At 71.0% G+C, this 57,671-nt stretch carries 50 protein-coding genes and 1 tRNA gene (2 of these 51 cut by a window edge); 42 read left to right on the top strand and 9 right to left on the bottom strand.

Annotation, left to right across the window (positions count from 1 at the left end; genetic code table 11):
- The 5 genes from AC3DEV_RS08140 to AC3DEV_RS08160 form a co-directional block, all read left to right on the top strand.
- A protein-coding gene (locus AC3DEV_RS08140) for a DEAD/DEAH box helicase (RefSeq protein ID WP_253702163.1) crosses the window boundary here: on the top strand, positions 1 to 2,798 show its 3' portion. 91 nt of this gene lie to the left of the window's left edge; 2,798 of the gene's 2,889 nt are visible here — the last part of the coding sequence; its start codon lies off the left edge, out of view; it ends in the stop codon at positions 2,796 to 2,798.
- Between the two features lie 113 nt (positions 2,799 to 2,911).
- Entirely contained in the window at positions 2,912 to 3,550 is a 639-nt protein-coding gene (locus AC3DEV_RS08145) for a hypothetical protein (RefSeq protein ID WP_488371780.1), read from the top strand.
- 50 nt (positions 3,551 to 3,600) lie between these two features.
- Positions 3,601 to 4,788 carry a metallophosphoesterase family protein gene (locus AC3DEV_RS08150; protein WP_488371781.1) on the top strand — a complete coding sequence of 396 codons (1,188 nt, stop codon included), beginning with the start codon at positions 3,601 to 3,603 and terminating at the stop codon, positions 4,786 to 4,788.
- Positions 4,785 to 7,421 carry an AAA family ATPase gene (locus AC3DEV_RS08155; RefSeq protein WP_069389618.1) on the top strand — a complete coding sequence of 879 codons (2,637 nt, stop codon included), beginning with the start codon at positions 4,785 to 4,787 and terminating at the stop codon, positions 7,419 to 7,421. The genes AC3DEV_RS08150 and AC3DEV_RS08155 overlap by 4 nt, the downstream gene beginning before the upstream one ends.
- Positions 7,422 to 7,497: 76 nt before the next feature.
- Positions 7,498 to 7,977 (top strand): MarR family winged helix-turn-helix transcriptional regulator, encoded by a 480-nt coding sequence (locus AC3DEV_RS08160; protein ID WP_067718370.1) that lies wholly within the window; start codon positions 7,498 to 7,500, stop codon positions 7,975 to 7,977.
- A gap of 61 nt (positions 7,978 to 8,038) precedes the next feature.
- Here AC3DEV_RS08160 and AC3DEV_RS08165 read toward each other — a convergent pair.
- Positions 8,039 to 8,111 (bottom strand) — tRNA-Arg (locus tag AC3DEV_RS08165).
- A gap of 193 nt (positions 8,112 to 8,304) precedes the next feature.
- On the opposite strand from AC3DEV_RS08165, the gene argS reads away from it, so the two are divergent.
- The 5 genes from argS to thrB are packed head-to-tail and all read left to right on the top strand — an operon-like array spanning position 8,305 to position 14,759.
- The gene (gene argS, locus AC3DEV_RS08170) at positions 8,305 to 9,957 is read left to right on the top strand and encodes an arginine--tRNA ligase (protein ID WP_206472378.1); all 1,653 of its coding nucleotides are present in this window, start codon (positions 8,305 to 8,307) and stop codon (positions 9,955 to 9,957) included.
- The gene (gene lysA, locus AC3DEV_RS08175; RefSeq protein WP_120283607.1) at positions 9,954 to 11,372 is read left to right on the top strand and encodes a diaminopimelate decarboxylase; all 1,419 of its coding nucleotides are present in this window, start codon (positions 9,954 to 9,956) and stop codon (positions 11,370 to 11,372) included. The genes argS and lysA overlap by 4 nt, the downstream gene beginning before the upstream one ends.
- Positions 11,369 to 12,721 (top strand): homoserine dehydrogenase, encoded by a 1,353-nt coding sequence (locus tag AC3DEV_RS08180; RefSeq protein ID WP_067718363.1) that lies wholly within the window; start codon positions 11,369 to 11,371, stop codon positions 12,719 to 12,721. The genes lysA and AC3DEV_RS08180 overlap by 4 nt, the downstream gene beginning before the upstream one ends.
- Positions 12,718 to 13,800, top strand: a complete 1,083-nt coding sequence (thrC, locus tag AC3DEV_RS08185; protein WP_069389615.1) for a threonine synthase — start codon at positions 12,718 to 12,720, stop codon at positions 13,798 to 13,800. The genes AC3DEV_RS08180 and thrC overlap by 4 nt, the downstream gene beginning before the upstream one ends.
- Entirely contained in the window at positions 13,797 to 14,759 is a 963-nt protein-coding gene (thrB, locus tag AC3DEV_RS08190) for a homoserine kinase (protein WP_096905249.1), read from the top strand. The genes thrC and thrB overlap by 4 nt, the downstream gene beginning before the upstream one ends.
- Before the next feature lie 64 nt (positions 14,760 to 14,823).
- Here the strand turns inward: thrB and AC3DEV_RS08195 are convergent, their stop codons facing one another.
- Positions 14,824 to 16,485: a long-chain-fatty-acid--CoA ligase gene (locus tag AC3DEV_RS08195; RefSeq protein ID WP_335672206.1), complete on the bottom strand. Its 1,662-nt coding sequence runs from the start codon at positions 16,483 to 16,485 to the stop codon at positions 14,824 to 14,826.
- A gap of 433 nt (positions 16,486 to 16,918) precedes the next feature.
- Between AC3DEV_RS08195 and rho the strand changes: the two genes are divergently transcribed.
- From rho to AC3DEV_RS08280, 17 genes are all read left to right on the top strand, one after another.
- Positions 16,919 to 18,958 (top strand): transcription termination factor Rho, encoded by a 2,040-nt coding sequence (gene rho / locus AC3DEV_RS08200; RefSeq protein WP_488371782.1) that lies wholly within the window; start codon positions 16,919 to 16,921, stop codon positions 18,956 to 18,958.
- Positions 18,955 to 20,040 (top strand): peptide chain release factor 1, encoded by a 1,086-nt coding sequence (prfA, locus tag AC3DEV_RS08205; protein WP_488371783.1) that lies wholly within the window; start codon positions 18,955 to 18,957, stop codon positions 20,038 to 20,040. The genes rho and prfA overlap by 4 nt, the downstream gene beginning before the upstream one ends.
- Before the next feature lie 3 nt (positions 20,041 to 20,043).
- Entirely contained in the window at positions 20,044 to 21,027 is a 984-nt protein-coding gene (gene prmC, locus AC3DEV_RS08210) for a peptide chain release factor N(5)-glutamine methyltransferase (protein ID WP_488371784.1), read from the top strand.
- Positions 21,024 to 21,677, top strand: a complete 654-nt coding sequence (locus AC3DEV_RS08215) for an L-threonylcarbamoyladenylate synthase (protein WP_067718348.1) — start codon at positions 21,024 to 21,026, stop codon at positions 21,675 to 21,677. Before prmC ends, AC3DEV_RS08215 begins: the two co-directional genes overlap by 4 nt.
- Before the next feature lie 3 nt (positions 21,678 to 21,680).
- Positions 21,681 to 22,847: a glycosyltransferase family 4 protein gene (locus AC3DEV_RS08220; RefSeq protein WP_119193181.1), complete on the top strand. Its 1,167-nt coding sequence runs from the start codon at positions 21,681 to 21,683 to the stop codon at positions 22,845 to 22,847.
- Between the two features lie 10 nt (positions 22,848 to 22,857).
- Positions 22,858 to 23,301 (top strand): Cg1360 family ATP-synthase-associated protein, encoded by a 444-nt coding sequence (locus tag AC3DEV_RS08225; protein WP_067718342.1) that lies wholly within the window; start codon positions 22,858 to 22,860, stop codon positions 23,299 to 23,301.
- Positions 23,302 to 23,568: 267 nt separating this feature from the next.
- A complete protein-coding gene (atpB, locus tag AC3DEV_RS08230; RefSeq protein WP_067718340.1) occupies positions 23,569 to 24,348 on the top strand; it encodes a F0F1 ATP synthase subunit A in 780 nt (259 codons plus the stop codon).
- Positions 24,349 to 24,446: 98 nt separating this feature from the next.
- The gene (locus tag AC3DEV_RS08235; protein WP_067718337.1) at positions 24,447 to 24,686 is read left to right on the top strand and encodes an ATP synthase F0 subunit C; all 240 of its coding nucleotides are present in this window, start codon (positions 24,447 to 24,449) and stop codon (positions 24,684 to 24,686) included.
- Positions 24,687 to 24,711: 25 nt separating this feature from the next.
- Positions 24,712 to 25,284: a F0F1 ATP synthase subunit B gene (locus tag AC3DEV_RS08240; RefSeq protein WP_096905256.1), complete on the top strand. Its 573-nt coding sequence runs from the start codon at positions 24,712 to 24,714 to the stop codon at positions 25,282 to 25,284.
- A gap of 14 nt (positions 25,285 to 25,298) precedes the next feature.
- The gene (locus tag AC3DEV_RS08245) at positions 25,299 to 26,117 is read left to right on the top strand and encodes a F0F1 ATP synthase subunit delta (RefSeq protein ID WP_067718333.1); all 819 of its coding nucleotides are present in this window, start codon (positions 25,299 to 25,301) and stop codon (positions 26,115 to 26,117) included.
- A 90-nt stretch (positions 26,118 to 26,207) separates the two neighbouring features.
- A complete protein-coding gene (gene atpA, locus AC3DEV_RS08250; RefSeq protein ID WP_067718330.1) occupies positions 26,208 to 27,848 on the top strand; it encodes a F0F1 ATP synthase subunit alpha in 1,641 nt (546 codons plus the stop codon).
- 54 nt (positions 27,849 to 27,902) lie between these two features.
- Positions 27,903 to 28,895, top strand: coding sequence for a F0F1 ATP synthase subunit gamma (locus tag AC3DEV_RS08255; protein ID WP_096905258.1), 993 nt, complete (start codon positions 27,903 to 27,905; stop codon positions 28,893 to 28,895).
- Positions 28,896 to 28,898: 3 nt separating this feature from the next.
- Complete coding sequence (gene atpD, locus AC3DEV_RS08260) at positions 28,899 to 30,347, top strand: F0F1 ATP synthase subunit beta (protein WP_067718325.1); 1,449 nt, start codon at positions 28,899 to 28,901, stop codon at positions 30,345 to 30,347.
- 9 nt (positions 30,348 to 30,356) lie between these two features.
- Positions 30,357 to 30,728, top strand: coding sequence for a F0F1 ATP synthase subunit epsilon (locus AC3DEV_RS08265; protein WP_488371785.1), 372 nt, complete (start codon positions 30,357 to 30,359; stop codon positions 30,726 to 30,728).
- A gap of 46 nt (positions 30,729 to 30,774) precedes the next feature.
- Positions 30,775 to 31,233, top strand: coding sequence for a DUF2550 family protein (locus tag AC3DEV_RS08270; RefSeq protein WP_488371786.1), 459 nt, complete (start codon positions 30,775 to 30,777; stop codon positions 31,231 to 31,233).
- A gap of 50 nt (positions 31,234 to 31,283) precedes the next feature.
- Positions 31,284 to 31,964 (top strand): endonuclease NucS, encoded by a 681-nt coding sequence (gene nucS / locus AC3DEV_RS08275; RefSeq protein WP_119193176.1) that lies wholly within the window; start codon positions 31,284 to 31,286, stop codon positions 31,962 to 31,964.
- Positions 31,965 to 31,978: 14 nt separating this feature from the next.
- Positions 31,979 to 32,281: an ATP/GTP-binding protein gene (locus AC3DEV_RS08280; RefSeq protein ID WP_241504698.1), complete on the top strand. Its 303-nt coding sequence runs from the start codon at positions 31,979 to 31,981 to the stop codon at positions 32,279 to 32,281.
- Here AC3DEV_RS08280 and AC3DEV_RS08285 read toward each other — a convergent pair.
- Together AC3DEV_RS08285 and mce are read right to left on the bottom strand one after the other, a co-directional pair.
- Entirely contained in the window at positions 32,262 to 33,140 is an 879-nt protein-coding gene (locus AC3DEV_RS08285) for a V-type ATP synthase subunit E family protein (RefSeq protein WP_146776311.1), read from the bottom strand. The genes AC3DEV_RS08280 and AC3DEV_RS08285 overlap by 20 nt on opposite strands.
- A gap of 34 nt (positions 33,141 to 33,174) precedes the next feature.
- Positions 33,175 to 33,645, bottom strand: a complete 471-nt coding sequence (gene mce / locus AC3DEV_RS08290) for a methylmalonyl-CoA epimerase (RefSeq protein ID WP_488371787.1) — start codon at positions 33,643 to 33,645, stop codon at positions 33,175 to 33,177.
- A 75-nt stretch (positions 33,646 to 33,720) separates the two neighbouring features.
- On the opposite strand from mce, the gene AC3DEV_RS08295 reads away from it, so the two are divergent.
- Positions 33,721 to 34,920 carry an acetyl-CoA C-acetyltransferase gene (locus tag AC3DEV_RS08295; RefSeq protein WP_132060973.1) on the top strand — a complete coding sequence of 400 codons (1,200 nt, stop codon included), beginning with the start codon at positions 33,721 to 33,723 and terminating at the stop codon, positions 34,918 to 34,920.
- A gap of 35 nt (positions 34,921 to 34,955) precedes the next feature.
- Positions 34,956 to 35,900 (top strand): tetratricopeptide repeat protein, encoded by a 945-nt coding sequence (locus AC3DEV_RS08300; RefSeq protein ID WP_488371788.1) that lies wholly within the window; start codon positions 34,956 to 34,958, stop codon positions 35,898 to 35,900.
- 69 nt (positions 35,901 to 35,969) lie between these two features.
- On the opposite strand, the gene glgB is transcribed toward AC3DEV_RS08300, so the two are convergent.
- Both glgB and AC3DEV_RS08310 read right to left on the bottom strand, forming a co-directional pair.
- Entirely contained in the window at positions 35,970 to 38,363 is a 2,394-nt protein-coding gene (gene glgB, locus AC3DEV_RS08305) for a 1,4-alpha-glucan branching protein GlgB (protein WP_488371789.1), read from the bottom strand.
- 11 nt (positions 38,364 to 38,374) lie between these two features.
- Positions 38,375 to 40,393, bottom strand: coding sequence for a maltotransferase domain-containing protein (locus AC3DEV_RS08310; RefSeq protein WP_488371790.1), 2,019 nt, complete (start codon positions 40,391 to 40,393; stop codon positions 38,375 to 38,377).
- A 151-nt stretch (positions 40,394 to 40,544) separates the two neighbouring features.
- On the opposite strand from AC3DEV_RS08310, the gene AC3DEV_RS08315 reads away from it, so the two are divergent.
- The 3 genes from AC3DEV_RS08315 to AC3DEV_RS08325 are packed head-to-tail and all read left to right on the top strand — an operon-like array spanning position 40,545 to position 43,367.
- Positions 40,545 to 41,396: an ABC transporter ATP-binding protein gene (locus tag AC3DEV_RS08315; protein ID WP_067718305.1), complete on the top strand. Its 852-nt coding sequence runs from the start codon at positions 40,545 to 40,547 to the stop codon at positions 41,394 to 41,396.
- On the top strand, positions 41,393 to 42,139 hold the full coding sequence (locus tag AC3DEV_RS08320) for an NUDIX hydrolase (protein WP_488371791.1): 747 nt from the start codon (positions 41,393 to 41,395) through the stop codon (positions 42,137 to 42,139). The genes AC3DEV_RS08315 and AC3DEV_RS08320 overlap by 4 nt, the downstream gene beginning before the upstream one ends.
- A gap of 10 nt (positions 42,140 to 42,149) precedes the next feature.
- Positions 42,150 to 43,367: a THUMP-like domain-containing protein gene (locus tag AC3DEV_RS08325; RefSeq protein ID WP_488371792.1), complete on the top strand. Its 1,218-nt coding sequence runs from the start codon at positions 42,150 to 42,152 to the stop codon at positions 43,365 to 43,367.
- On the opposite strand, the gene AC3DEV_RS08330 is transcribed toward AC3DEV_RS08325, so the two are convergent.
- The gene (locus AC3DEV_RS08330; protein ID WP_488371793.1) at positions 43,352 to 44,728 is read right to left on the bottom strand and encodes an outer membrane protein assembly factor BamB family protein; all 1,377 of its coding nucleotides are present in this window, start codon (positions 44,726 to 44,728) and stop codon (positions 43,352 to 43,354) included. The two genes, AC3DEV_RS08325 and AC3DEV_RS08330, sit on opposite strands and share 16 nt — an antisense overlap.
- A gap of 197 nt (positions 44,729 to 44,925) precedes the next feature.
- Between AC3DEV_RS08330 and AC3DEV_RS08335 the strand changes: the two genes are divergently transcribed.
- The 6 genes from AC3DEV_RS08335 (at position 44,926) to AC3DEV_RS08360 (ending at position 52,016) form a co-directional block, all read left to right on the top strand.
- The gene (locus AC3DEV_RS08335) at positions 44,926 to 46,557 is read left to right on the top strand and encodes an AMP-binding protein (RefSeq protein ID WP_120283575.1); all 1,632 of its coding nucleotides are present in this window, start codon (positions 44,926 to 44,928) and stop codon (positions 46,555 to 46,557) included.
- A 175-nt stretch (positions 46,558 to 46,732) separates the two neighbouring features.
- The gene (locus AC3DEV_RS08340; protein ID WP_067718293.1) at positions 46,733 to 47,518 is read left to right on the top strand and encodes an electron transfer flavoprotein subunit beta/FixA family protein; all 786 of its coding nucleotides are present in this window, start codon (positions 46,733 to 46,735) and stop codon (positions 47,516 to 47,518) included.
- Positions 47,519 to 47,570: 52 nt separating this feature from the next.
- Positions 47,571 to 48,521: an electron transfer flavoprotein subunit alpha/FixB family protein gene (locus AC3DEV_RS08345; protein ID WP_488371794.1), complete on the top strand. Its 951-nt coding sequence runs from the start codon at positions 47,571 to 47,573 to the stop codon at positions 48,519 to 48,521.
- Positions 48,522 to 48,613: 92 nt separating this feature from the next.
- Entirely contained in the window at positions 48,614 to 49,810 is a 1,197-nt protein-coding gene (locus tag AC3DEV_RS08350) for a cysteine desulfurase family protein (RefSeq protein ID WP_488371795.1), read from the top strand.
- Complete coding sequence (gene mnmA / locus AC3DEV_RS08355) at positions 49,807 to 50,937, top strand: tRNA 2-thiouridine(34) synthase MnmA (protein ID WP_396467080.1); 1,131 nt, start codon at positions 49,807 to 49,809, stop codon at positions 50,935 to 50,937. Before AC3DEV_RS08350 ends, mnmA begins: the two co-directional genes overlap by 4 nt.
- A gap of 35 nt (positions 50,938 to 50,972) precedes the next feature.
- Positions 50,973 to 52,016: a uroporphyrinogen decarboxylase/cobalamine-independent methonine synthase family protein gene (locus tag AC3DEV_RS08360; RefSeq protein WP_488371796.1), complete on the top strand. Its 1,044-nt coding sequence runs from the start codon at positions 50,973 to 50,975 to the stop codon at positions 52,014 to 52,016.
- Positions 52,017 to 52,047: 31 nt separating this feature from the next.
- Here the strand turns inward: AC3DEV_RS08360 and AC3DEV_RS08365 are convergent, their stop codons facing one another.
- Positions 52,048 to 52,740, bottom strand: coding sequence for an exonuclease domain-containing protein (locus tag AC3DEV_RS08365; RefSeq protein ID WP_154827800.1), 693 nt, complete (start codon positions 52,738 to 52,740; stop codon positions 52,048 to 52,050).
- Positions 52,741 to 52,799: 59 nt separating this feature from the next.
- On the opposite strand from AC3DEV_RS08365, the gene ligA reads away from it, so the two are divergent.
- Positions 52,800 to 54,998 carry an NAD-dependent DNA ligase LigA gene (gene ligA / locus AC3DEV_RS08370; protein WP_488371797.1) on the top strand — a complete coding sequence of 733 codons (2,199 nt, stop codon included), beginning with the start codon at positions 52,800 to 52,802 and terminating at the stop codon, positions 54,996 to 54,998.
- On the top strand, positions 54,995 to 55,369 hold the full coding sequence (locus AC3DEV_RS08375; RefSeq protein WP_488371798.1) for a hypothetical protein: 375 nt from the start codon (positions 54,995 to 54,997) through the stop codon (positions 55,367 to 55,369). The genes ligA and AC3DEV_RS08375 overlap by 4 nt, the downstream gene beginning before the upstream one ends.
- Positions 55,370 to 55,417: 48 nt before the next feature.
- Here the strand turns inward: AC3DEV_RS08375 and AC3DEV_RS08380 are convergent, their stop codons facing one another.
- Complete coding sequence (locus AC3DEV_RS08380; protein ID WP_096907214.1) at positions 55,418 to 56,074, bottom strand: ACT domain-containing protein; 657 nt, start codon at positions 56,072 to 56,074, stop codon at positions 55,418 to 55,420.
- 77 nt (positions 56,075 to 56,151) lie between these two features.
- Between AC3DEV_RS08380 and gatC the strand changes: the two genes are divergently transcribed.
- The gene (gene gatC / locus AC3DEV_RS08385) at positions 56,152 to 56,451 is read left to right on the top strand and encodes an Asp-tRNA(Asn)/Glu-tRNA(Gln) amidotransferase subunit GatC (protein WP_067718272.1); all 300 of its coding nucleotides are present in this window, start codon (positions 56,152 to 56,154) and stop codon (positions 56,449 to 56,451) included.
- On the top strand, positions 56,448 to 57,671 hold the 5' portion of the coding sequence (gene gatA, locus AC3DEV_RS08390) for an Asp-tRNA(Asn)/Glu-tRNA(Gln) amidotransferase subunit GatA (RefSeq protein ID WP_488371799.1). 231 nt of this gene lie beyond the right edge of the window; 1,224 of the gene's 1,455 nt are visible here — the first part of the coding sequence; the start codon lies at positions 56,448 to 56,450; its stop codon lies beyond the right edge, outside the window. Before gatC ends, gatA begins: the two co-directional genes overlap by 4 nt.

Raw genomic sequence — 57,671 nt, forward strand, 5'->3', positions numbered from 1 at the left:
CGATCGCCCCCGCCGCCGAGGTCACGGCTGTGGGCCGGGCCGGAGCCCCGCCGGAGGTGATCCGGTTCCTGGAGCGCTACTCGCTGACGCACCGGATCGGGGTTCGTGCCCCGGTCGAGGGCCGGGTCCGGACCGCGACGGTGCCGGGGATCCGGGTCTCGGTCGGCGCGGCGGTGGATCTGTCCGGGATGGTCGACGCCACCGACCACTGGGTCGGATCCGGGCTGCGGGCCCTCGCGGCACTCTCGTCGGGCGTGGCCGCCTTCGTGCGTGCGGGGCACGTCGTCCCCGTCCTCGGCCGTTCGGAGGGCGCATGGGACGCGTCATGGACTCTCGCCGCCTCACCCGTGGTGTCGGCGTGGGCAGCGGAGAGCCTGTCCCGGTGCCACGGGCTGGTGGCGAACCGCGAGGACCTCGACCGACTACTCGCCGCCCTGGCGGACCAGCACGCTCGGATGGCCCTGGCGCCCCTGGCGGGCGATCGCCGGAGCGACCTGGGCACGGCCTTGATCACGGGCGGGGGCGTGACGTCCGGGGGCCAGGCGTTGGCGGAAGCGATCGACGAATTCGGACGGGCGGCGGCGGCACGGGACGTCGAGGTGGTGTTCCGGATCGTCGAGCCGACCGGCGGTGACGACGAGGGCCCGGGCGATTCCGACGGCGGGGCCGGGCACGCCGCGCCCGGGGAGATCCTCTGGCGGCTGGAGACGCTGGTGCGCACGGGCACCGATTCCCTTCGGCCCTTCACCGAGCTGCCCGATACGTCGGCCGTGGGTGACGCGGTGCGCGACGTCGTCGACCGGGCGGTCCGGTCGTGGCCACCGCTGGGGCGTGCCACCCACACCGCCGGCAGTCCGGACCTGATGATGCCCACCGACCTGGTGGTGCAGTTGGTCGACGAGGGGGTGGAGGCACTACGGGGGAGAGGTGTCGAGATCCTCCTGCCGCGAGCCTGGACCAGGGTGCGGACCGCCGTCCGGGTCGCGGTCACGGAGCCGGGCACCGAGAACGTCGATTCGGGGCGTCGGCTCGGGCTCGATCAGCTGGCGGACGTGAACTGGGAGATGGTCGTCGACGACGTCCCCCTCGACCCCGCCGAGGCCCAGATGCTCCTCGACGCCGCGTCCGATCTGGTCAAGCTCCGCGGACAATGGGTCCGGGCGGACCCCGGTGCACTGCGTCGGGCGGCCCGCTTCCTCGCCGCGCGGCGCGGGGGGCGGGTCACGGCACCCGCACTGGTCGCCGCCCTGATGTCCGAGGAAGGCGAGGGCGTCGAGGTGGAGGCGCCCACGACCATCGACTGGATTCCCTCGTCGTCGTCGATCCCGGTCGACCTCCCACCCTGGTTCCGCGCCACGCTCCGTCCGTACCAACTGGAGGGGGTGCGGTGGTTGACCGCGCTGTCCAGCGCCGATGTCGGCGCCGTGCTGGCCGATGACATGGGGCTCGGCAAGACCATGCAGGTGCTCGCGCTCACCGCGTCCGAGCACGCGGCGGGCCGGACCGGCCCCACTCTCGTCGTGGCGCCGCTCACCCTGGTGGCCACCTGGGCCCGGGAGTCGGCGACGTTCGCCCCGGAGCTGCGGGTCCACGTCCATCACGGACCGGCCCGCGAACGGGGTGACGACGCGGCCACACTACTCGGAGCCGCCGACCTCGTGCTGACCTCCTACGGGACGGCGTCCCGGGACGCGGAACTGCTCGCCCGGGTGGCCTGGCGGCGGTTGGTCGCCGACGAGGCCCAGACCATCAAGAACCCCTCCACCTCGGTCGCGCGCGCCGTCGTCTCGATCCCGGCGGAGCACCGGATCGCGCTGACAGGGACACCGGTGGAGAACCGGTTGGACGAGCTCCGCGCCGTCCTGGACTTCGCCAATCCGGGGATGTTGGGTTCGGCCAGCACCTTCCGTGCCCGGTTCGCGATCCCCATCGAGTCCCACCGTGACGAGGCCGCGGCATCGAGGCTCCGGGCACTCGCCGCACCGTTCGTGCTGCGCCGCCTCAAATCCGACCCCCGCGTGGTCGCCGATCTCCCGGACAAGCAACACATCAGGGTCGATTCGCCACTGACCCGTGAGCAGGCGACCCTGTACCGGGCGGTCGTCGAGGACATGATGGAACAGGTCAAGGAGTCCGAGGGGGCCGCCCGCAAGGGCGCCATCCTCTCGGGGCTCACAGCCCTGAAACAGGTGTGCAACCACCCCGCCCACTACCTCGGGGACGGGTCCGCACTCCTGCGCGGCGGCCGCCACCGTTCGGGCAAACTCGCCGCACTCGACGAGGTCCTCACCGAGATTCTCGACGCGGGGGAGAAGGTGCTGCTGTTCACCCAGTACCGGGCATTCGGCGATCTGATCCTGCCCCTACTCGAGCGTCGGGCCGCCACCGCCGTGCCGTTCCTGCACGGCGGGGTCACCGCGGCCGGACGGGCTCAGATGGTCGAGGAGTTCCAGGCATCGCACGGCCCACCGGTGATGCTCGCGTCGCTACGCGCGGGAGGGACCGGACTGACCCTCACCGAGGCCAACCACGTCGTACACCTGGATCGCTGGTGGAACCCGGCGGTGGAGAACCAGGCCACCGACCGGGTACACCGCATCGGCCAGACCCGGGTGGTACAGGTGCGCACGCTCGTCGCACCGGGCACGGTCGAGGACCGTATCGACGAACTCCTCGAAGCCAAGCGGGACCTCGCGGAGTTGACGCTGGGACCGTTGGCCGGCGCGCTGACCGAGCTCGCGGACGCGGACCTGGCGGCACTCGTCGAGTTCACCGACGTGGGGCGGGACGAACCGTGAGCGGCGAAGCGGGCATCCGGGCGAGGTCCCGGGCCGGGCAATTCGGCGCACACATGTGGAGCAGACGTTGGGCGAGTGACATCGAATCCGGGGTGTCCCGGGGTGACGCCCACATGGCACGACAGGACGCCCGCAGGGACAAGGTCCTCTCCCTGCACCACTCGGGCCGGTCCGTCCGGATCGACGTCGACGGGAGCAGACCGGAACCCTTCACCGTGGAGTTCACGTTCGCCCCGCTCGACGACACCGACTCCGACGCCCTGCGCATCGCCCTCAGGCGGGAGGAACGGGGAGTGCTCGGCGCCCTGGCCGGGGACTTCTCCGACACCATCGGGTTCCTCCTCCTGCCCGCGGTGCACGGGGCGACCACGTTCACCTGCCATTGTCCGGTGCAACCCGGCCCCTGCCGACACGTGCTGGCGGCCGCCTACATCATGGTCGAGTGGTGGGACTCCCGGCCGGAGGTGTTGTTCGAGCTCAGGGGCCTGCGACCCGAGCAACTCGGCGCCGTCCTCCGGGGCGGAGGGGACGACGACGAGGTGTCCTTCGACGTGGAGGAGACGCTGTGGGGTGGTGAGCCGATCCTGCCGGCGTCGCCGTCACCCGGACCGGCCGGTCTCGAGGACCTGCTGGACGCGCCCGTCACCCGCAGGCTCGCCGCGGCGGCGACCAACGACGCGCTCGAGCAACTCCGGGTGGTGGCGGACCTCGAGGACTTCCTCGACGCGTTCGGCCGGTACCGGCCGCGGTGAGGCGGGCCGCCGGTGCGTAGCGTGTCCGACCCGCGTCCTACGATGCGGCCATGACCAACCCACGGGACGGCGACGCCATCCGATTCCTCCACTCAGCCGATTGGCAGCTCGGTATGACCCGGCGGTTCCTCGGAGACGAGTCCCAGGCCGTCTTCACGGCGGACAGGCTCGCGGCCGTGGAGGCACTCGGTGGGTTGGCCGAGCGACACGGGGCACAGTTCGTGGTGGTCGCGGGCGACGTGTTCGAGGACAACGCGGTACCCCGGTCGGTGGTACTCCGCGCGGTCGAGGCCCTGTCCGCGTTCCCGGTGCCGGTGCTGGTGCTGCCGGGCAATCACGATCCACTGGACGTGTCCTCGGTGTTCCGGTGCAGGGACTTCTCCCCGGCGCTCGAGGGCGGGGCCGTCGTGGTCCTCGACGGTTCGGGCCCGGTCGAGGTCGTTCCCGGCGTCGAGGTGGTCGGCGTCCCGTGGACGTCCAAGCGCCCGGACCCCTCGCGGTTACCGGCGCTTCTGGCGTCTCTCGAACCCACTGACTCCGTGCGGGTCCTCGTGGCGCACGGGGGTACCGACGAGATCTACGGCGGGCACTCCCCGTCGGTCGAGGCGATCGCCGTGGCTTCGCTGGAGGAGGCGATCGAGTCCCGCCGCCTGGACTACGTGGCGCTCGGGGACAGGCACTCGGTCACCCGCGTGGGCTCCGGCGGGCGCATCTGGTTCTCGGGGAGTCCGGAGACCACGGACTTCGACGACGTGGAGAAGGACTCCGGCAACGTCCTACTGGTCGAGCTCGGTGGGAGAGGTCCGTCGGGGGAGAGGCGAGCGTGCGAGGTCGCCCCGCTGGCGACGGGCCGGTGGTCCTTCCTGGCGGTGGACGCGGAGATCGATACGGACGGGGACCTCGACTCCCTCGCCGAGCGGATCGAGGCGGTGCAGGACAAGCCGCGCACCGTGCTGAAACTCGGGCTGACCGGCACCGTCGGGGTGGCCCTGCGCGCGCGGATCGATGCGCTCCTGGAGACCTGGGACGCGGTGTTCGCCTCCGCGTACCTGCGCCAGTCACGCACCCACCTCGTGGTCCGCGCGGAGGACTCGGACTTCACGGATCTCGTGGACGGGTATGCGGGCCGCGCGGTCGCGGACCTCGTCGACATGGCGGCCACCGGCGGGGTGGACGCCGAGGACGCCGGGCACGCCCTGAGCTTGCTGTACCGGCTCGTGGACGGGGGAACGCGATGATCCTGCACCGGTTGATGATCGAGGACTTCCGCGGGGTGGTGCGCGAGGAGGTCGACCTGCCCCCGCGTGGGGTGCTGGTGATCGAGGGCCCCAACGAGTCGGGGAAGACCAGCCTCATGGACGCCTTGGAGATGCTGCTCGAGCACAAGGCCTCGTCCGGGCGTGCCGAGATCAAGGCCGCCAGCCCTGTCGGCAGGGACGTTCCCGTGGTGGTGGAGGCCGAGTTCTCCGTCGACGGCGAACGGATGCGCTACCGCAAGGAGTTCGTCCGCGGCAAACGCACCTCCCTCGAGTTCCCGGGATCGGCACGCACGGCGATGGCGGGAGACGACGCCCACGACTTCGTCCGCGACCTGTTGGACCGTCAGGTCGACAGGTCACTGTGGCGCGCCCTGCGCATAGCCCAGGACGAACCTCTGGGCCAGGTCGACGCGGCCAAGGGTATGGACTCTCTCCGCCGCGCGTTGGACGCCGCGGCGGGCGGTGAGGACCCGACCGGCGACGACTCGCTGGTCGAGCGCGTCGCCGAGGAACGCAATCGCTATCTCACTGCGCGGCGGGGCGAGCCGACCGGCGACCTGGCGCGGTCGGAGTCCCGGCTCACCGAGGCGCGGGCCGCGCTGTCCGAGGCACGGGCCCGGCACTCGGAACTCGACGCGGCGGTCGCGGACCACGAAGCCCGGTCCGCCGTCCACCGCGCGCGACTCGACGCGCTCGCCACGCTCGAGAAGGAAGTCGGGCGTCTCGAGGCCGCGGGCCGGGCAGTCGCGGACCTCAGAGGGGTCAGCGCATCCGCCGATGCCGAGGTCGACCGGGCGGTGGCCGCGCATGACGCCGCGCTGCGCGAGCAACGAGAGCGTCGGGAACTCATCGACAGGGCGATGACCGAACAGCGGAGGGAGACCGATCTGCGGGCGGCCGCCGCCACCGCGGCCGAGAGGCTGGAACCAGCCCAGCAGCGGGCCCGTCGGGCGCGGGCCGAACTGGAGGCGGCGGAGAAGCGAGTGATCCGGGCCCGCACGCGCCTCGATGCCGCACGCGCGGTCGAGGAGGGCGACCGCAGGCGGGCGGACCTCGAGCACCTGGAACGACTCCTCGGGACCCTGACAGAGGTGGGGGACGAGCTGCGCCGCAAGGAGGCGGAGCTCGCCGCGGTCGACGTCGCCGATGGCTCGGTCGACGCCATCCGCCGCGCGGACGAGACGCTGCGGGAGGCCGTCATCCGGTCCGCAGCCAGTGCTCCCCGGGTGGAGATCACCGGGGAGGGCGAGTTCCGGGTCGGAGGGGAGGGCCTCGACGCCTCTGCGGGGTGGACGCACGAGATCGTGGAGGACACGGTCTTCGAGGTCGGGACGGTATCGCTGACTGTCGTCCCCGCGGGTGACACGGACTCCGTCCGACGGGACGAGCAGTCCGCTCGCCTCCGGCTGGACCACCTTCTCGCGGAGCTCGGTGTGGAGAACCCCACGGAGGCGGAGGAACGCTCCCGGCGGGCGGGCGCGCTGCGTGCCGAGATCGAGGCACTGCGTCGACGGCGATCGGACCTCCTCGGCGGCGAGACGGCGGATGATCTCACCGCGAGGCGGGACGACCTGCGCTCACGGGTCCCGGCCGGGACCGTGCCGTCCGGCCAGGTCGCGGAGGAGAGGGCAGGAGGAGCCGTCGCGGAGGGGGAGGACGATCCGGAGACCGAGTACGCCGCCGCGGAGGAATCGGTCGTCCGCTGCAGGGCGGAGGATCGTGCCGCATCCGCCGAGGCCGAAACACTCCGCACCGAATACGCGACCCGTATCGCACTGGCAGACGAGGCAGCCGGCCGGCACGGTGAGTGCGGGGAGGCGCTATCGGCCGCGCGAGACGCCACCCCGGATCTCAGCCTCGAGGAGAAGGCGGGGGAGGCGCGCCTCCGGGCAGAGACCGCCCGTGAGAAGGCACGGGAGGCGAAGGCGGAACTGGACGAGGCGCTCGCCGACGCGCCGCCCGGTCTGCTGGACAACGCCCGGGCCTCACTGTCTTCACTGGCCGCCGAGGAACGCGAATCGGCTGCTGCCGTCGCCACGTCGATGGGCCGGGTCAACGCGATCGGCGACCAGGGCCGGCTCGAGGGGGTCGCTTCCGCCGAGCGCGAACTCGAGGCGGCGGAGAGGGAGAACGCAGCGCTGTGGCGCCGAGCCCGTGCGGCGGACCTGCTCCACCGCACACTCGCGGCGCGTCGATCGGAGGCTCTGCTCGCGTACCAGGCCCCGTTCCACAGGGCGGTCGTCGAACTCGGTTCCCTCGTGTACGGGCGTGACTTCGACGTCAGGCTCGGCGAGGATCTGACCATCCTGTCCAGGCGGGTCGGGGATGTGACCGTCGACTACGAATCGCTGTCCGGGGGCGCCAGGGAGCAGTTGGCGGTGATCGTCCGGATCGCCTGTGCGCGACTCGTCGGCGACGACGGCGTCCCCGTTTTCCTCGACGACACCATGGGCTATACGGATCCCTCTCGCCGACTCACCATGGGAGCGGTCATCGCCGCGGCTGCGGCGACGTCACAGGTCATCGTGCTCACGTGCGACCGCGCCCGGTTCGCGGGCATCGGGGGCGCACACACCCACGTCATGCAGAGGTCTGGCGCCGATCGCGAGTGAACGCCGTTGACGGCGGCGGGCGCTCCGGAGCGATGGTGGAGGAATGCCGAGTGGGTCGTCGTGCTGTAATAGCCCCATGACGGAGACACGCTGGTTGAGCGATGACGAGCAGCGCATGTGGCGCCGGTACCGCGATGTGAACCAACTGCTCGAACTCGCCATGGAGCGCCAACTCCAGCGGGACGCCTCGATGTCTCAATCCGATTACTCGGTTCTGGTGAGCCTCAGTGAGGCCGACAACCGGGGACTCCGGGCGAGGGAACTCGGCGCCGCGCTCGGCTGGGACCGAAGCCGGGTCTCTCACCAGGTCCGGCGTATGGAGGGGCGCGGCCTGGTGGCCAAGGGAGAATGCGCGGAGGACGGTCGCGGGACCGTCGTCACCCTCACCGAGGCGGGCGCCCAGGCGATCGCGTCAGTGGCCCCCAAGCACGTCGAGAAGGTCCGGGAGCTGTTCATCGACGTGCTCTCCGAGCACGAGGTACTCGCACTCACCGACATCTACGAGCGAATCGTCGACCGCATCGGTGAGGTGGACGGCATCACCCGGCCCACCTGACGCGGAGCGGGAGAGACGAGAAGGGCCCGGGCAATCGCCCGGGCCCTTCTCGTCCTGCGTGTGCCCCCGAAGGGAATCGAACCCCTGACCTTTGGTACCGGAAACCAACGCTCTATCCCCTGAGCTACGAGGGCGGGATACCGACCCTCACGGGCCGGAGGCCGCTCCAGCGGACACCCCGCACTGGCGGGGATCGCTCGAACAGCGAGACTGATCGTAGCACCGGCGGTCGGGCAGGACCGCATCGGGCCCGTCGGGGCTCGGACGGGTCGCCCGGACAGACGTCCGATTCCCCCCGCGACGTGCCGACACCTAGGATAGGAAGACGTGACTCCCGCCGATCTCGCCGCCGTCATCCGCGCAGCCCTCATCTCCGTTCTCGCCGACCGCGGGGCCGACACGTCGGTCGTTCCGGAGTCGGTGACGGTGGAGCGGCCGCGCAACCCCGAGCACGGGGACTACGCGACGAACATCGCTCTCCAACTGGCCAAGAAGGTCGGGTCGGCCCCTCGCGAGCTGGCGCAGGATCTCGCGACCGCGCTGGTGGCCGACCCGGGCGTGGCCTCGGCCGAGATCGCCGGACCGGGGTTCCTCAACATCCGTCTCGATTCCGGGGCCCAGGGCTCGCTCGTCGCCACCGTGCTCTCCGCGGGCGAGGAGTACGGCAACGGGGACGCGATGGCCGGCCGGCGGGTGAACCTGGAGTTCGTCTCCGCGAACCCCACCGGGCCCATCCACCTGGGCGGTACACGCTGGGCGGCGGTCGGTGACGCCCTCGGCCGTGTGCTCGAGGCCTCCGGCGCAGCGGTCACGCGTGAGTACTACTTCAACGACCACGGGGCGCAGATCGACCGCTTCAGCCGTTCGCTGGCCGCGGCTGCCCGCGGCGAGGCGACCCCCGAGGACGGCTACGCGGGGGCGTACATCCAGGACATCGCGTCGAATGTGGTCGCCGAGCACCCGGACGTGCTGGAGCAGCCGGAGTCCGAGGCCCTCGAGACGTTCCGAGCGGTCGGCGTGGACCTGATGTTCTCCCACATCAAGAACTCGCTGGCCGAGTTCGGAACCGTCTTCGATGTCTACACCCACGAGAACTCGATGTTCACCTCCGGTGCGGTGGACCGCGCGATCGAGACGCTCAAGGGCAACGGGAACCTCTACGAATCCGAGGGCGCCTGGTGGCTCCGGTCGACCGCGTTCGGTGACGACAAGGACCGCGTGGTTCTCAAGTCCGACGGCGACGCCGCCTACATCGCCGGCGACATCGCCTACTTCCTGGACAAGCGCGAACGCGGCTTCGACCTGTGCATCTACATGCTGGGAGCCGACCACCACGGGTACATCGCCCGGCTCAAGGCCGCCGCAGCGGCCCTGGGCGATGACCCGGCGACGATCGAGGTGCTCATCGGTCAGATGGTCAACCTCGTCAGGGACGGCGCCCCGATCAAGATGAGCAAGCGGGCGGGAACCGTCATCACGCTCGACGACCTCGTCGACGCCATCGGCGTCGATGCCGCGCGGTACGCGCTGATCCGGTCCTCGGTCGACCAGACGATGGACATCGACCTGGCGCTGTGGACGTCGGCGACGAACGACAACCCCGTCTTCTACGTGCAGTACGCGCACGCCCGTCTCTGCTCCCTGGCGCGCAACGCCGCCGATCTGGGGGTCACCCCCGAGGGTGCGGACCTGGCGCTGCTCACCGAGGACCGGGAGGGTGCGCTCATCCGCACCATCGGTGAATTCCCCCGGGTCGTCGCCAGCGCCGCGGACCTGCGCGAGCCCCACCGTATCGCGCGCTACCTCGAGGAGTTGGCCGCCGCCTATCACCGCTTCTACGACACCTGTCGTGTGCTGCCGATGGGTGACGAGGAGCCGGGCCCGCTGCACGCCGCCCGGTTCGCGTTGAGTACGGCGACCCGACAGACCCTCGCGAACGGCCTCCGCCTGATCGGCGTCAGCGCACCGGAGAAGATGTGAGCGCCCACCCCGCCGGGGCCCGGCACGAGGTCCCGCACGCGCCGGGGATCGGTGAGCGGCCCGCCGACGCGAACGACATCATGGCACTGGCGCCCTCCGTGTGGCCACGCGGTGCCGACCGGCGCGACGACGGAGTCGTGGAGTTCGCGGGTGTCACCGCGGGCGAGCTCGCCGCGGAGTTCGGTACGCCGCTGTTCGTGATCGACGAGGACGATTTCCGCTCCCGGTGCCGCGAGATGGCGGAGGCGTTCGGCGGGGCGGACCGCGTGCACTACGCATCCAAGGCGTTCCTGACCACGGAGACCGCTCGCTGGGTCGCCGAGGAGGGGCTGGGGCTGGACGTCGCCTCGGGCGGCGAGCTCGCGATCGCGCTGAGGGCCGGGTTCCCGCCCGAACGGATCACCGTCCACGGAAACAACAAGTCAGCGGACGAGCTGCGCCTGGCCGTCCGCAGTGGCGTCGCCCACGTCGTGATCGACGCGATGTCGGAGATCGAGATGCTCGACCGGATCGCCGGCGAGGAGGGCGTCGTCCAGGACGTGTTCATCCGGGTCACGGTCGGCGTCGAGGCCCACACCCACGAGTTCATCGCGACCGCCCACGAGGACCAGAAGTTCGGCTTCTCGCTCGCGGGCGGTGCGGCGATGCAGGCCGTCCGCGCGGTGTTCGACGCGCCGAACATCCGGCTGACCGGGCTGCACAGTCACATCGGGTCCCAGATCTTCGACATCGACGGGTTCGAACTCGCGGCGCGACGGGTGATCGGACTGCTGCGCGAGATCGTCGACGAGTTCGGCGCCGAGCGGACAGCTCAGCTCGACCACCTCGATCTCGGCGGCGGTCTCGGCATCAGCTACGTCTCGTCGGATGATCCGCCGCCGGTGGCCCAGTTGGCGGCGTCCCTGCGGGAGATCGTCGAGGGTTTCGCCCGGGATGCCGGGCTCGTCCCGCCGACGCTGGTCGTCGAGCCCGGTCGTGCCATCGCCGGCCCGGGCACGGTCACGCTGTACGAGGTGGGCGTGGTCAAGGACGTCGAGCTCGCGGGCGGGGAGAACCGGCGCTACATCAGTGTCGACGGCGGGATGAGTGACAACATCCGCACGGCCCTGTACGACGCCGTCTACGACGCCCGGCTGGTGGGACGCTCGTCAGACGCCGAGCCAGTGGTGTCCAGGCTGGTCGGCAAACACTGCGAGAGCGGCGACGTGGTGGTGCGCGACCTGTGGATGCCGGAGGACGTGGGTGGCGGTGACCTGGTGGCCGTCGCGGCCACGGGCGCATACTGCTACTCCATGTCGAGCCGATACAACATGATCGGGCGACCCGCCGTGGTGGCGGTGCGCGACGGGCGGGCACGATTGGTGCTGCGCCGTGAGACCCTGGACGATCTGACGAGCCTGGAGGTGGGACAGTGAGCGACGCAAGCGCGTCAGGCGTGCGACCCGTGGGGGTGGCGGTGCTCGGGATGGGCACCGTCGGATCCGAAGTCATCCGCTACATGACCGAGAACGCCGACGCACTGGCGGCCCGCATCGGCGCGCCCCTGGCCCTCCGCGGCGTGGCGGTGCGCGATCTAACCAAGGATCGCGGGCTCGATCCGGACCTGCTCACCGCGGACCCGTCGTCGTTGGTCGCGCGCGACGACGTCGACGTCGTCGTGGAGCTCATGGGCGGCATCGACGTGCCGCGTCCGCTCCTCCTCGAGGCGCTGCGCCACGGCAAGGCCGTGGTGACGGCCAACAAGGCACTGCTCGCGGAGTACACGGACGAACTGGCGGCGGTGGCCGACTCCACGCACACCGATCTGTACTTCGAGGCGGCCGTGGCCGGTGCCATCCCGGTGATCGGCCCGCTGCGCCGATCGATGGCCGGCGACCAGGTGGAGCGCGTGCTGGGGATCGTCAACGGCACCACCAACTACATCCTGTCGGAGATGGGTTCGACCGGGGCCGACTACTCGGAGACCCTCGCGGAGGCCTCCCGTCTCGGGTACGCCGAGGCCGACCCCACGGCCGATGTCGAGGGGTATGACGCGGCCGCCAAGGCCGCCATCCTCGCGTCGATCGCGTTCCACAGCCGCGTCACCGCCGGGGATGTCTACCGCGAGGGCATCTCGCGGATCTCGCCGGACGACTTCGAGTCGGCCCGCGACATGGACTGCACCATCAAGCTGCTCGCCATCTGCGAGAAGCTCACCCAGTCGGACGGGTCCGAGGCCGTGTCGGCGCGCGTGTACCCGGCGCTGCTGCCCAACACCCACCCGCTCGCCACGGTGAACGGGGCGTTCAACGCCGTCGTCGTCGAGGCGGAGGCCGCCGGTCGACTCATGTTCTACGGTCAGGGTGCGGGAGGTTCCCCGACCGCCTCCGCGGTCCTGGGCGACATGGTCGCCGCCGCCCGCAACAAGGTCGGTGCGGGTCGCGCCCCGGGGGAGTCGACGTACGCCGCTCTTCCGGTCGCCTCGATGGACGAGATCTCGACGCGCTATCACGTGCGCATGCGGGTCGCCGACAAGCCGGGCGTGCTCGCCCTCGTCGCCGCCGAGTTCTCGCGGCACGGCGTCTCCATCGCACAGGTGCGACAGACCGAGGTCGAACTGCCGGAGACCGAGCTCGACGATGTCGAGCCCTCCGCGGAGCTCACCGTCCTGACCCACCGGGCGTCGGAGCGCGCGCTCTCCGACACCGTGGCAGCACTGTCGGATCAGGACGCCGTCACGGCCATCACCAGCGTCATCCGTCTCGAGGGAGTGGACACCGAATGAGCAACACCCACCAGCCCGTGCACAGCCGGTGGCCCGGCCTCATCGAGGCCTACCGCGACCGACTCCCGATCGGGGACGACTGGGAGCCGGTGACGCTCTACGAGGGCGGGACCCCGCTCATTCGCGCGACCCACCTGTCCGCCGTGACGGGTTGCGAGGTGTACCTCAAGGTCGAGGGCCTCAACCCGACCGGATCCTTCAAGGACCGGGGCATGACGATGGCGGTGACGGATGCCAAGGCTCGCGGCCAGAAGGCCGTCCTCTGCGCGTCGACTGGCAACACGTCCGCATCGGCGGCCGCCTATGCCACCCGTGCCGGGATGGAGTGCGCCGTGCTCATCCCGCAGGGCAAGATCGCCGCCGGCAAGCTCGCCCAGGCCGTGATGCACGGGGCCACCATCATCCAGGTCGACGGCAACTTCGACGACTGCCTGGAGTTGGCCCGCAAGACCACCGCCACCTACGCCGAGATCGGGTTGGTCAACTCGGTCAACCCGGTCCGGATCGAGGGACAGAAGACGGCGGCGTTCGAGATCGTCGATGTTCTCGGGCGCGCCCCCGACCTGCACTTCCTGCCCGTCGGCAACGCGGGCAACATCACCGCGTACTGGAAGGGTTACACCGAGTACCACGCCGACGGGATCATCTCGTCCCGTCCGCGGATGATGGGTGTGCAGGCCGCCGGCGCCGCACCGCTGGTCGACGGCGCCCCGGTCAAGAACCCCGAGACCATCGCCACCGCCATCCGGATCGGCTCCCCGGCGTCGTGGGACGGCGCGGTGACCGCCCGCGACGAGTCCGGGGGGACGTTCCGCAAGCGCACCGACGAGCAGATCCTCGAGGCGTACCGCATGGTCGCCGGCAAGGATGCCGTCTATGTCGAGCCCGCCTCCGCGGCCTCGGTGGCGGGGTTGCTCGACGCGCACGCGGGCGGTGAGCTGGAGGCGGGACAGACCATCGTGTGCACCGTGACCGGCAACGGACTCAAGGACCCGGACACCGCTCTGCTGGGGATGCCCGAGGTCGAGGCCATCCCGGTGGATCCGTCGGCCGTCGCCGGCGCCCTCGGCCTGCAGTGAGCGAGGTGAGCGGTCCCGGCCCGGAGGTCTTCGGCAGCTCGGGTGGGCACATCCTGCCGGTCGGGCGCACGGTCACGATCGAGGTACCGGCGTCCAGCGCGAACCTCGGGCCGGGTTTCGACGCTCTCGGGGTGGCCCTGGGGCTGTACGACACGATCACGGTGACCACGATCGACTCCGGCCTCGAGCTGGAGGTGTCGGGGGAGGGCGCCGGTCAGGTTCCCGAGGACGCCTCGCACCTGGTGGCCAAGGCCGTCGAGGCCGGGCTGCGTGCCGGTGGCGTGGGTGTGCCGGGCGTACGGATCTCCTGCCGGAACGCGATCCCGCACTCCCGCGGTCTCGGGTCGTCGGCGTCCGCCGCGGTCGGCGGACTGGTCGCGGCGAACGGTCTGATGGGCGGGGTGCTGACGAACGACCACCTGGTCCAGCTCTCGAGCGAGTTCGAGGGCCACCCGGACAACGCGGCGGCCAGTGTCCTCGGCGGGGTCGTGGTGTCGTGGACGGAGCGCTCGGCGACCGGCGTGCACTACCGCGCGGTCCGCATGGAGGTCGATCCCTCGATCGTCGCCACCGTGCTGGTGCCGTCCGAGACGTCGTCGACCGCGCAGACCCGCGGCCTGCTCCCGGCCACCGTCCCGCACGAGGACGCGGCCTTCAACGCGAGCCGCGCCGCGCTGATGTCGGTCGCGCTCGCGGCCCATCCGGAGTTCCTGCTGGCCGCGACCGAGGATCGGCTCCACCAGTCCTACCGGGCCCCGGCCCTGGTCGGCACCACCGAGTGGGTCACCAGACTGCGTGAGCGGGGTCTCGCGGCGACGGTCTCCGGCGCCGGCCCGACCGTGCTGGTGTTGGGCACCGACGGGTTGCCGACCGACCTGCGCGCCGATGCCGAGGCGCAGGGATGGACGGTGCTGGACCTGCAGATCGCGGACGGTGCCCGGGTCGTGGCCGGAGACTGACACCCGGTCGGGCGACGCCCCGTCCGATCGGTAGAGCGTCCCTTCGAGACCCCGTCGGAGGGATTCAGTCGGACGCCTCCGGGGCGATCGTCGTGATCTCGTAGTCGCCCGCGGCGTGGCGCGCCCGGATCCTGATCTTGTCGAACTTTCCGACCGTGGTCTGCGGGATGTGGTCGACGAAAGCCCAGTGATCCGGGCGCTTCCAGTTCTCCACGACGCCCTCGAGACCCTCCCAGAGGGCGCGGGCGGACGCGGTCGCCCCGGTCTTGAGCTGGACCAGGACGAGCGGCCGGTTGCCCCAGCGTTCGTCCGGGACACCGACCACGGCCACCTCTGCGACCCGGTCGTCGAGCAGGACCGCGTGTTCGAGTTCGACCGTCGAGATCAGTTCACCGCCGGAGGCGATGATGTCGTCGACCCGGTCCACCACGTCGAGGTAGCCCTTGGGGGAGATGCTGGCCACGTCCCCGGTGCGTAGCCATCCGTCGACGAAGCGATCGGAGGCCTCGTCGCCGAGGTAGCGGGCCGTCACCCACGGGCCGCGGATCTGGAGTTCGCCGACGGACCACCCGTCGTTGTGCTGGACCCGGCCGCCGTCCACGATGCGTGCCTTCACTCCGGCGGGGAACCGTCCCTGACCGAGCATCTGTGCGCGTCGCCGGGTCGCGGAGGAGTGGGGGTCGGGTCGCGCGAACGTCGCGATGGGGCTGGACTCGGTGAGTCCGTAGGCCTGCATGATCGTGACCCCGTGACGCTCGACGAACGCGTCGAACAGGGCCTCGGGGACGGGTGATCCGCCGACGAGGACCTCGCTGAGATGCGCGATCGATTGCGGATGGTTCTCCAGCCGCCGGAGTAGCCGTTGGAGGGTGGCCGGTGTGGTGGCCATCTTGTTCGGCCTGTATGTGCGCAGCAGGTCGGCCATGTCGTGGCCGGTGGTGAGCACCCGGCCGGGCCGTGGTCGCGCGGTGACGAGGCCGGCGCCGGTCATGAAGGCGGCGTACGGCAGCCCCCAGGACATGACGTGGTACATCGGCACGGTGGTCAGGACGGTGTCGCCGCTGCGCAGGGCCGCGCTCTCGGCCATGGACATCTGCATGGAGTGCAGCCAGATGGACCGGTGGGTGTAGGCGACGCCCTTGGACGCGCCGGTGGTGCCGGAGGTGTAGGCGATCGCCGCGGCGGAGCGTTCATCGAGGTCGGGCCACGGGTAGGCGGTGGGTTGGCCGTCGAGGAGGGTCTCGAGGGCGTGGACGTCGGCATCGAGCTCGCCGAGGTCTGGGGGTACCTGACCGTCGACGACGACGAGGTGGCGCAGCGAATCGAGCTGCGCGGCCACCGGGAGTGCCGAGGAGAGCAGCTCCGGGTCGACGAGTACGACCGACACCCGGTTGTCGCTCAGGACGGAGAGCATGAACTCCCGCGAGCGGAGGACGTTCACCGGGAGGGCGACCGCGCCCATCGCGGGGAGGGCGAACATCGCCTCGACGACCTCGGTGCGGCTGCCGGACAGGATGCCCACCACATCGCCGGGTCGTACCCCGAGCCCGGCGAGGGCGTGCGCGGTGGCGGCCGCGCGGGAGGCCAGCACGTCGTATCGCACCGGACGGGGTTCCAGGTCGCCGACGAATCCGGTGACAGTGGACCCACCGTGTCGTTCCGCCGCGTGCTCGAGGATCCGGGACACGAGCAGTGGCGTGTCCAGCATCGTTCCGAGCACGGTCACCTCCGGGGTCGTGTGGCCCTTGTCGTGTGCTGTACGTTACCGCCCGCAGCCGACGCGGTGAGCGCCAGTCGCGACTCGCGGAAGGGGGACCTGCGCGCGATCGGCCACAGAGTAGTATGCTTGCACCCAGCCACGGGCGCCCGGTCGTCCCAGCATTCCGAGTCAATCCTCGCAGCACCCTCCGCACTAGGTCGGTGTGGTGTGGATCGGACCCGGTGGGACAGGCCGATCGGCGAGTGGCGTACAGGGATCCCCACTATCGAGCGGTTCTCCCCTCACGAGGATCCCCCTCAGACGAAAGATCCGTGTCCGGCCACGTTGCCGCCACGGAAGGCCCCAGCGGCCACCCCGGGACGCCGAGTCCGCTTCCCGGACACCTGCTCGATGCGAGGCGGCGTACACCGCCCCGGCCCCGGGCCCAGAAAGGATCCCCGTGACCTCGACGGACACCACTTCCACGCCAGCACAGGGTGCCTCGCTGTCGGCGATGCGCCTGAACGACCTCAAGTCGCTGGCCCAGCAGATGGGCCTCAAAGGCCTGTCGGGTAAGCGCAAGGGCGACCTCGTCGCGATGATCGAGGGCGCCCGGGGTGGCAGGCCCGCCCCGAAGGCCGCGCCCGCCCCGAAAACCGAACCCGCGGTGGCCGACGAGCCCGCGGCGAAGGCCGAGTCGGCTCCGGAGAAGACGCCGGACCGCGATGAGGCGTCTGCACGAGACGAGGCGTCTGCACGGAGCGGGGCGCCCGCCCCGCAGACCGAGTCCGGCCGACGGGATCGTGGCGACAGGGCCGGGGGCGGTGCGGAGAACCCCCGGGGCGGGTCGGACGAATCCGACTCCGGTGGCCAGGGCGACCGGCCCCGCCGCGAGGACGGCAACCGCGGTGGCGGGCAGCGCCAGGGGCGTAACCAGCAGAACCGGGACCAGCAGGGCGGACGCGGTCGTGACCAGCAGGGCGGCGGTAACGACCAGGGCAACCAGGGCGGCAACCGGGGCCAGCAGGGCGGCGGTAACGACCAGGGCGGCAACCGGGGCCAGCAGGGCGGCAACCGGGGCCAGCAGGGCGGCCGCAGCGACCAGGGCAACCAGGGCGGCAATCGCGATCAGCAGGGCGGCCGCAACGACCAGTCCGACCAGGGCGGCGACAACGGCCCCCGCGGTGACGGGCAGAACCGTGATGACGACGGAGGGGGCCGCGGCCGTCGCAGCCGCCGCCGTCGCGAGCGCAATCGCGGTGGCGGCCGCCCGGTCGAGGGTGAGACCGAGGTGCGGGAGGACGACGTCCTCCAGCCGGTCGCGGGCATCCTCGACGTGCTGGACAACTACGCGTTCGTCCGCACGTCCGGCTACCTCGCGGGACCCAACGACGTGTACGTCTCCATGAACATGATCCGTCGTCACGGACTGCGTCGCGGTGACGCGATCACCGGCGCGGTGAAGATGCCCCGCGACGGCCAGAACGACGGCCAGGGCGGCGGCCAGGGCGGCGGCGGGGGCCAGGGTGGCGGCAAGAACCGTCAGAAGTTCAACCCGCTGGTTCGCATCGACACCGTCAACGGTGGCCCGGTGGACCAGGTTCGCAACCGCCCGGACTTCGCGAAGCTCACCCCGCTGTACCCCAACCAGCGACTGCGCCTCGAGACCGAGAAGAACATCATCTCGACCCGCGTGATCGACCTGATCATGCCGATCGGCAAGGGGCAGCGCGCGCTGATCGTCTCCCCGCCCAAGGCCGGTAAGACCACGATCCTGCAGAACATCGCCAACTCGATCGCGGTCAACAACCCGGAGTGCCACCTCATGGTCGTCCTCGTCGACGAGCGGCCGGAGGAGGTCACCGACATGCAGCGTTCGGTGAAGGGCGAGGTCATCGCCTCGACTTTCGACCGTCCGCCGTCGGACCACACGCAGGTCGCGGAGCTCGCGATCGAGCGGGCCAAGCGTCTGGTGGAGATGGGGCAGGACGTCGTCGTCCTCCTCGACTCCATCACGCGACTCGGCCGCGCCTACAACAACTCCTCGCCCGCCTCGGGTCGCATCCTGTCCGGCGGCGTCGACTCCACGGCCCTGTACCCGCCCAAGCGGTTCCTCGGCGCGGCGCGCAACATCGAGAACGGTGGATCGTTGACGATCATCTCCACCGCGATGGTGGAGACCGGCTCGGCCGGCGACACGGTGATCTTCGAGGAGTTCAAGGGCACCGGCAACGCCGAGCTCAAACTGGACCGTCGCATCGCCGAGCGGCGGGTGTTCCCCGCGGTCGACGTGGGACCCTCGGGGACGCGCAAGGAAGAGCTGCTCATGACCCCCGAGGAAGCCGGGATCATGCACAAGTTGCGCCGCGTGCTCTCGGGGCTGGACTCCCACCAGGCCATCGACCTGCTCATGTCGCAGTTGCGCAAGACCAACAACAACTACGAATTCCTGCTGCAGGTGGCCAAGACGACGCCCACCCTGCCGCAGGACGAGGAGTGAGCGGGAACGAGGGACGGTCGCCGTCCTCGATCGACGACGTCCTGGCCGAGTACGGGGGCCTCGAGACGCAGTTGTCCGACCCCGCTCTGCACGAGGACGCCACCGCCGCCCGCCGGGTGGGCAAACGCTTCGCCGAGCTCACCCCGATCGTGCAGTGTCACCGGGCGTTGGTGTCCACGCGCGAGGACGCCGCGGCGGCGCGGGAGCTGGCCGACGACGACTCCTCGTTCGCCGGGGAGGCCGAGGAGCTGGAGGCTGAGGCGGCCGAGCTCGAGACCCGCTTGGCCGACCTGCTGGCGCCCCGCGACCCACACGATGCGGACGACGTGGTCATGGAGATCAAGTCGGGGGAGGGCGGCGAGGAGTCCGCACTGTTCGCCGCCGACCTCGCCCGCATGTACACGCGGTACGCCGAGAAACACGGATGGGTGATCGAGGTCCTCGGCCTCACGGAGTCCGACCTCGGCGGGTACAAGGACGCGACCTTCTCCATCCGGGCTCGCCAACCGTCTCGCGACGGGGTGTGGTCCCGCCTCAAGTTCGAGGGCGGGGTGCACCGGGTCCAGCGGGTGCCGGTCACCGAGTCCCAGGGCCGGGTCCACACCTCGGCCGCGGGCGTGTTCGTCTACCCGGAGCCCGAGGACGTGGGTCCGGTCGAGATCGACGAGTCCGACCTGCGCATCGACGTCTACCGCTCATCCGGCAAGGGCGGGCAGGGCGTCAACACCACCGACTCCGCGGTGCGGATCACCCACCTGCCCACCGGCACGGTCGTCACGTGTCAGAACGAACGCAGTCAACTGCAGAACAAGCAACGCGCGCTACAGGTGCTCGCGGCGCGACTCCAGGCCGCCGCCGAGGAGGCCGCCAACGCCGAGGCGTCTGAGGGCCGGGCCACCCAGGTCCGCACCGTCGACCGGTCGGAGCGCATCCGCACCTACAACTTCCCGGAGAACCGCATCGCCGACCACCGGGTGGGTTTCAAGGCGCACAACCTCGACGCGGTGCTCGACGGGGACCTCGACGCGGTGCTCGACGCCCTCGCCACCGAGGAGCGGCGGCGACGAATGGAAGAGGCCTAGTCCGTGAACCCGCGCCCGGCCGGGGTGACCGGGGTCGTGCGCTCGGCCGCGCAGGCGCTCGGTGCGGCGGGCGTCGACTCCGCGCACGTCGAGGCCCAGCTCATCTGTGCGCACGTGCTCGGCATCGACCGCACCCGGCTCATGCTCGCCGACGACCTCGACGCCGCCGCGGTGAGCGAGGTCGAGCGTATCGTCGCCGCCCGCGCCCGCGACCGGACCCCCCTGCAGTACCTGCTCGGCCGCGCGGTCTCCGGACGGCTCGAGTTGGCCGTCGGGCCGGGGGTGTTCATCCCGCGACCGGAGACCGAGTTGCTGGTCGAGTCGACGCTCGCGGCCCTGCCCGCACCGGGCCCCGGCCCCGGCCCGGTCGTGGTGGACCTCTGCGCCGGCAGCGGCACCCTCGCGTTGGAGATCGCCCACGCCCGGCCCGACGCCCGCGTCCACGCCGTCGAACTGTACGAGGCCGCGCTGGAGTGGCTGCGCCGCAACGCCGCCGAGCGCGCCGCCGCCGGGGACACCCCGATCGAGGTCCACCACGCCGACGCCACCGACGCGGACGTCCTCTCGCACCTGCGGGGCAGCGCCGCCGCCGTGGTGTCCAACCCCCCGTACGTCCCGGTCACCGATGATCTCCCCGCCGACGTCCTCGCGCACGAGCCGGCGACGGCGCTGTTCGGGGGACGGGACGGCCTCGTCGTCGTCACCCCCCTCGTCGGCGTGGCCGCCGCCCTCCTCGTCCCGGGAGGGCACCTCGCCGTCGAGCACGACGACACCACCGGCGCCGCGGTCGCCGCGGTCGTGGCCGCGCAGGGGGGCTTCGGTACCGTGGAGCAGCACACCGACCTCGCCGGCCGACCGCGATTCGTCACCGCGACGCGACTCGACGCGGGCCACGACGACACACACGACGACGACCACGACGACGACGACGACAACGACGACGACGACAAGGTCGACACGACAGTCCGGAAGGGGACCACCCGGTGACCATCACCTACGACTGCACCGAGGACACCGGCCGCGAGGTCGGTCTCAGTTCCGCTGCCGGCGCCCTGCGCTCGGGCCGGCTGGTCGTGACCCCCACCGACACGCTCTACGGCATCGCCGCCGATGCCTTCGACCCGGACGCGGTGGTCTCGCTGCTGTCCGCCAAGCGCCGTGGCCCGGACATGCCGGTGCCGGTCCTGGTCGGCTCGTGGGAGACCATCGACGGCCTCGTCGTGAGCACCCCGGCCGCCGCCCGCGACCTCATCCGCGCCTTCTGGCCGGGGGGCTTGAGTCTCATCGTGCACCAGGCACCGTCCCTGGGCTGGGACCTCGGCCAGACCCGCGGCACGGTCATGCTCCGGATGCCGCTGCACCCCGTCGCCATCGAACTCCTGCGCGAGGTCGGCCCGCTCGCGGTGTCCAGTGCCAACGTCTCCGGTCAACCGCCGGCCACCACCGTGGCCCAGGCCCGGGAGCAGCTCGGCGACTCGGTGGCCGTGTACCTCGACGGCGGCCCGTGTGCGATCGGCCAGCCCTCGACGATCGTCGACCTCACCGGGCCCGGTCCGCGCATCGTCCGCGAGGGCGCGGTGACCGCCGAGCGCGTGGGAGAGGTCCTCGGCGTCGACCCCGCGGTCCTGCGCGGCTGAACCATGGGTGCCGGGGTCCCGTTCCGGGAGCTGCTGCTCATCGCGGTCACCGCCGGACTGGTCACCTTCGTCGTCACCGGTCTGGTCAGGGGAGTGGCACCCGCGATCGGCGGGCTCGCCTACCCGCGGGAGCGGGACGTGCACCAGGTCCCCACCCCCCGGCTCGGCGGGGTGGGCATCTTCACCGGGATGCTCATCGCCGTCTACCTCGCCGCGCAGCTGCCGGCCCTGAACCGGGCCTTCCCGCCCTTCGCCCCCGACGTGGAGGCCACCATCGTCGCCGGCGGGGTGATCGTGCTGGTGGGGATCGTGGACGACATCCTCGGGCTCGGGGCCGTCACCAAACTCGCGGGCCAGGCCGCCGCGGCCGGGGTCCTGGTCGCGATGGGCGTGTCGTGGACGCTGCTGTACATCCCCTTCGGGGACGGCAACATCCTCGTCCTCGACCAGCTCCAGGCCGGACTGCTCACGGTCGTGTTCACACTGACGATCGTCAACGCGATGAACTTCGTGGACGGACTCGACGGGCTCGCCGCCGGACTCGGGGCCATCGCGGCCACGGCGATCTGCGTGTTCTCCGTGGGCATCATGCTGGACCAGGGCGGGACCGTCGGGGCCTACCCGCCGGCACTGGTCACCGCGGTCCTGGCCGGGGCGCTCATCGGGTTCCTGCCCCACAATTTCCAACCCGCCCGGATCTTCATGGGCGACTCCGGGTCCATGCTGATCGGACTGGTCCTCGCCGCGGCCTCGACGAGCGCCTCCGGGAAGATCTCGCAGAGCCTGTACGGGCCCCAGGACATGATCGTCCTGCTCTCGCCGGTGATCGTGGTCGCGGCCGCGATGTTCGTGCCGATGCTCGACCTGGTCATGGCGGTGGTGCGGCGGGTCGGGGCCGGCCGTAGCCCCTTCGCACCCGACAAGATGCACCTGCACCACCGGCTGCTCGCGCTGGGGCACTCCCACCGGAGGGTCGCGCTGGTCATCTACGCGTGGGTCTCCCTCATCGCGTTCGGGGCCGTCGGGGCGACGATGCTGCCCACCGAGGTGATCGTCCCCGCGATCGCGGCCGGTCTCCTCTCCGTCCTGGCGGCCACCCTCGTCCCTCGCCTCCGCAGTTCGCGCGGGAAGCACCGGACGGCCGACGGGTCCCGATCCCCGGGCGACTAGGCTGCGGGGTATGGACGACACCCCCGGACACGACGCCCCCGGACACCAGGTCGAGAGCGCCCACACCATCGGACTACGCAGGGCGGTGACCCTCGGCGCCGCCGCGCTCGCCGTGCTCATGGTGATCAGCGCAGGGCTGTGGTGGGCGGTGGATGGTCGCTCCGGCCTGTGGGGCGCCCTGCTCGGGGCCGCGATCGGTGGCGTGTTCGTCCTCCTCACCGCGGTGGTGGTGATCGCCACGGCCCGAACCTCACCCCAGGTGACCGGAGCCGTCCTGTTGGGAACGTGGCTCCTCAAGCTCATCGTGGCGATCGGGGTCGTCGCGGCTCTCAAGCCGCTCGACTTCTACTCCAAGCCCGCGTTCGCCACGACCATCGTCGTGGCCATGGTCGTGGTCCTCGCGTCGGAGACGGTGGCCATTCTGCGCACGCGCGCCCCGTACGTGGAGCCCTGAGCTGGGATTTTCCGACACTCCCGATTGGTCACGGACTGGTTTCGGGGAGATGTGGAGCTGATAACGGCGTGAGGTGCCCCCAGGGGTCCGCAGGGGATGGCCTTTGCTACGATGCTCTGCGGAGGGAAACCGGAAAAGGGTGCGGCGGTACACGCCGCGAGAATCCCCGGGCCCTCCCGGGTTCCGCAGGTCGGAACGAAACACTGGACATGACCACCGTCTCTGCAGGCGGCCCGAACAGGGGAGAGAGCGCTGAGCACGTCACTGCTGGCATTCAAGGGCGAGTTCCATCCGCCGTCACTAAATGACTTCTTCCCGCCGGCCGTGCTCTTCGAGGGGACTCCGTTCGCTCTGGACCGGCTGATGATCATCCGGCTGATCGCGGCGGCCGTCGTCGCGGTGCTGTTCTACCTGGCGATGCGCCGGTCGGCCGTCGTGCCGCGCGGACTGCAGAACGTCGGCGAGATCGCGCTGGACTTCGTCAAGAACAACATCTCGGACGAGATCATCGGGAAGAAGGACGGTGACCGGTTCCTCCCGGTCATCGCGACGATCTTCTTCCTCACGCTGTTCATGAACCTGCCCGCCGTGATCCCGGGCTTCAACATCTCGCCCAACGCGCGGATCGGCATGCCGCTGGTCATGGCCGCGGTCGCGTATGTGGTCTTCATCTATGCGGGAGCCAAGAAGTACGGCTTCTTCTCCTTCGTGGGCAAGTCGGTCGTCGTGCCGAACCTTCCCCCGGCGCTGCACCTGCTGGTCGTGCCGATCGAGTTCGTGTCGACCTTCATCCTGCGGCCGGCCACGCTGACCATCCGTCTGATGGCCAACATGCTGGCCGGGCACATCATGATCGTGCTGCTGTTCTCCGCCACGAACTTCTTCTTCTGGCAGTTCAACGGGTGGACCGCGGTCAGCCTCGTGACCATCATCGTGTCGGTGGCGTTCACGTTCTTCGAGCTGCTGGTGATCTTCCTGCAGGCGTACATCTTCGCGCTGCTCACCGCGGTGTACATCGACCTGTCGTTGCACGCCGACAGTCACTAAAAGACTTCCGGCGCCGCGAGCGCCGGGACACCCAGACCACACCGACGACCGAGTGCGGACATCCCGCACCGGCCATCTGAAAGGGAACGGAAACCCACATGGATATCGTCACTCTCGCCCAGGCAACCGAGACGACCGCCCGCGGTTACGGCGCCATCGGCTACGGCCTCGCCGCGATCGGCCCCGGCATCGGCATCGGCATCGTCGTCGGCAAGGCGATCGAGGGCATGGCCCGCCAGCCCGAGATGGCCGGCCAGCTGCGCACCACGATGTTCCTGGGCATCGCCTTCACCGAGGCCCTGGCGCTCATCGGTATCGTCACCGGCTTCATTTTCTGATCGCCGGCTGGCGAAGGTCAACGACATGAATCCGATCCACATTCTCGCCGCGAGCGAGACCGAGGGGCTCCCGCTGGAGGAGACGCCCAACGTCCTCTCGCCGGCGCTGTACGACATCGTCTGGTCGCTGATCCCGTTCGCTGTCGTCCTGTTCGTGTTCTGGAAGTTCGTCCTCCCGATGTTCAAGCGGGTCCTGGACGAGCGCACCCAGCGCATCGAGGGCGGCATCGAGAAGGCGGAGGCCGCACAGGCCGAGGCGAAGGCGGCCCTGAACAAGTACAACGCCCAGCTCGCCGAGGCGCGTGGCGAAGCCGCGAAGATCCGCGACGACGCGCGTGCGCAGGGGCAGCAGATCCTCGCCGACATGAAGGCGGAGGCCCAGGCCGAGAGCGACCGCATCGTCGCCGCCGGGCAGCAGCAGCTCGCCGCGCAGCGTCAGCAGATCGTCACGGAGCTCCGTGGTGACCTCGGACGCCAGTCGGTCGAGCTCGCCGAGCGGCTCATGGGTGAGCAGCTGTCCGATCCGGTCCGCCGTTCGGGCACCATCGACCGTTTCCTCGCCGACCTGGACAAGGTCGCCGGGGCGGGCCAGAAGTAAGGAAGAAGCAGACTATGCACGCAGCAAGCCGCGACGCCCTCGAGCAGTCCCGGTCGGTCCTGCAGTCCACGCTCTCCGCGAACCCGGCCGGGGGCGCCACGGGCGCCAAGGTCGGTGCCGAGCTCTTCCGGGTCGTCGACGTCCTGGAGGGTGACCGCTCCCTGCGGGTCGCCGTCGCGGACTCGTCCGCGCCGGTCGAGGCCCGCGAGGACCTCGCCCGTTCGGTGTTCGGCTGGAAGATCGACGAGTCGACCCTCGCGGTCGTGCTTGCTGCGGTCGCACTGTCCTGGTCCACCCCGCGGGATCTCCGTGAGGGCCTCGTCACCCTCGGCCGGGAAGCGCTCCTGCTCTCGGCCCGGGAGCAGGGTCAGCTCGGGACGGTCGAGGACGAACTGTTCAGATTGGGCCGCATCGTCGCGGGCGACGCGGAGTTCGAGCAGGCTCTGTCCGACCGCACGACCACCACGGAGTCCAAGCGCGCACTCCTCGGTCAGGTCCTCTACGGCAAGGTGACCGCGGTCACCGAGGCGCTCGCCGGGCAGGCGATCGCCCGGCCGGACGCCATGCCCGCCGACGATCTGGACGCGCTGTCCAGGCAGGCGGCCGAACTCCAGGGACAGTCGGTGGCCGTGGTCACCAGTGCCACGGAACTCACCACCGAGCAGCGGGCCGCGCTCGAGGGCAAGCTCGCCGAGATCTACGGACGGGAGATGGCGGTCCACGTCCAGGTCGACCAGGCGGTCCTCGGCGGCATGGTGATCCGCGTCGGTGACGAGATCATCGACGGTTCCGTCGCCGGGCGGCTCTCGGCCGTACGACGGGCGCTTCCCTAGGCCTCGACACCCGACGAGCAACGGTCGCACTCGGTCGATGCTCACCTGACAAGACACATCCAGACCACACTTAGTGAGAGCAGGAATGACATGGCGGAGCTGACTATCTCCTCCGACGAGATCCGCAGTGCGATTGCGAATTACACCTCGACGGTCTCCAACGAGGCGTCGCGCGAGGAGGTCGGAATCGTCACCGACACGGGCGACGGTATCGCCCACATCAGCGGACTCCCGTCCGCGATGGCCAACGAGCTGCTGGAGTTCCCGGGCGGCATCCTCGGCGTCGCACTGAACCTCGAGGACCGCGAGATCGGTGCGGTCGTGCTCGGCAACTTCGACGAGATCGCCCAGGGCCAGGAGGTGCGTCGCACCGGGGAGGTCCTCTCCGTTCCGGTCGGCGACGGCTTCCTCGGTCGCGTCGTCAACCCGCTCGGGCAGCCCATCGACGGCCTCGGCGACATCGAGTCGGAAGGCACCCGCGCCCTCGAGCTGCAGGCGCCGTCCGTTCTGGAGCGCCAGCCGGTCGAGGAGCCCATGCAGACCGGCATCAAGGCCATCGACGCCATGACGCCGATCGGTCGCGGCCAGCGTCAGCTCATCATCGGTGACCGCAAGACGGGCAAGACCGCGGTCTGCATCGACGCGATCCTCAACCAGAAGGCCAACTGGGAGTCGGGCGACAAGACCAAGCAGCTCCGGTGCATCTACGTCGCGATCGGCCAGAAGGGCTCCACCATCGCGGGTGTCAAGGCGACGCTCGAGGAGAACGGCGCGATGGAGTACACCACCATCGTCGCCGCCCCCGCCTCTGACTCGGCCGGCTTCAAGTGGCTCGCGCCGTTCACCGGTTCGGCCATCGGGCAGCACTGGATGTACGACGGTGCGCACGTCCTGGTCGTGTTCGACGACCTGTCCAAGCAGGCCGACGCCTACCGCGCGATCTCGCTGCTGCTCCGTCGCCCCCCGGGTCGCGAGGCGTACCCCGGCGACGTCTTCTACCTGCACTCCCGCCTGCTCGAGCGGTGCGCCAAGCTCTCGGACGAGATGGGCGGTGGGTCGCTGACGGGTCTCCCGATCATCGAGACCAAGGCCAATGACGTCTCGGCGTTCATCCCGACCAACGTCATCTCGATCACCGACGGTCAGGTCTTCCTCGAGTCCGACCTGTTCAACCGCGGTGTGCGTCCGGCTGTCAACGTCGGTATCTCCGTCTCCCGAGTCGGCGGTGCCGCGCAGACCAAGGGCATGAAGAAGGTCTCGGGCTCGCTGCGTCTGGATCTGGCCGCGTACCGCGACCTCGAGTCGTTCGCGACGTTCGCGTCCGACCTCGACGCCGCCTCGAAGGCGCAGCTCGAGCGTGGCCAGCGTCTGGTCGAGATCCTCAAGCAGGACCAGAACTCGCCGGTCGCCGTGGAGGACCAGATCGTCTCGATCTACCTCGCCGGTGAGGGTTTCTACGACTCCGTCCCGGTCGAGGACGTCCGTCGCTTCGAGGGCGAGCTGCTCGAGACCCTGCGGCACTCCGCCTCCGACGTCTACAGCCAGATCGAGGGGGGAGCCGCGCTCTCCGACGAGTCCAAGTCGACCCTCGAGGCCAAGACCAACGAGTTCAAGGAGGGCTTCGTCGCCACCGACGGTTCCCGTGTGGTCAACGAGCCCGAGGCCGAGGCGCTGTCCGAGGACGAGATCGATCGTGAGAAGCTCACGGTCACCAAGAAGAAGAAGGCCTGAGGCCTGCGATGACAGCCATCCGATTCAAGGTCGAGAGGAGAGTGATCCACGCCCATGGCCAACATGCGTGAACTACGCGACCGGATCAAGTCGGTCAACTCGACCAAGAAGATCACCAAGGCCCAGGAGCTGATCGCGACCTCGCAGATCTCCAAGGCCCAGGCCCGGGTCGCGGAGGCCAAGCCCTTCGCGGACCAGATCACCGCGATCCTCACCGATCTCGCGAGTGCCTCGTCGCTCAAGCACCCGATGCTCAACGAGCCGGAGAACCCGAAGCGGTCGGCCGTGCTGGTGGTGACCTCCGACCGGGGCATGTGTGGTGGTTACAACCACAACGTGCTCAAGGAGGCCGCCGAGCTCATCGCCTACCTCGAGAGCGAGGGGCGTGAGGTCGACATCTACGTGATGGGCAACAAGGGGATCGTGTACTACACGTTCCGCGAGGTCGAGCTCGCCGGTGCCTGGCACGGGCATTCGCAGAAGCCGGACTACCAGGAAGCGCGTCCGGCGTTCCAGCTCCTGTCGGCGGCTTTCAAGGCCGGCGGCGAGTCGACGTTCGACGCCTCCGAGTTCCTCGAGGGGGACGGCACGGACACCACCCGCAAGGGCGTCGACGAGGTCCACATCGTCTACACCCAGTTCAAGTCGATGCTCACGCAGACCCCGCGGGCGCGTCGACTGGCCCCGATCGAGACCGAGGTCGAGATCGAGGAGCTGGACCTGGGCGACGGCATGATGGACGACAGCCCCAGGTCGGAGTCCGAATTCAAGCCGGAGGTCTCCTTCGAGCCGGATGCGGACACCCTCCTGGACAACATCCTCCCGAGGTACATGTCGACCCGTGCCTTCGCCTCGCTCCTCGAGGCGGCGGCGTCGGAGTCGGCGGCACGACGGACCGCCATGAAGTCGGCGACCGACAACGCCACCGAGCTGGTGGAGGGCCTGAGCCGCGAGGCGAACCAGGCACGCCAGGCACAGATCACCCAGGAAATCAGCGAGATTGTCGGTGGCGCTGGTGCGCTCGCCGCTAGCGCAGGAAGTGACTAAGCAATGACCACAGCTGTTACCGATCAGAGCACGACGGGCACGGCCGGTCTCACCGGTCGGGTCGCCCGCGTCCTGGGTGCGGTCGTCGACGTGGAGTTCCCGCGCGGCGCCCTCCCGGCCCTCTTCAACGCCCTCACCGCCGAGATCACCCTCGCGGCGGTCGCCAAGACCGTGACGTTCGAGGTCGCCCAGCACCTGGGCGACAACATGGTGCGCTGCATCTCGATGCAGTCCACCGACGGACTCGTCCGCGGTGCCGAGGTGGTCGACTCCGGTCAGCCGATCTCGGTTCCGGTCGGCGACGTCGTCAAGGGCCACGTCTTCAACGCCCTGGGCGACTGCCTCGACGCGCCCGGCACCGGCCGGGACGGCGAGCAGTGGGGTATTCACCGCGAGCCGCCGGCCTTCGACCAGCTCGAGGGCAAGACCGAGATCCTCGAGACCGGCGTCAAGGTGATCGACCTGCTGACCCCGTACGTCAAGGGCGGCAAGATCGGTCTGTTCGGTGGTGCCGGTGTCGGCAAGACGGTGCTCATCCAGGAGATGATCACCCGTATCGCGCGTGAGTTCTCCGGTACGTCGGTGTTCGCCGGCGTCGGTGAGCGCACCCGTGAGGGCACCGACCTCTTCCTCGAGATGGAGGAGATGGGCGTCCTCCAGGACACCGCCCTGGTGTTCGGTCAGATGGACGAGCCGCCGGGGACGCGTATGCGCGTCGCCCTCTCGGCCCTCACCATGGCCGAGTACTTCCGCGACGTGCAGGGCCAGGACGTCCTCCTGTTCATCGACAACATCTTCCGCTTCACGCAGGCCGGTTCCGAGGTCTCGACGCTGCTCGGCCGCATGCCGTCCGCCGTCGGTTACCAGCCGACCCTCGCGGACGAGATGGGTCAGCTGCAGGAGCGAATCACCTCGACGCGTGGTCGCTCGATCACGTCGCTGCAGGCGATCTACGTCCCCGCCGACGACTACACCGACCCGGCGCCGGCCACGACGTTCGCCCACCTCGACGCCACCACGGAGCTCTCCCGCTCCATCGCGTCGAAGGGCATCTACCCGGCCGTCGACCCGCTCACCTCGACCTCTCGGATCCTCGAGCCGGGCATCGTGGGCGAGGAGCACTACCGCGTCGCCCAGGAGGTCATCCAGATCCTCCAGAAGTACAAGGAACTCCAGGACATCATCGCCATCCTCGGTATGGACGAGCTGTCCGAGGAGGACAAGGTCACGGTTCAGCGTGCCCGTCGCCTCGAGCGCTTCCTCGGCCAGAACTTCCTGGTCGCCGAGAAGTTCACCGGTCAGGTCGGTTCGGTCGTCCCGCTGTCGGACACCATCGAGGCGTTCGACAAGCTCTGCAAGGGCGAGCTGGACCACCTTCCGGAGCAGGCGTTCAACGGCATCGGCGGTCTCGACGATGTCGAGGCCAACGCCAAGAAGCTCTCCGGGAAGTGACGGTCGTCCATGGCTGAGATCGAAGTCGAGTTCGTCACCGTCGAGCGCAGGTTCTGGTCCGGGACCGCATCCATGGTGGTCGCCAAGACCAGCGAGGGTGAGATCGGTATCCAGGCCGGTCACGAGCCTCTGCTCGGTGAGCTGGATGCCGCCGGTACCGTCACGGTGTACACGGACGAGGGGCGCAAGGTCGCTGCCGTCCAGGGCGGCTTCCTGTCGGTGACCGCCAACAAGGTGAGCATTCTCGGCGAGGCCGCAGAGTGGTCGGACGCGATCGATCGCGCCGCCGCGGAGCGGCAGCTGTCCGAGGCCGGCGATGACGCCTCCGCCGCGGCCACCGCCCGGGGCCGACTCCTCGCCATCGAGAAGGCCGGCGCCTAGTACGCACGGTCCGCCCGTCACACACGGCCGCGACCGCCGGAAGGGGATGAGCAGAGTGACGGCTCCCATCGAGATCATTCTCGGTGTCGTCATCCTGCTCGTGCTCGTCCCGGTGGTCGCGGCCGTCGTGTATCGACTGGTCGTCGTGCGTCGTAATTCCACGTCGGTCCTCGTTCGCAGGGCCGGGGAGAATGCGTGGGGATACGGCGCCGTCCGGTACTCCGAGACCGAGGTCGCGTTCTACCGATTGGTGAGTCTGAAGTTCGGCGCCGACGTCCGGCTGGACCGGCGCACCCTGGTGCTCGGCGCGCGTCGACAGCCCACCGGTCCGGAGCTCGACGTGGCAGAGGAGGGCGAGGTGATCGTTCCGTTCTCCGGACACGACCGCCGCGCCCGTCCGGTCGAAGGTGAACTCTGCGTGGCCCCCGCAAAACTGACCGGGATGCTCGCGTGGGTCGAGGCCTGCTCCACCGAGCAGATCCGCCCCCGGCGTCCCCACCGCTGACACCATCCGCGCCGCGTGCCGGGGGCGGTGCCCGTACCCAGGAGGAACCGTTGCGTCTCGTCGTAGCCACGTGCCAGGTCGACTACGTCGGTCGCCTCACGGCTCATCTTCCGATGGCCCCGCGGTTGTTGCTCGTCAAGGCCGACGGGTCGGTGAGCGTCCACGCCGACGACCGTGCCTACAAGCCGCTCAACTGGATGACCCCACCCTGTTCCCTCGTGGAGGGAGATCACCCGGAGAACCCGGAGCAGCAGCTGTGGGTGGTGGAGAACAAGGCGGGGGAGCAGCTACGGATCACCGTCGCCGAGGTGCACCACGACTCCCGACATGAACTCGGCGTGGACCCGGGATTGGTGAAGGACGGTGTCGAGGCCCACCTGCAGGAGTTGCTCGCCGAGCACATCGAGACGCTCGGTCAGGGGTACAGCCTGGTCCGCCGGGAGTACATGACGGCTATCGGCCCGGTCGACATCCTCGGCCGTGACGGGGAGGGCACGACAGTGGCGGTGGAGATCAAACGTCGCGGCGAGATCGACGGGGTGGAGCAACTGACCCGCTATCTGGAGCTGCTCAACCGCGACCCGTTGCTCGCGCCGGTCAGCGGGATCTTCGCGGCCCAGATCATCAAGCCCCAGGCTCGCACCCTCGCCGAGGATCGTGGCATCCGATGCGTGACCCTGGACTACGACTCCCTGCGAGGGATCGAGTCCACCGACCTCCGGCTGTTCTGAACGAGTCGTTCGCGATGCCCAGACGACACCGACGTGGCGGGTCCGACCGACCGCTACCGCAGCGGCACGGACTCGGGGGCTCGGCGCTCGAACCAGGACCCGCGGGTGACCCCGACTCCTACCACGTCCGACGGATCCCCGGCGCCAGGGCGGGCAAGGACTACCGGTGCCCGGGGTGCGATCACCTGGTGACCTCCGGTACCGCGCATGTGGTGGCGTGGCCGGACCGGCCCGGAGGGGACGCGGAACGTCGCCACTGGCACACCGGGTGCTGGTCCGGCCGGGGCCGGAGAGGCCTCACCCGTCGCTGGAGTTGAGGTCCGGTTCCTCCGGCAGGTCGAACTCCACGTCGTCGCCTGTCCCGGGGACAGGTTCGAGCTTCGCCCGGATCGCGCCGAGATCGTCGAGCACACGCTCGCGGAGCACGCGCAGATCGTCGACATGTCGTCGCGCCCGGGAGACCAGCTGGTCCGCCCGGCGATGGGCGTCGTCGACGATCCGTCGGGCCTCCTCCTCGGCCTCGCGACGCGTGGTCGCGGCGGCCGCCATCGAGGCGTCATGTTGCCGAGTGACCTCGCGTAGGGTCTCGCTGCGACGCAGATCAGAGGCCAGCCGGTGGTCCTCATCGATCTCCTGCCGCCGACGCGCCGCCTCGTCGTCCAGCCGGCGGGCGTCGCGCTCCGCGGCGAGGATGATCTCCCGGGCGCGCGCACGCGCCGCATCGAGTACGGCCGTGTGCTCTGCTCGGATGGCCTCGGCACTCCCGCGGACGTCGGCCAATTCGGACCCCGCGGCTTCCCGCAGCCGCCACGCGTCCTCCTCCGCCTCCGCGCGGATCCGGTCGGCGGTGGCGTGAGCGGAGTCGCGGATGGACTCGGCTTCGGCGGTGGCCAGCGAGAGCATCGTCGACACCCTGTCCGACATCTGACCGCTGGTGACGGGAGCCCGACCGAGTTCGGCGACCCTGGCCTCGAGGTCGGCCACGCGTGCCCGCTGCCGGTCGGCCTCCGCCGCTGCTCTCTCGGCACGCTCGACCGCGGCGTCCCTGTCAGCGCGCAGTACCCCCGTCTCCGTCTCGAGACGGGTGAGTGCTCCCATCACCTGCTCACGGTCAAATCCCTTGCGCACCACCGCGAAGGACTCCGCCGTGGTGGGTGACGTGTGCATGCTCGACATGTCACCACCCTAGCGGCGGGCGCGTGAGGGGCGACTAGTGCTGTGCGTCGGCGGGCTCGACGAGCTCGAGGAGCACGCCGCCCGCGTCCTTGGGATGGACGAAGTTGATCCGCGAGTCCGCGGTGCCCCTCTTGGGTGCCGGGTAGAGGACCCTGACGCCCCGGCCCGTGAGATGGGCGGTGATCGCGTCGATGTCGGTCACGCGGACGGCCATCTGCTGGATGCCGGGGCCGTTGCGGTCGATGAACTTGGCGATCGTGGAGGACTCGTCCAGGGGCGCGAGGATCTGCAACAGGGCGCTGCCCTCGGGACGACGGGGGGAGCCGAGCATCGCCTCGCGCACGCCCTGCTCCTCGTTCACCTCCTCGTGGAGATTCTCCATTCCCAGGTTGTCGCGATACCAGGCCACGGCGGCGTCGAAATCGGGCACGGCGACCCCGACGTGGTCGATCGCCACGACGAGCTCGGAGGGGAGGAGGGGCTGGCCTGCTGGGGTAGTCGTCATACCTCCCACGCTAGTCGGTCCCCACTCGCGGTAGTTTGGCCCCACAGTCTCATCCCCTCCATCGGAAGGTGTCCCATGACCGCCGACCCCACCCGTACCGTCATCGTCTCCGGCGCCCGCACCCCCTTCGGCCGCCTCCAGGGCGGACTGTCCTCGCTGTCCGCCCCGGAGCTGGGCGGCATCGCGATCAGTGCGGCCCTCGAGCGGGGCGGTGTGTCCCCGGAGGCCGTCGACCAGGTCATCATGGGGCAGGTGCTCTCGGCCGGAAACGGCCAGATGCCCGCGCGGCAGGCCTCGCTCGCCGCCGGTCTGCCCAAGCGTGTCGACGCCCTGAGCATCAACAAGATGTGTCTGTCCGGCCTGACGGCGATCGCCCTGGCGGACCAGGCGATCCGATCCGGCTACTCCGAGGTCGTCGTGGCCGGCGGTCAGGAGTCGATGTCCCAGGCCCCGCACCTGCTTCCCAAGAGTCGCGCCGGGTACAAGTACGGCTCGATCGAGGTGCTCGATCACATGGCGTACGACGGCCTGCACGACGTTCCGACCGACCAGCCGATGGGTGCGCTCACCGAGGCGCGCAACGTCGAGCTGGAGATCACCCGTGAGCACCAGGACGAGTTCGCGGCGACCTCCCACCAGCGCGCGGCCGCGGCGGCGAAGGAGGGGCGGTTCGCCGACGAGATCGTGCCGGTAACGGTAAAGGGCCGCAAGGGCGACACCGTCGTGGACACCGACGAGGGCGTGCGCGCCGACTCGACCCCCGAGTCGATGGGCAAGCTCCGTCCCGCGTTCTCCAAGGACGGGACCATCACCGCCGGTTCGTCGTCGCAGATCTCGGACGGCGCCTCGGCGACCATCATCACGTCCGCGGCCCGTGCCGAGGCCGAGGGCTGGCCGGTGCTGGCCGAGATCGTCGGCTACGGCACCGTGGCCGGCCCGGACTCGACCCTGCAGCACCAGCCCGCCGACGCGGTGCTGAACGCGTGCGAGCGGGCGGGAGTCGACGTCTCCGACATCGACCTGTTCGAGTTCAACGAGGCCTTCGCCTCCGTCGGACTGCACTCGACCCGCATGCTCGACCTGAGCCCCGACAAGGTGAACGTGAACGGCGGCGCCATCTCGATCGGTCACCCGATCGGGGTGTCCGGCAACCGCGTGGTGCTGACCCTGGCCCTCGAGCTCGCACGCCGCGGCGGCGGGCTCGGAGCGGCTGCCCTGTGCGGCGGCGGCGGCCAGGGTGACGCCCTGATCATCCGGGTGCCCGCGGCCGGCTGACACCCCCGCGCGCCCGTCGTGGCAGGATCGGTGCCGTGACGAGACCAGGTAACCGACCCCCGTCCGCCGCCGAACAGAAGCTCGCGGCGTCGCTCGCAGGCGCCGTCGACCTGTCCGGTCTGAAGAAGCGGGCCGAGACCCGCCGGGGCGCGACCGACACCGGTCGCGCCCCGGGTCAGGGCGGCCCGCCGCCGGGCTCCGGTCCGGAAGTGGTGGTGGAGGTGGACGAGGCCTCCTTCGAGCAGGAGGTGCTGGCCCGCTCCGCTCAGGTTCCGGTGATCCTCGAGCTGGTGTCCCAGCGGGCGCCGACCGCGTTGACCAGCCTGCTGGACGCACTGGCGATGGAGGCCGGCGGTCAGTGGGTCCATGCGACCGTCGACGTCGACGTCTCCCCGGGCATCGCGCAGGCGCTGCAGGCCCGGGCGGTGCCGACCGTGTACGCCGTGGCGGCGGGCCGCCCGCTCGCCGACTTCGAGGGTGAGCAGCCGGAGGAGGCCCTACGTCAGTGGCTCGCGGCCGTGCTCCGGGCGACCGAGGGCAAGTTGGGTGGGCCCGCACCGGACACCGACGACGTGGAGCCGGAGGAGCCCACCGACCCCGAGCGGGATGCCGCCGAGGACGCGCTCGCCGAGGGCGACCTGGCGGCCGCGGAGGAACGGTTCACCGCGCTCGTGGAGGCCCGCCCGGGCGAGCACTCCCTGGTGGAGGCGCTGCGCTACGTGCAGGCCGCGCGCCGGTCGACGGAAGCGACCGACTCGGGAGAGGGTTCCGTCCCCGACGCGTTGCGGGCTGCAGACACTGCCCTGGTGGGCGGAGAGTACGAGGCCGCGTTCTCGACACTGGTGGACGCGATCCGTGTCCACGGTGGTGACGAGCGGGCCACGTTGCGTGCGCGCCTGCTCGAGCTCCTCGAGGCCCTGCCGGTGGACGATGAGCGGGTGCTGGCCGCGCGCCGGAACCTCGCGAGCGCTCTCTATTGACGCTCCGCTTCCGATACGGACAACGGGCGCCCCGCACGGGGCGCCCGTTGTCGATTGCGACGTCGCCGGTCAGCCTCCCGCCGTCCCCGCCGGCTCCGCAGTCGTCGTCGGTGCCGCGTGTCGGAACCACACGGTGGCGCGGGGGCCGACCGTGATCGCCGCGGAATAGGGCCGTCCGTGGTGGGGTGCCGGCTCGGCGTGGACACCGCCGAGGTTGCCCGCGCCCGAGCCCTCGTAGGCCGAGGCGTCGGTGTTGAGGATCTCCTCCCAGTACCCGTCCTCGGGGAGCCCGATGCGGTAGTCGCCGAGCGCGGCGCCGGAGAAGTTGACCACGCACGCGACGGTGTTGCCGGCGTGGTCCGTCCGCAGGAAGGACAGCGTGTTGTGGGCGGCGTCGTTGGCGTCGATCCACGAGAACCCGGAGGGGTCGTCGTCGAGCGACCACAGGCCGGGATTCTCGGCGTAGCGGGCGTTGAGGTCACGCACGCAGGCGAGGATGCCTCGGTGGTACTCGCCCTCCCAGCCCTCGAGATTCTCCCAGGCGACACCCTTGTCGGCGTCCCACTCGGTGGTCTGCCCGAACTCGAGGCCCTGGAAGAGCAGCTTCTTGCCGGGGTGCGCCCACATGTAGGCGTACAGGCTGCGGATGCCGGCCGCACGGTCCCACGAGGTGCCGGGCATGCGCTCCCACATCGATCCCTTGCCGTGGACCACCTCGTCGTGGCTCAGGGGGAGGACGAAGCGCTCGCTCCAGGCGTACATCATCGAGAAGGTGATCTCGCCGTGGTGGAAACCGCGGTAGATCGGGTCGAGCCCCACGTAGCGCAGGGTGTCGTTCATCCAGCCCATGTTCCACTTCATGGAGAACCCGAGGCCGCCCGTGTAGGTGGGCGACGTGACGCCGCCCCAGGACGTGGATTCCTCGGCCACGGTGAGGAAACCGGGGTGCTCCCGGGCCAGGGTGGCGTTGACCTCCTGGAGGAACGAGATGGCCTCGAGGTTCTCCCGTCCACCGTGGATGTTGGGGGTCCACTCGCCGGCCTCGCGGGAGTAGTCGAGGTAGAGCATCGAGGCCACGGCGTCCACCCGCAGTCCGTCGATGTGGAACTCCTCGGCCCAGTACAGGGCGTTGGCGACGAGGAAGTTGCGCACCTCGTGGCGGCCGAAGTCGAAGACGTAGGTGCCCCAATCGGGCTGTTCACCGCGTCGGGGGTCGGCGTGTTCGTAGAGCGGGGTGCCGTCGAACCGGCCGAGCGACCACTCGTCCTTGGGGAAGTGGGCGGGTACCCAGTCCACCAGGACTCCGATACCGCGGGAGTGGAGGTGATCGATGACGTAGCGCAGGTCGTCCGGGGTGCCGAACCGGCTGGTCGGGGCGAAGTACGACGAGACCTGGTAGCCCCACGAGCCGCCGAAGGGGTGCTCGGCGACCGGCATCAACTCCACGTGGGTGAACCCGGTCTCGATGATGTGGTCGGCGAGTTCGTGCGCGAACTCGCGGTAGTCGAGGCCGGGCCGCCAGGAGCCGACGTGGACCTCGAGGACGGTCATCGGGGAGTGCGAGTGGTCGCGGGTCGCGCGGGCGGCGATCCACTCGTCGTCGTTCCACTCGTAGCCGGAGGTGAACACCTTCGACCCGGTCGAGGGCGGCACCTCGGTGGCCACCGCCATGGGGTCGGCGTGGTCGATGGTCCGGCCGTCGGCCCCGCGGACGCAGTACTTGTAGACGGCGCCGTCGGCGACGTCGGGGACGAACAACTCCCACACCCCGGAGGACCCGATCGAGCGCATGGGCAGCGCGGTGGGATTCCATCCGCAGAAGTCGCCGACGACGCTCATCCCGCGGGCGTTGGGCGCCCACACGGCGAATGACGTGCCGGTGACCGGTCCGCCCGCGGTCTCGTAGGTGCGCACGTGGGCGCCGAGGACATCCCACAGTCGTTCGTGGCGCCCTTCGCCGATGAGGTGCAGGTCGACCTCGCCCAGCGTCGGGAGGAAGCGGTAGCCGTCCGCGACGGTGCGCGTGTGGCCGTCGGGGTAGCGGACCCGGAAACGGTAGTCGGGCACCTCCGTCTCGGGCACCGCCGCGTGGAACAGTCCGTCGCCGACCGGGGTCATGGGGACGGTGCGGTCGTCGAACACGATCTCCACCTCCACCGCCCCCGGCTGGACGGTGCGGACGACCGAGCCGTCGCCGTCGCGGTGCGCGCCGTAGACGGAGTGCGGGTCGTGGTGGGTGCCGGACCGGAGCCGGCCGAGGACGTCGTGCGGGATCGGCGTCGGTTCCGTGGGAGTGACGGGCCCGGGGGACGCGACGGGCGCCGTGGCCGGCGCGGGCGGTGTCGGTGACGGCGGTGACGGCGGTGATGAAGACGGCGGCGACGACGACGAGGGCGACGACGACGAGGTCTGCTCCGGCTGGAGCCGGTCGGTGGAGCGGTCCTTCTTCTTGTGCTTTGCCATGGCCGTTCGCCTCAATCCACGGTGTGCGTGCGGTAGGACAGTTCGACCCTACGTGCTTCGTCGCAGGGCGGGATCGCGATGATGTGCGCGACGGCGGTCCACGGCTCGAGCCGGACGTAGTTGCTCGACCCCCAGTGGAACTCGGAGCCCGTCACCTCGTCGCGGACGCTGAACCGGGCGTCGGCGTCGTACCCCAGGGCCGCCATGTCGAGGTGGAGGGTGCCCTCCTGAACGCCGAGGGAGTCCAGGGAGACCACCGTGAGAACACAGTCTCCGGTGGCCGGGTCGACCTTGGAGTAGGCGATGATCTGGTCGTTGTCCACGTCGTGGAACGTCAGGGTGCGCAGCTGCTGCAGGGCGGGGTGCTCGCGGCGGACCCGGTTGAGGGTGCGCAGCCACGGGGCGAGCGACTGCCCGGCGGCCTCCGCGGCGGCGAAGTCACGGGGCCGCAGCTCGTACTTCTCCGAGTCGAGGTACTCCTCGCTGCCGTCGGCGACGGGCTGCCATTCGTAGAGCTCGTAGCCGGAGTACACGCCCCACGCGGGCGAGAGCGTCGCGGCGAGCACCGCCCGGATCGCGAACATCGCCGGGCCGCCACGTTGGAGCGACTCGTGGAGGATGTCCGGGGTGTTGGTGAACATGTTGGGGCGGGCCTCGTCGACGTGGGCCAGCAGCTGCTCGCAGAACTCCACCAACTCGGCCTTCGTGGTCTTCCACGTGAAGTAGGTGTAGGACTGCGAGAACCCGCGCTTGGCCAGTCCGAACAGCCGGGCCGGCCGGGTGAAGGCCTCCGCCAGGAACAGCACGTCCGGCTCGGTCCGCTTCACCTCGCTGATGAGGCGGTTCCAGAAGTCGGCCGGCTTGGTGTGCGGGTTGTCCACCCGGAAGATCCGTACCCCGAGGGACGTCCACAGCCGGACGACACGCAGCACCTCGGCGTAGATGCCCTCGGGGTCGGTGTCGAAGTTGACCGGGTAGATGTCCTGGTACTTCTTGGGCGGGTTCTCGGCGTAGGCGATGTGCCCGTCGGGCAGCACGGTGAACCACTCGGGGTGTTCGGCGGCCCACGGGTGGTCGGGCGCGCACTGCAGGGCCAGGTCCAGCGCGACCTCGACGCCGCGCTCCCCGGCGTAGGTCACCAGGTCCCGGAAGTCGTCGACGGTGCCGAGGTCGGGGTGGACCGCGTCGTGTCCGCCCTCGGCGGAGCCGATTGCCCACGGGGACCCGACGTCATCGGGCCCGGGGGTCAGGGTGTTGTTGCGACCCTTGCGGTTGATCTCTCCGATGGGGTGGATCGGCGGCAGGTACACGACGTCGAACCCGAGGTCGGCCGCGTGGTCGACGTAGGAGCGCGAGGTGGTGAACGTCCCGTGGACGGGACGGCCCTCGTCGTCCCACCCGCCGGTGGAGCGGGGGAAGAACTCGTACCAGGAGCTGAACTGCGCCTCGCGACGGTCCACCCACACGCGGTGGGTCTGACCCACGGTCACGAGTTCGCGGACGGGATCGGCGGCCAGCGCGGCCGCGGTCTCGTCCGTCAGCGCCGGGGCGGTCCGGGTGGCCGCGTCGCCCGGACCACGCAGCGCGGCGGCGGCCCCGGTCAGCAGGTCGACCCGGTCGGCTGCGCCGGCGACCGTCGCCCGGGCGATCGCGGTGTCGAGCACGCGGGCGCCCACCTCGAACTCGTTGCCCAGCTCGCCCGAGTCCAGACCCGCGGCCATCTTCTTGACGATGCCGCTGCGCCACGTGGCGAACGGGTCGGACCACGCCTCCACCCGGAACGACCACATCCCCGACACATCCGTGGGCAGCAGCGCGTGGACGGTGTCCGGCTCGGTGCCGGGCACCATCGTGGTGCGGGAGGACGCGCCGCCGGGTCGGCGGACGACCAGGCTGGCGGACAGGGCGTCGTGGCCCTCGCGCCAGACGATCGCGGAGACGGGCAGGATCTCCCCGACCACGGACTTGGACGGGAACCTCCCGCAGGAGACGAGGGGGCGGACCTCATCGATGGCCAGACGGTCGTTCACGTCGGTGCTCCTCTCGGCGGGTGGGCGCCGCGGTGGGCGGCGTCACCTCCACGACGCTAGCGAAGTCGGGCCGATCCTTCAGGGGTGCCCGAGTCGGCGTTCACCTGCACGGCCGTGTTCTTCGCCACCCGTCCTCCCGATTACCGGTTAGATGGGCGTCGTGAGCACCCTGATCGACATCGACCCCGACCTCGTCCTCGACCTCCGCGACGTCTCGCTCCGGCGGGACGGCACGTCCCTCGTGGGGCCCCTGTCCTGGCAGGTGGAACTGGACGAGAGGTGGGTGGTGCTCGGCCCCAACGGCGCGGGCAAGACCTCGTTGCTGCGGATCGCCTCGGCCCTGGAGTACCCGAGCACGGGGACGGCCGTCATCCTCGGGGAGCAGCTGGGCCGGACGGAGGTGACCGAACTGCGCAGCCGTGTCGGCCTGTCGTCGGTCGCGGTGGCCGGCCGCATCCCCGGCGACGAGGTGGTGCAGGACCTGGTCATCTCGGCCGGATACGCCGTGCTCGGCCGTTGGCGGGAGAAGTACGACCCGGAGGATTTCGAGCGCGCCGCGGACACCCTCGAGTCGATCGGGGCGGAGCACCTGGCCGAGCGAACCTGGGGCACCCTCTCCGAGGGGGAGCGCAAGCGCGTGCTCATCGCCCGCGCCATGATGACCGATCCCGAACTGCTGCTCCTCGACGAGCCGGGGGCGGGGCTGGACCTGGGCGGCCGGGAGGACCTGGTCGCCCGCCTCGGGGACATGGCGATGGATCCGGACGCCCCCGCCACGGTCCTGGTCACCCACCACGTGGAGGAGATCCCCCCGGGGTTCACCCACGCCATGCTCCTGGCGGAGGGCGAGGTCACCGCGATGGGGCTGATCGACGAGGTGATCACCTCCGACAATCTCAGCAGGGCCTTCTCCCAGTCGATCGTCGTGGACGCGATCGACGGACGCTACTTCGCGCGCCGGGCGCGCCGCTCGGGCCGGCACCGGCGGGCACCCCGGGCATGACGGCACGTGAGGCTCCCGCGGCGTTCGCGCCGGAGGCCGTGCCGGTCCGCGAGGCCGCCACGGTCGCCCTGGTCCGCGACGCGCGGGTCGGCGGGGGAGTGGAGGTCTTCCTGCAGCACCGGGTGGCGACCATGCAGTTCGCCGCCGGGATGTCGGTGTTCCCCGGCGGAGGCGTCGAACCGCGGGACTACCACGGCACCCGCCCCTGGCGCGGGCCCGAGCCGGAGTGGTGGGCCGGTCGGTTCGGGATCGAGGCGGACCGCGCCGCCGCGGCCGTCCGCGGGGTGGCGCGGGAACTGTTCGAGGAGACCGGGGTGCTGCTCGCCGAGCCGGCGACCGGGCCGGGAGCCGCCGCACCGGCCGACCCGCCGGGCCCCGACGAGCGGCGCGCACTCGACGCGGGGGAGGGCGACCTGGATTCGCTGCTCGCCGCGCACGGCCTGGTGCTGTCCGCGCACCTGCTGCGACCGTGGGACCGGTGGACCACCCCGGTCGGGCCCCCGCGCCGGTACGACACCCTGTTCTTCGTGGCGGCCCTGCCCCACGGCGTCGAGCCGGACGGCGGCACGACCGAGGCGCGCGCGACCGAGTGGATCCGCGCCGACGACGCCGCGCAGGCGGGGACCCTCGGCCGGCTCGGCATGCTGCGCCCGACCCTCGACGTGCTGTCCGATCTGGCCGCCGCGACCGACGTCGACGAGGTCCTGGCCACCCCGCGGGCCATCGCTCCGGGCGGGAACTAACGTTGCGTCGGTGACCCCCGAGGACCTGGAGTTCCTGCACACCGCCGCCGGACGCGACCTGCTCGACCTCGCCGCCGGCCTGGCGTGGTCCCGCGCGGACCTCGTGGCCTCGACCGCCGCCGTCCGGCGCGCGGATCCCGTGCACGCGGCGGCGGCGATCGACGTCGTCACCGCCCGGGCGCGCGCGAGGGGTCGAATCCGGGGTGCCGGGGCGATGCTGCTCACCGACGAGGCCGTCCAGCAGGCCACCGCGTGGCCCGTCGCGGCCCTGCGGGCCGGGCGCCTGGCAGGACGGGACGTCCACGACGTCACCTGTTCCGTCGGCGCCGAGCTCACCGAACTCGTCCGGACGGCCGACCGGGTGATCGGCTCGGATCTGGATCCGGTCCGCGCGCGGATGGCGGCCCACAACGTCCCCGACGCACTCGTATGCGTGGCCGACGCGCTCGCCCCGCCCAGCCGCGACGCGGTCCTGTTGGCGGACCCCGCCCGCCGTTCCGGGGGCCGTCGGGTCCACGACCCGGCGCGGCTCAGCCCGCCGCTGCCCGACCTGCTCGCCGTCGCCGCCGACCGCGACCACGTCATCAAGTGCGCGCCCGGCCTCGACACCTCGGTGCTCGACCACTGCGGGGAGGTCGAACTGGTGTCCCTCGACGGCTCGGTGCGGGAGGCGTGCCTGTGGTCGCCGGGCCTGTCCGCGGGTGTGCGCCGCCGTGCGACCGTGGTCCGCACCACCGCCGCCGACGCGGCCGGACCGTGGGGACCACCGCGCCTCGTCGCGGACGGGGTCGCGGTCCACGTGGAGGAGGTGACCGACGGCGACGACGACGAGGTGGACGCCCACGAGGAGGCCGAGCGGTTCATCGTGGACCCCGACGGGGCGGTCGTCCGCGCCGGACTCGTACGGCACTGGGCCCGCCGCCACGGGCTCCGTCAGCTCGACCCGAGGATCGCCCATCTGACCGGGCCACGGGTCCCGGACGGCTACACCGGGTTCGAGGTGCTCGAGAAGTGCAGGCTCGACCGCAAGCAGCTGCGTCGCGTGCTGCGCCGGCGAGACTGCGGGTCGTTGGAGATCCTCGTCCGCGGCGTCGACACCGACCCGGACGTGCTGCGACGCTCGCTCTCGCTCAGCGGGTCACGGCCACTCGCGCTGGTGGTGACCCGGATCGGCAGCTCCGCCGTGGTGTTCGTGTGCGGGCCGCGCACCGCTCACTCGAACACGTAGAGGGCGCCCACCGCGGTCGTCAGCGCGATCCGGCCATCCGCGTCGACGCTGAGTCCCGAGACCGGGCCCGTCGCGGCGGGCACCTCGATCCGGTGGAGGGTGGCGCCGTCGGCGCCGTCGAGCAGGTGGACCGCGATGCCGGGCTCGTCGTCGGATCCGCCCGAGCGCACGGCCACCAGCACCCGCCCGTCCGGCGTCGCGGCGGGGTTGGTGAGCTGGCGCAGGTCGTCCCGGCGCCAGACCACCCGGCCGGTTCCGTCCTGCCCGCGAACGGCCACCACCGGCGCCGGGCCCGCGTCGTCGTCGTGGTCGTCGTCGGGTCCCCTCCACACGGTCGTCGTGCGACCGCCGCTGACCACGGTGCCGTCGGGCAACAGGGCGGGCGGCGTGTCCGGCCGGTACCCGACGGGGGCGGTCCACAGGGCCGCGCCGTCGGACGTCGAGTACGCGGCGAGACCGCCGTCGGCCGCGTGGACGTAGACCTCGTCCCGGTCGTTCGACAGCACCACCGGCGTCCCCAGGCGCCCGTCGGGCAGGGGTGCACGCCACAGCACGTCGAGGGCGGAGAACTCACCGGCGACCAGTCGCACCGCCACCAACTCCGGATCGTCGGCGCCCGGCGTCCACGCGGTGAGGTAGGCGGTGGCCGTGTCCGTGTCCACGGCCGCGGGGGCGGGGACCGGACAGCCCCGCTCGCCGGTCGCGCACCACGGGATCCCGTACGCCGGGTCGTCCGTGGAGATGTCGCCGGCGATCCGCAGTTCGGGCGTGACGTCCAGACCGGTGTGGGCGTTGATCACCCGTGCGGCCCCCAGGTGGGACACGAGCAGCAGGTGGCGTCCGTCCAGCAACGTCACGGTGGTGGGCACGCCCCGGGTCGCGGCGGTCCAGCGGTTCTCGCCCTCGGCCGTCAGGGCGCCGACCCCGCCGTAGAGGGGCACGAACAGCGAACCGCGCCCGTCGACTGTCGCGGTGATCCGCGGCCCGTCGGTCGGCAGGCGCAGACACCACCGCTTGCGACCGTCGTCGGCGGTCAGTGCGAAGAGATTGCACCCGCGGTCGGAGATCGTGGCCTGGAACGACGTGCCGATGCCGTCCGAGGAGGCCACGCCGACCGCGGGCGCACCGAGGGCGCGCGACCACAGCAGCCCGGGGGCGTCCGAGACCGGGGAGTGTGCGCGTCCGGAGTTCGGCGGGCCACCCGCGAGCGAGGACCAGCTCGCGGCCTGGCCCAGGCGGGCGCCGCCACTCTCCGCGTCCGAGGCGCACCCGGCGGCCACCCCCGCCGCCAGAGCGACGGCGACCAGGGCCCGCGCGGTGCGCGGTGTCAGTGCCGGTGTCGGTGCCGGTGCCGGTGCCACAGGTCCCCCCGTCGAGTCGAGACAGTCACACGAGAGAGTAGTCCGCCACCCGCCGCCCACCCGACCGGCGCTCCGATGTGGCGGACGCGGGGACCGACGTGCAGGGGTGCGGGGCGGGGGAATCACGGATCGCGGAGTGCACTCCGCGGCTACCGTGACGGGCATCACCCGTGCCCACGGAAGGCGGCCACACCCCGATGACAGCGAACTCCGGACTCGACACCGCGCTCACCCCGCTGAGCTTCCTCGAGAAGGCCGCGCGCGTCTCACCCGACGCCACCGCGGTCGTCGACGGCCCGCGCCGTCAGACCTACGCCGAGTTCGCCGACCGGGCCACCCGGCTGGCCTCCCTGCTGAAGATGCGCGGCGTGGCGCGCGGTGACCGGGTGGGCGTCCTGGCGCCGAACTCGGCCGAGGCGCTGCTCGCGCAGTTCGGCGTCCCCCTCGCGGGCGGCGCCGTGGTCGCGCTCAACACCCGCCTCGCCCCGGCCGAGATCGCCTACATCGTGGAGCACGCCGGGATCGCCGTCCTCATCGCCGACGCGGAACTCCTCGCGGGGCTGGGCGACGAGGTCCCCGACGCGCTGCGTCTCGTCCTGGTCGCCCCGGACGCCGACGGCACGCAACCCGACCCGGCCCGCTTCGGCCCGCGCGCCGAGGCTCTCGAGGACGCCCTCGCGTCCGCCTCTCCTCAGCCGGTCTCGTGGACGGTCGCCGACGAGGACTCCGTCATCGCGGTCAACTACACCTCCGGCACCACCGGCCGACCCAAGGGCGTCATGTACACGCACCGGGGCGCCTACCTCAACTCCCTCGGCGAGATCGTCACCCAGGGCCTGGACGCCGACTCGAAGTACCTCTGGACGCTGCCCATGTTCCACTGCAACGGGTGGTGCACGACCTGGGCGCTGACCGGTGCGAGGGGGACCCACGTGTGTCTGCGCGCCGTCCGCGGGGACGAGATCTGGAGACTGTTCGACGACGAGGGGGTCAACCGCCTGGCCGGTGCACCAGCCGTGTTGTCCACCATCGCCGACGACCCGGCCGCCCGGCCGATCGACGGGATCCGCATGGTCACCGCCGGGGCGCCGCCCTCGCCGACCATCCTGCGCCGCTTCGAGGACCTCGGCATCGACGTCACCCAGGTGTACGGACTGACCGAGACCTACGGCCCGTTCACGGTGTGCACCCCGCAGCCCGGATGGGCCGACCTGGATCCGGACGAGCGGGCCGGGCTCAAGTCGCGCCAGGGCGTCGCCATGATCCACGCCGACACCGTGCGTGTGGTCGAGCGCACCTCACCGGGGGAGAGCCGGCTGGTCGACGTCCCCGCCGACGGCGTGACCATGGGCGAGGTCGTCATGACCGGCAACGGGGTCATGAAGGGGTACTTCGGCGACCCCGAGGCCACGGCCACCGCGTTCGCCGGCGGGTGGTTCCACTCCGGCGACCTGGGCGTCATGCACCCGGACGGATACGTGCAACTGCTGGACCGCGCCAAGGACGTCGTGGTCTCCGGCGGCGAGAACATCTCCACCATCGAGGTCGAGCAGGCGGTCGTGTCCCACCCCGACGTGGTCGACTGCGCGGTCGTGTCCATGCCCGACGAGAAGTGGGGCGAGCGTCCCAAGGCCTACGTCGTGGTCCGGCCGGGCTCCACGCTCGACGAGGCCGCCGTGATCGAGCACTGCCGGACCAGGATCGCGCGCTACAAGGTGCCCGGTGCGGTGGAGTTGACCGAGGCCCTGCCCCGGACGTCGACCGGAAAGGTCCGCAAGAACGAACTGCGCGACGCCGCCTGGTCCGGCTGGGACAAGCGCATCAACTGAACCACCCGCCCCACCCGGTGGCCGCCGACCGGGCGCCGTGCCCCGCCACCGACCGCCCCGGCACCGTCACCGCGGCCACGGCCGCGTTATTGTGTCTGGCAGGACCACAATCCGGTGCGCCCGGTCTAGACGGGGGCGCACCCCGCCCCGACTCGCAGGAGGTCGACGCAGGCCCATGACGAACATCGTCGTACTGATCAAGCAGGTTCCCGACACCTATTCCGAGCGCAAGCTCACGGACGGGGACTACACCCTGGACCGCGAGGCCGCGGACGCGGTCCTGGACGAGATCAACGAGAAGGCCGTCGAGCAGGCGCTCCAGATCAAGGAGGCCCACGGCGGCGAGGTGACCGTCCTGTGCGCCGGTCCGGACCGCGCCACCGAGGCCATCCGCAAGGCCCTGTCCATGGGCGCCGACAAGGCCGTCCACCTCAACGACGAGGCCCTGCACGGTTCCGACGTCGTCCAGACCTCGTGGGCCCTGGCCAACGTGCTGGGCACCATCGAGGGCACCGAGCTGGTCATCGCCGGCAACGAGGCCACCGACGGCCGCATGGGTGCCGTCCCGGCCATCCTCGCCGAGTACCTCGGCCTCCCGCAGCTGACGCACATGCGCACCCTGGAGATCGCCGACGGCGTCGCCAAGGGCGAGCGTGAGACCGACGAGGGCATCTTCGAGGTCGAGGCCACCCTGCCGTGCGTCGTCTCCGTCGGCGAGAAGATCAACGAGCCGCGGTTCCCGTCCTTCAAGGGCATCATGGCCGCCAAGAAGAAGCCGGTCGAGTCCCTCACGCTGGCCGACGCCGGCGTCGAGGCCGCCCAGGTGGGCAAGGACAACGCCGCGTCCAGCGTCACCTCCGCGAGCCCCAAGCCGCCGCGCGCCGCCGGCGAGAAGGTCACCGACGAGGGCGAGGGCGGCAACGACGTCGCCAAGTACCTCGTGTCGCAGAAGCTCATCTGACGCGAACTCACCCCGACCGACTCATCCCAGTCTTTTTCAAGGAGAATCCACCATGGCTGAAGTCCTCGTCGCGGTCGAGCACGTCGACGGCGAACTCAAGAAGGTGTCCCTCGAGCTGCTGACCGCCGCTCGTGCCCTCGGAGAGCCCTCCGCGGTCGTCTTCGGTGAGACCGGCACCGCCGCCGCGCTCACCGATGCCCTCAAGGAGGCCGGCGCGGAGAAGATCTACGTCGCCGAGGGTGACGCGGTCCAGAACTACCTCGTCACCCCCAAGGTCGACGTCCTGGCCGGCCTCGCCGAGCAGGGTGCGGCCGCGATCGTCCTGGCCGCCACGTTCGAGGGCAAGGAGGTCGCGGGTCGTCTCGCGGCCCGCACCGGCTCCGGCACCCTGTGTGACGTCGTGGAGATCAAGTCCGACGGTTCGGCCGTCCACTCGATCTTCGGTGGCGCCTTCACCGTCGAGGCGACCGTCTCCGGCGAGACCCCGATCTACACGCTGCGTCCGGGCTCCGTCGAGGCCTCCCCGGCCGCCGGCGCCGGCGAGGTCGTCGAGGTGCAGGTCCCCGAGCCCGAGAACGCCGCCAAGGTCATCTCGCGCAACCCGATCGTGGGCGGCGACCGCCCCGAGCTCACCGAGGCGACCGTCGTCGTCTCCGGTGGTCGTGGCGTCGGCTCCGCGGACAACTTCGAGAAGGTCGTCGAGCCGCTCGCCGACTCGCTCAAGGCCGCCGTCGGCGCGTCGCGCGCCGCTGTGGACTCGGGCTACTACCCGGGCCAGTTCCAGGTCGGCCAGACCGGCAAGACCGTGTCGCCGCAGCTGTACATCGCCCTCGGTATCTCGGGCGCCATCCAGCACCGCGCCGGCATGCAGACGTCGAAGACCATCGTCGCCGTCAACAAGGACGAGGAGGCCCCGATCTTCGAGATCGCGGACTACGGCATCGTCGGCGACCTGTTCAGCGTCGCCCCGCAGCTCACCGAGGCCATCAACGCTCGTAAGTGAGCAGGACGCACCGCGTCCACCAGCGTCGCCCGGACCCCGGCACCCCTGCGGTGCCGGGGTCCGGCGCGTTCGGGCGTATCCTTGCCAGCGATATGCCCACCACCCGCTCTGTGCACTATCTCGACCACGCCGCGACCACCCCGATGCGCGCGGCGGCCGTCGACGCCTACGCCGAGGCGTCCTCCTCGGTCGGCAACGCGTCCTCGCTCCACGGCTCCGGACGCCGCGCCCGCCGCCGCGTCGAGGAGGCCCGCGAGTCCCTCGCGCACCACCTCGGCTGCCGACCGTCCGAGGTGGTGTTCACCTCCGGCGGGACGGAGTCCGACAATCTCGCCGTCCTCGGGCAGGTGGGTGCCTCGGCGGGCGACGTGGTGGCCGTGGGGGCCACCGAGCACCACTCCGTCCTCGACGCCGCCGCCCACCTGGCCACCGACCGGGGCGGCCGGAGGGTCGTCCGGGTGTTGCCCGTGGACCCCCGCGGCGCCGTCACCCCGGCAACGGTCCGCGACCTCGCCGACGAGCTCGGCCCGCGACTGGCCCTCGTCGCGGTGATGCTCGGCAACAACGAGATCGGCACCCTCACGGATGTCGCGGCGGCGGCCGGCCCGGCCCGCGCGGTGGGCGCGGCCGTCCACACCGATGCCGTCCAGGCCGTCGGGCACGTCCCGGTCGACTTCTCCGGCCTCGGCGTGACCTCCCTCAGTCTCTCCGCGCACAAGTTCGGTGGACCGCTCGGCGTCGGTGCGTTGCTCCTCGACCGCGGTGCCGACTGCGTGCCGATCGGGTACGGGGGTGGCCAGGAGCGGGACCTGCGGTCCGGATCCGTGGACGTGCCGGGGGTTGTCGCGATGGCCGCCGCGCTCGGGGAAGCGGTCCGTGAGATGGAGTCCGAGGCCCTGCGTCTGAGCCGGTTGCGCGATCGGCTCGTCGCCGGGGTGCTCGCCGAGGTCCCCGGTGCGATCGCCAACGGGGGCGGGGAGCGCCTGCCCGGCATCGCCAACCTCACCTTCCCCGGCTGTTCCGGCGAGTCGCTCATCCTGCTGCTCGACGCCGCCGGGATCGAATGCTCCACGGGCTCGGCCTGCACCGCCGGGGTGGCCGAGCCGAGTCACGTCCTGCTGGCCCTGGGTGCCGACGAGGCCGCTGCCCGCAGCAGTCTGCGCCTGAGCCTGGGGTACACCACCACCGAGGACGACGTCGACGCCGCCGTCGCGGCCATCGGGCCCGCGGCCGAACGCGCCCGCGTCGCCGGCCTCGGGCTCGCCCGCACCGGGATGGCCGCATCATGAGGGTCCTCGCCGCCATGAGCGGGGGAGTGGACTCCGCCGTCGCCGCCGCCCGAGCCGTCGCCGCCGGACACGATGTCGTGGGCGTCCACCTCGCACTCAGTGCGGATCCGGCGACCCTGCGAACGGGATCGCGCGGGTGCTGCTCGCGGGAGGACGCGGGGGACGCCCGCCGGGTCGCCGACCTGCTGGGCATCCCGTTCTACGTGTGGGACTTCGCCGAGCGCTTCCGTGCCGACGTGATCGACGACTTCGTCGAGTCCTACGCCCGGGGTGAGACCCCCAACCCGTGCCTCCGGTGCAACGAACGCATCAAGTTCGAGGCCCTCCTCGACCGGGGCATGGCGCTCGGCTTCGACGCGGTCGCCACCGGCCACTACGCGCGGTTGTCGTCCGAGGAACTGCCCGACGGCACCCGGCGGCCGGTCCTGCGCCGCGCCGTGGACGACGCCAAGGACCAGTCGTACGTCCTCGGAGTGCTCACCCCGGAGCAGCTCGCTCACTCGATGTTCCCCCTCGGGGATTCACTCAAGTCGCAGGTCCGCGCCGAGGCAGAGGCCGGCGGGTTGCCCGTCGCCTCCAAGCCCGACAGCCATGACATCTGCTTCATCCCGTCGGGCGACACCCGCGCCTTCCTCGGGGCGCGTATCGGCATGCGCCCCGGCGCTGTCGTCGACGCCGACACCGGCGACGAGCTCGGCCGCCACGAGGGAATCCACGGGTTCACCATCGGCCAGCGCAAGGGCCTCGGGGTCAGCGGCCCCGCGGCGGACGGCCGCCCCCGCTACGTCACCGCGATCGACGCCGACAGTGGCACCGTCACCGTCGGTGGCGCGGACCACCTCCTCTCGTCCGGCATGACCGCGTCCTCGCCCTACTGGCTCGTCGACGACGACATCCGCGAGACCGACTGCCTGGTGCAGATCCGCGCCCACGGCGAGGCGACCCCGGGCCACGTCCGACGCCTCGGCGACGGACCGGATGCCCGGCTCGAGATCACGCTCGAGAAGCCGATCCGCGGCGTCGCCCCCGGGCAGGCCGCCGTGCTGTACCGGCCCGAACCGGGCGGCGAACGCGTGCTGGGCAGCGGCACCATCTCCGCGTCCCGCCCGGCCGCCGAGAGCGCGTGACGTCTGTGGGACCGTCCAGCACCGGAGCCGGCCCCATGCCCGGCACCGACCCGCGGGAATCGGCGCGGGTGATCATGGGGGAATGCCATGCGCTGCCGTTCCTGCCCGAGCTGCCGGATCGCGGCCCCGGGGCCGACCAGGTCGGCCGCACGCTGGCGATGCTCGCCGACCTGCCGGTCGACGTCTCGCCACGCGGATGGCGACTCGCCGACGCCCCGGGCCGCCTCGCCCGTCGGGCCGCCGACTTCCTCGACCGGGACGCCGACGCCCTCGAGGAGGCCGACGAGCAGGCCCGGGATCCCGAGGGGGATCCCGCCACCGACTCCCGCCGTCTGCAGGTCCGCGTGATGGGCCCGTGGTCCCTCGCGGCCGGGGTGGAACTGCCCGGCGGATTCCCCGTGCTCAGCGACCGCGGTGCCCGGCGAGACCTGGCAGCCTCCCTGGCGGAGGGCGTGAGTGGGCGAGCCGTGCGGCTGGCGGGCCGGGTACGGGCGGGCGCACGGATCCTGGTGGACGAGCCCCTGCTCTGGCATGTCGCCGCCGGGACGGTCCGCTCGCCCAGCCGTCTCGACCCGATCGCGGCCGTCCCGCCTGATCAACTAGCCCTGTCGCTCTGCCGGTTCGCCGATGCGCTCCGCGACGCCGGGGCCGCAGAGGTCCTGATCCGGCTCCCGGTCACCTCCGACCCTGGGGCACCTCCGGTCTGGGAGGTCGTCAGCGACCCCCCGCGGGGTGAGACGCCTCTCGACGGGGTGTGCCTGGCGACCGCGCCGCTGCACACAGCCCGGTCGCATGCCGCGCTGGATGCAGCCGGGACGGTCCTCGGTAACGGCGGGATCCTCCACCTGGAGGGTCTACCCGGCGGCGGCCCGCCGCCACGCACCGTGGCGGAGGCCGAGGACACCGCAGTGGGACTGCTGGCTCTGCTCGACCGACTGAGCGCGCCCAGGTACTCCACCCTGGACCGCGTCATCCTCACGCCCACCGCCGAGGAGACCTCGACCGGTGAGGGCCGAGCCGCGGCCGCCCTCCGGGGCGCCCGTCTGGTGGCCGAGACCACCCCGCGGGTGGCGGAGTAACAGACGACGCGGAGTAACAGACAACGCGGCGCTACAGCACTGCCATCGGCCAGAGGGTGTTGACGTCGGACGAGTCCTTGCCGGACCGCTCGAGGTACGCGACGAAGTCCCGCTGGCGCGTCTCGTGCCAGCTCGCCTGGCGCGCATTGACCTCCCGCCAGTCCGGACCCGACAACTCCGGCTGTCCGCCGAGCATCTTCCACGCCAGCCGGGCGGCGGCGAGCGCATCCGCCGCGGCCTCGTGGGCGCTGTCGAGTCGTACCCCGTGTAGACCGCACAGGGCCTCGAGCGTCCGCTTGCCCTTCCGGTAGGGATCCACCGCGCGGTCCACGACGTACGGGTCGATCACGGGACCGAGGATCTCGAACGACGGGTCCCACCGTCGCAGGATCGTCAGGTCGTAACAGGCGTTGAACACCACCAGCGTGCGTCCCTCGCCCCATCCCCGGCGGATGGCGGCCACCGTCTCGGCGATGACCTCGGCGTGCGGACGGCCGTTCTCGCGGGCATGAGCCGTGGTGATGCCGTGGACCGCCGTCGCCCCCTCGGGAATCTCTATCCCGGGATCCGCGAGCCAGTTCCGTTCCTTCTTGTGCCGCCCGTCTATCGCGATGAGGGCGGAGGAGACGACGTGGGCGGTCCGGGGGTCCGGGCCGGTGGTCTCGAGGTCGAACGCGAGCAGTCGGTTCCGGTCGATGGCGAGCGGCTGTGTGTGGGTTGTCATGGGCTCACCGTAGGGCAGCGCTCCGACATCGAGGCCTCGCCCGGCATTACCCTGTCCTCGTGAGCCTTCCCGATGACACCAGTCAGCCCGTCGGCACGGGGGACATCCCGCCCGAGGTGCGGCAGGAGTGGACCGAGCTCGCGGAGACGGTCCGCGATCACCAGTTCCGCTACTACGTCAAGGACGCGCCCATCGTCTCCGACGCCGAGTTCGATCGGCTCTTCGACGAGTTGCAGGCGCTCGAGCTGAAGCACCCGGGGCTGCGGAGCGCCGATTCGCCGACCCAACTTGTCGGCGGTGGCTTCTCGACGGATTTCGCCCCGGTCGAGCACCTCGAGCGGATGACCAGCCTGGACAACGTGTTCTCCGAGGAGGAGCTGCGTGACTGGGTCGCCTCCGCCGTCGAGCAGGCGGGCGTGCCGGAGGACCGGCTGCCGTTCCTGTGCGAGGTCAAGATCGACGGCGTGGCCCTGGACCTGGTCTACCGGGACGGGAAGCTGGTCAGCGCCGCCACCCGGGGTGACGGGCGAACGGGGGAGGACGTGACCCTCAACGCGCGGACCATCGACGACATCCCGGTCACGCTCACCCCGTCGGACGACCGCCCGCTGCCCTCGCTCATCGAGGTGCGGGGCGAGGTGTTCTTCCGGCTCGAGGACTTCGCCGAGCTCAACGCCCGTCTCGTGGCCGAGGGCAAGGCACCGTTCGCCAACCCGCGCAACAGTGCGGCCGGGTCACTGCGCCAGAAGAACCCGGCCATCACCGCCCAACGCCGACTCGGCATGTACTGCCACGGTCTCGGCGCGGTCGAGGGCGCGACCTTCGAGAGCCTCCACGACGTCTACCTCGCCCTCGCCGAGTGGGGCCTGCCCGTCTCACCGCACACCGCGCCCGCCACCGGGGTGGAGGAGGTGGTCGAGCGGATGAGGTTCTGGGGTGAGCACCGCAGCGACCCCGAACACGAGATCGACGGGCTCGTGGTGAAGATCGACGACCGCGCGGTCCAACGCCGACTCGGCCAGACCTCCCGGGCGCCGCGGTGGGCGATCGCCTACAAGTACCCACCGGAGGAGGTCATGACGGAACTACTGGACATCCGGGTCTCCGTCGGGCGCACCGGGCGGGTCACCCCCTTCGCCCACATGCAGCCGGTCACGGTCGCCGGTTCGACGGTCTCGTTGGCCACCCTCCACAACCAGACCGAGGTGATCCGCAAGGGCGTGTTGATCGGCGACACGGTGGTGATCCGCAAGGCCGGTGACGTGATCCCCGAGGTCCTCGGCCCGGTGGTCGAGCGGCGCGACGGTACCGAGCGCGAGTTCGTCTTCCCCGAACGTTGTCCGGAGTGCGATACGGTCGTGGCCCCGGCGAAGGAGGGCGACGCCGACTGGCGCTGCCCCAACCAGCGTTCCTGTCCCGCCCAGCTGCGGGAGCGGCTGTTCTATCTGGCCTCGCGCAACGCCCTGGACATCGAGGCGCTCGGGTACGAGGGCGCCTCGGATCTACTGACCAGCGGGGTGCTCGTCAACGAGGCCGGACTGTTCGACCTCACCGAGTCCGACCTGCTCAGGACAGACCTCTACACCCGCGTCGACAAGGCCACCCGCAAGCAGATCGAGGCGGGGGCCGAACCCGAACGCACCGTGCTCACCGAGAACGGTCGCAAGCTGCTGGCCAACCTCGCTACCGCCCGGGACCGACCGCTCTGGCGGGTACTGGTCGCGCTGTCGATCCGACACGTGGGCCCCACGGCCGCGCGCGCCCTGGCGACCCGGTTCGGGACCATGGAGGCCATCCGCGCCGCGTCCGAGGAGGAACTGGCGGAGACGGACGGGGTCGGGTCGACTATCGCGGCCTCGGTGGTCGAGTGGTTCGACATCGACTGGCACCGCGAGATCGTCGACCGGTGGACCGCCGCCGGCGTCTCGATGGCCGACGAGCGTGACGAATCGATCCCGCGGACGCTCGAGGGCCTGACGATCGTGGCGACCGGCTCACTCGAGGGTTTCACGCGCGACGGCATCAAGGAGGCGATCATCGCCCGCGGCGGTAAGGCCTCCGGGTCGGTCTCCAAAAAGACCGACTACGTGGTGGTGGGCGACAATCCGGGGTCCAAAGCGGCCAAGGCCGAGGAGTTGGGCCTGACGATCCTGGACGAGGCCGGCTTCGTCGACCTGATGGACAACGGTCCGGCCGGGGCGGGGGAAGGGGACCTGGACCCTGAGTCGGACACGGAACCGGAGCAAACCGACCCGTGACCCCGGTGACGCCCCTCGCCCAGTTCCCCTGGCCGCTGTTCCTCGGAGCGGGTGTCGGTCTCGCGCTCGCGGTCGGTGTCTCCCTCCGTGGTCTGCGGGGCGAGGGTCCCGGGCGCCTCCTCTCGGTGTCGGCCTCCGCCGTGGCGGGGGCATCGACCGGAGCGTTCGCCGGACTGGTGTGGCTCTGGGTCGGCCCGATGTCGAACCCGGTCTCCTGCCTCTACTCCTGTAACGAAGTCGCGCAGTTCCTGTCGAACGAACAGTTCCGTCAGATCGTCCTCATGACGGACCTGGCATGGGCCCTGCCGGTCACGGCGTTCCTCTTCGCGGCGGTCGCGGTGTGGTCGTGGCGACGCGGACCCCGCCGCTGACCGACATCCGTGCCGGACCGGCGTCGAGGGAGCGGCGGGCCCGCCCGGTCAGCCGGCGTCGAGGGAGCGCAGGATCCCCGTGAGGTACCCCAGCCGAGCGACCTCGGACGGCCTGAACGAGGGACCGCCCGGTCGGCCCACCACGAGAATGTGCCCCGAGTTCAACGGCGCGGCCGCGAGCGAGGTGTCCATGGCCGTCCACTCCGCCGGCACGCCGTCGTCGTCGTCATCCAGTGCGGTCACCCGCTCCAGGCCGCACAGTACGGAGACCTCGCCGCCCTCCCACATCGGTGCGGACTCGCCCCGCGCGATCAGACGGCACCGTGCGTCCGCGGTCACCTCCACGACCAGCGCCCAGCCGACGCGCAGCGCGGCAGGGAGCTCGTCGGCGAGCAGTTGGGAGGCCCCGGCACCCGCCCCGGCGACGGCGTCGATGAGCTCGAGTTCCCGATGGGCGTCGAGGATCCCGCCGAACGGCCGCAGGGAGTCCACCATCACGCCGTCCAGGCGCTCGGCGGCGGTGATGAGGGCGTCCGGGAAGGTGCCGTGCGGGACCTCCACGACGATGTCGTCGACGGCGACCCCGTCGAACCGGTCCACCACGTCGAGGCTGATGATGTCCGCGTCCACGGTCCCCAGCGCCACCGCGAGGGAGCCGAGACTGCCCGGTCGGTCGGGCAACATGACACGGAGCAGATAAGACATGACGCCCATTGTGCCGCACGCATTCGGGCTGACTAGGCTGGGCCGGTACCGACCACGTCACGGAAAGGGGCAGGCACGTGACCTCGATCTCACGCGGGGACGTCGCGCATCTGGCCAGGCTCTCCCGCCTGGAACTGAGCGACTCCGAGCTGGACTCGTTCGCACAGCAGCTCACCGACATCCTCGACCACGTGCAGGCGGTGTCCGAGGTCGCCGCGGAGGACGTGCCCGCGATGAGCCACCCCACCGCGATCACCAACGTCTACCGCGACGACGTGGTCACGCCCGGCCTCACCCCGGAGCAGGCACTCGACCAGGCCCCGGCGGCCGACGAACAGCGCTTCGAGGTTCCGCAGATCCTGGGGGAGGACGCATGACCGAGCTCACCACCGCCACCGCCGCCGAGCTGGCCGGGCGGATCGCCGCGCGGGAGGTGTCCTCGGAGGAGGTCACCCGGGCGCACCTGGACCGTATCGACGAGGTCGACGGCGAGATCAACGCCTTCCTCCACGTGGGCGCGGACGAGGCCCTCCGGGCGGCCCGGGACGTCGACACCCGACTGGCGGCCGGCGAGGAACTCGGACCCCTGGCGGGCGTGCCCATCGCCCTCAAGGACGTGTTCACCACCACCGACGCCCCCACCACCTGTGGCTCACGGATCCTCGAGGGTTACCGTTCGCCGTACGACGCCACGGTCACCGCGCGACTGCGCGAGGCGGGGATCCCGATCCTCGGCAAGACCAACATGGACGAGTTCGCCATGGGGTCCTCGACCGAGAACTCGGCCTACGGCCCCACCCGCAACCCGTGGGATCCGAGCCGCACCCCCGGTGGTTCCGGCGGTGGCTCGGCCGCGGCGCTGGCCTCGCACCAGGCCCCGATCGCCATCGGTACCGACACCGGCGGGTCGATCCGCCAGCCCGCCGCGCTCACCGCGACGGTCGGCGTCAAGCCCACCTACGGGACGGTCTCGCGCTACGGTCTCGTCGCCTGCGCGTCGTCCCTCGACCAGGGCGGCCCCTGCGGCCGCACCGTCGAGGACACCGCGCTGCTGCACCAGGTCATCGCGGGGCACGACCCGCGCGACTCGACGAGCCTCGACGTGGCGGTCCCGGACGTCGTCGCCGCCGCCCGTGAGGGCGCGAAGGGTGACCTGACGGGCCTGCGGGTGGGCGTGGTCACGGAGTTCTCCGGCGAGGGCTACCAGCCCGGCGTCGAGGCGTCGTTCCGCGGCGCGGTGGACACCCTGCGCGACCTGGGTGCCGAGATCGTCGAGGTCTCGTGCCCCAACTTCCGCTACGCGCTGCCCGCCTACTACCTCATCCTCCCGTCCGAGGTCTCCAGCAACCTGGCACGCTTCGACGCCATGCGCTACGGCCTGCGGACCGGTGACGGGTCGGCCGACCAGGTCATGGCCGCCAGCCGCGAGGCGGGCTTCGGCCCCGAGGTCAAGCGCCGCATCATGCTCGGCACCTACGCCCTGTCGGCCGGGTACTACGACGCGTTCTACGGCCAGGCCCAGAAGGTGCGCACGCTCATCGCACGCGACTTCGATGCCGCCTACAAGAAGGTCGACGTCCTGATCTCGCCGACCACG

This window comes from Dietzia sp. IBK-p2-15D (genome assembly GCF_057773105.1).

Coding starts and splice junctions, on each gene's coding strand:
- AC3DEV_RS08145 (WP_488371780.1), top strand. CDS start 2,912: ATGGCACGACAGGACGCCCGCAGGGACAAGGTCCTCTCCCTGCACCAC.
- AC3DEV_RS08150 (WP_488371781.1), top strand. CDS start 3,601: ATGACCAACCCACGGGACGGCGACGCCATCCGATTCCTCCACTCAGCC.
- AC3DEV_RS08155 (WP_069389618.1), top strand. CDS start 4,785: ATGATCCTGCACCGGTTGATGATCGAGGACTTCCGCGGGGTGGTGCGC.
- AC3DEV_RS08160 (WP_067718370.1), top strand. CDS start 7,498: ATGACGGAGACACGCTGGTTGAGCGATGACGAGCAGCGCATGTGGCGC.
- thrC (WP_069389615.1), top strand. CDS start 12,718: ATGAGCAACACCCACCAGCCCGTGCACAGCCGGTGGCCCGGCCTCATC.
- AC3DEV_RS08220 (WP_119193181.1), top strand. CDS start 21,681: ATGGGTGCCGGGGTCCCGTTCCGGGAGCTGCTGCTCATCGCGGTCACC.
- AC3DEV_RS08225 (WP_067718342.1), top strand. CDS start 22,858: ATGGACGACACCCCCGGACACGACGCCCCCGGACACCAGGTCGAGAGC.
- AC3DEV_RS08235 (WP_067718337.1), top strand. CDS start 24,447: ATGGATATCGTCACTCTCGCCCAGGCAACCGAGACGACCGCCCGCGGT.
- AC3DEV_RS08240 (WP_096905256.1), top strand. CDS start 24,712: ATGAATCCGATCCACATTCTCGCCGCGAGCGAGACCGAGGGGCTCCCG.
- AC3DEV_RS08245 (WP_067718333.1), top strand. CDS start 25,299: ATGCACGCAGCAAGCCGCGACGCCCTCGAGCAGTCCCGGTCGGTCCTG.
- atpA (WP_067718330.1), top strand. CDS start 26,208: ATGGCGGAGCTGACTATCTCCTCCGACGAGATCCGCAGTGCGATTGCG.
- AC3DEV_RS08255 (WP_096905258.1), top strand. CDS start 27,903: ATGGCCAACATGCGTGAACTACGCGACCGGATCAAGTCGGTCAACTCG.
- atpD (WP_067718325.1), top strand. CDS start 28,899: ATGACCACAGCTGTTACCGATCAGAGCACGACGGGCACGGCCGGTCTC.
- AC3DEV_RS08265 (WP_488371785.1), top strand. CDS start 30,357: ATGGCTGAGATCGAAGTCGAGTTCGTCACCGTCGAGCGCAGGTTCTGG.
- AC3DEV_RS08270 (WP_488371786.1), top strand. CDS start 30,775: ATGAGCAGAGTGACGGCTCCCATCGAGATCATTCTCGGTGTCGTCATC.
- AC3DEV_RS08280 (WP_241504698.1), top strand. CDS start 31,979: ATGCCCAGACGACACCGACGTGGCGGGTCCGACCGACCGCTACCGCAG.
- AC3DEV_RS08285 (WP_146776311.1), bottom strand. CDS start 33,140: ATGTCGAGCATGCACACGTCACCCACCACGGCGGAGTCCTTCGCGGTG.
- mce (WP_488371787.1), bottom strand. CDS start 33,645: ATGACGACTACCCCAGCAGGCCAGCCCCTCCTCCCCTCCGAGCTCGTC.
- AC3DEV_RS08295 (WP_132060973.1), top strand. CDS start 33,721: ATGACCGCCGACCCCACCCGTACCGTCATCGTCTCCGGCGCCCGCACC.
- glgB (WP_488371789.1), bottom strand. CDS start 38,363: ATGGCAAAGCACAAGAAGAAGGACCGCTCCACCGACCGGCTCCAGCCG.
- AC3DEV_RS08315 (WP_067718305.1), top strand. CDS start 40,545: ATGGGCGTCGTGAGCACCCTGATCGACATCGACCCCGACCTCGTCCTC.
- AC3DEV_RS08320 (WP_488371791.1), top strand. CDS start 41,393: ATGACGGCACGTGAGGCTCCCGCGGCGTTCGCGCCGGAGGCCGTGCCG.
- AC3DEV_RS08335 (WP_120283575.1), top strand. CDS start 44,926: ATGACAGCGAACTCCGGACTCGACACCGCGCTCACCCCGCTGAGCTTC.
- AC3DEV_RS08340 (WP_067718293.1), top strand. CDS start 46,733: ATGACGAACATCGTCGTACTGATCAAGCAGGTTCCCGACACCTATTCC.
- AC3DEV_RS08345 (WP_488371794.1), top strand. CDS start 47,571: ATGGCTGAAGTCCTCGTCGCGGTCGAGCACGTCGACGGCGAACTCAAG.
- AC3DEV_RS08350 (WP_488371795.1), top strand. CDS start 48,614: ATGCCCACCACCCGCTCTGTGCACTATCTCGACCACGCCGCGACCACC.
- mnmA (WP_396467080.1), top strand. CDS start 49,807: ATGAGGGTCCTCGCCGCCATGAGCGGGGGAGTGGACTCCGCCGTCGCC.
- AC3DEV_RS08360 (WP_488371796.1), top strand. CDS start 50,973: ATGCCCGGCACCGACCCGCGGGAATCGGCGCGGGTGATCATGGGGGAA.
- AC3DEV_RS08365 (WP_154827800.1), bottom strand. CDS start 52,740: ATGACAACCCACACACAGCCGCTCGCCATCGACCGGAACCGACTGCTC.
- AC3DEV_RS08380 (WP_096907214.1), bottom strand. CDS start 56,074: ATGTCTTATCTGCTCCGTGTCATGTTGCCCGACCGACCGGGCAGTCTC.